A 57,671-nucleotide genomic window follows, 5' to 3' on the forward strand; every position below is an offset into this window, starting at 1 on the left:
TTCCTCGCCGATGCTGACCTGGCAGCCGACGATGTAGCCGGTGCTCAGACGCGAAGCGCCGTGGGTGGAGGAGTTATTGGAACCCGGCAGGCCCGCCGCGCCATTCCAGGGGCCGACCTCACCTTCGGGCGTGGAGACGACATCGGCGGTGGCATTACCGCTCACCCACACGGTGCGACCGGCGCCATTGGCCGACAGCGACGGTGAGACGAGCGCGCGCTCGCCGGTACGGGTGATGGTGACTTCGCCACCGGGGCTTACCTTCTGACCGTCCGGCAACGGCACAAAGGTGTCTGCGTTTGCAGCGCCTGCCGACAGCAGGCCAACAGCGACGGCCACAGCCGCGCCGGCACCCGCAATGCGGGCACCGCTACGCAGACCGTGGGTACGGTTCTCGCTCATACTTCCCCTCATCAGGTTTCTAGCGGTCAGCCTCGGATCCCGAGGCTGAAATGGGGTCCTCTCAGGCCCAGCCCAGTTTGTCGTCTTCTTGTTGCCACTGTGTAACCAATGACAAATTTCGTCCGACAAGCGAACTCCATCACAGGAACCGGGCCAGGTTCCTGTCGAAGCGAGCGGGGAACGCCGCACCTCGAGACTGGAGAACCCACAGGTCTAACAGCCCGAAGTGGGACATTAAACACTTAGGCAATGGCTGAGCAACGTAAGGGATCATAAAGGTGATGTGATCTGGATCACACTCTCCCGGATTCTCATATCACTTGATTTGCATAAGTGTTGTGAGCAGGCACGTCACGAAAACACGAAAAGGGCCCGGTGCTAAGCGCCGGGCCCTTTGGTCGAGCCTTGCTATGACTCGCTACGGGAAGAAAAGTCAGCCGAGACTGAACGGTTGACCCCACAACGTGACAGCCGAGGAGACATTGTCGGTCTCGACCTTGACCGTCACGAAGGAGCGTGCCTGAGCGTAGCCACCGCACCCGTTCAGGTTGAGGGTCTCGTCCGCCCAAGTCACCGAACCACTGTTACCGGAGAACTTATTGCGCACATAGTGGGACTCGCTGCCGTAGTCGTCGGCGGCCTCGAGATCGAGGACGTAGAACGCCTTCGACTGGCCGGGGCCGAGGGACAGATTGCCGCCCGCGTTCGCGCCGACACTCGGCGACGAACCGTCGTACGCCGCACCGCCGTCGACACCACCGGAGGCGCCGCCGCCGGCGATATTGACCTGGCAACCCACGACGTAGCCGGGGAAGATCTTGCCGCCGATCGCGGCACCGGAGATATCGACCTGCGCCGAGCCGGAGACCCACGCATTGCGATGCAGCGGGGTGGCACCCATCGACGGGTTGATATTGGCGGACTCACCGACCATGCGGACGGTCACCACGGTGCCGTCGGACAGGGTCTTGGTGATTTCGCCGCCCGGCAGCGGAACGAAGGTGTCGGCATTGGCGGCACCGGTGGACAGCAGACCCAGCGCCGCCGTCGCGGCGACGCCGCCACCGGCCACCCGGGCCACAGTCTTACGAATGTTCATGGATTTCCCTCTGGGGTCGAATTCGCTTACGCGCGAAAGAATGTGCGGATTTGAAGACCACGTCAGCCGAGGCTGAACGGCTGCCCGTAGAGGGTGGTCTTCGAATAGTGGTCGCCGATGATCTCGACGACGGTGTACGCACGCGCCTGTGCGTAACCCGCGCAACCCTGGATTTCGACCGGGATGTCCTGGTATTCCACGGAGTAGCGGCCCGGCTTCAAGATGTCCTTGCCATCGAGGCCGAGGAACGTGACCTCACCGGGGCCGAGGTTCAGGCCGATGGAGCCGCCGGCCTTGGCGCCGGTCAGGTCGATGCCGCCGGAAATGCCCGCCGAAACGGCGTTATCGGCGAGGCTCACCTGGCAGCCGACGATGTAGCCGGTACTCAGACGCGAAGCGCCGTGGGTGGAGGAGTTATTGGAACCGGGGTTGTTGGCGGCACCGTTCCAGGGGCCCACCTCACCCTCGGGGGTGGCGGTGACATCCGCGACGACATTGCCGCTGAGCCAGGCCGTACGCCCGGCGCCATTGGCGGCCAGCGACGGCGAGATGACGGCGTGCTCACCCGTACGGGTAATGGTGACGCCCGAGCTCGACTTCTGACCGTCCGGCAACGGTACGAAGGTGTCGGCATTGGCAGCGCCCGTGGACAGCAGGCCGACGGCCACGGCAGCGGCGGCGCCCACGCCCGCGATACGGGCGCCACGAATACCGCGAAGGCGGTTGTCGCTCATGTGTTCCCTCATCAGGTTGTTGCGAATAACAGCCCCGACTGTCGGGGTTGCGCGGGCCTCCCGAGGACGGACTTTGCATACCGGCTACATGCCAGCACCTCATCCAAAGCCGTGAAAGTCCTGAGAATTGCGGACCCGCCGCCGACAATAACTGTTACAGCAATCACTTAGCAACAACCGCCGTAATGACGTGAAAACCAGCGACACCCCGTCATTGCGGCGCGCTTTCGGCCGGGATGACGGGGTGTGCGGATCGAAATGACGTGGGTCTGATGTGCCGGTACTGGCGCACCACGTCTCAACCGTGATGAGGCGGCTTCTGAGCGCGGAGCCAGGCTTCCGACGACGTACCCGACTGCGGTTCGGGGGTGCGCTCGTCCGTGGTCGTCGACGGCAACGTATCGCCGAATACACGCGCCAACAGCGCCAGCTCAGCGGCCGAGCGCTTCTTCTTCGCCCCCGGAGCAGCGGGCGCACCCGGGCTCGCAGCCCCCGAGGTGGCGGACGCATGCGGCTTCTTCGACGCCGAGGTGGCGGATACGCCCGGATCCGGCGCATCCCCCGTGGACGCACGAGGCCCCGCCCGGCCATCGGCCGCGGCGGATTTCTCCTCCGCGGCGGATTTCTTTGCCGGACGGGGCTGCTCGGAGTCGCGTTCCGATTCGGACGTCATTCCGCCAAACCGGAGAGCTGTTCGATAACGCGGCTGGCGAGCGGGCCGAGGGTGGCCATGCCGTCGCGAACGGCGGCCCGGCTGGCAGGCAGGTTCACCACCAGGGTGCTGCCCGAGATGCCCGCCAGACCACGGGACAGGCCCGCGTCGACCGATCCGGAGTGCAGGCCGGAAGCGCGCAGCGCCTCGCTGATACCCGGCAGTTCCCGATCGAGCACATCCGAGGTGGCCTCGGGGGTGACGTCACGCGGTGACATACCGGTACCGCCCACCGAGATCACCAGGTCGACGCCGCCGATCACGGCGGTATTGAGGGCATTGCGGATTTCGACCTCATCGGCCTGCACCGATACCGAGGCGTCGACCAGGAACCCGGCCTCGGTGAGTAGTTCGGTCACCAGCGGACCGAGTGAGTCCACGCCGCCATGCGCGGTTCGGTCGTCGACGACCACGACAAGAGCTCGGCCGGCCACAGCCGCATCGATTTCCATGGTGCTCACCGTAGCGTCCTTGTCCGACAACGGCTCCCATCCCCCGGTCGAGGTGCTCCGTTCCGCGAGTACGGTGACCGGTCGAGTTCGGTGCTGATTCATTCGAGTTCCGTTCTGGCTCATCGTCCGCCCTCAACCACGGCCTCACCGAGGGTGACTTCGACGGTCTTCGAATTATTGCCCTGCTCATCGGTATAGGTGATCTTCACCTTGTCGCCGGGACGATGCGAGCGCACCGCGGCGATCAGGGCATTACCGGAATCGACGACCTGATCGTCGAGCTTGGTGATGACCGCGCCATTCGGAATGCCCGCCTTGGCGGCCGGGCCGTCCGGGGTCACCTCGAGCACGCGCGCGCCGTTCACATCGTCGCGCGCACGCACCTTGATGCCGATCTGGGCGTAGGTGGCCTTACCGGTCTTGATCAGTTCATCCGCCACGCGGCGCGCCTGATCGACCGGAATCGCGAAACCGAGGCCGATGGAACCGCTCTGGCCGCCGGGTTCCGAAACACCCATGGTGGCGATGGCGGTATTGATCCCGATCAACTTGCCGTTCATATCGACCAGCGCGCCACCGGAGTTGCCCGGGTTGATGGCCGCGTCGGTCTGAATGGCGTCGATGACCGTACCCGTCGAGCCGGGTTCGCCACTTGTCGACACCGGGCGGTTGAGCGCCGAGACGATACCGGTGGTGACGGTGCCGGCCAGGCCGAGCGGCGAACCGACGGCGACCACCGACTGACCCACCTGCAGATTGTCCGAGCTACCGAGTTCGATCGGTGTCAGGCCCTGCTTACCGGTCACCTTGATGACCGCGAGATCCGAGATGGGGTCGGTGCCGACCAGGGTGGCCGGTGCGGTGGACCCGTCACTGAACGCCACATCGATCTCGGCATTCGGCCCCGCACCGCTGACCACGTGGTTATTGGTGAGGATGAGTCCGTCGCTGGACAGCACCACACCGGAGCCCTCCCCCTCGGCCCGCGCACCCGCCACCCGGATCATGACCACGCTCGGCACCACCTTCTGCGCCACCGCCTGCACCGAACCGGCGGGGGCGTTGGCGACGGTGGAGACCTGGTCGCGCGGCGCGTCGAGCGCATTGGTGATCGCGGGTCGACTGCCGGAGTCCCGGGTCGCCATCGATCCGACCGCACCGCCGATACCACCGCTGACCAAGGCCAGCGCCAGCGCGCCCGCTACCACGGCGGTACGTCGGCTGCGCTGCGGCGCGGGCGCAGCCGCGTAGCCGGGCTGACCGGACGCACCGGGTCCCGTGTAGTGCGGCGCGGTGTACTGCTGGCCGGTCTGGAACCCACCGGACTGGAAGCTGCCGGTCTGGAAGCCACCCGGCTGGGACGGATACCCCGGGCGCGAATCACCGCGGGGGAATTCCGCGGTGGCCGACGGATCATGGGTGCCGCCCGGCCCCGCCGCGGCGTACGGCTGCGCGCCGTGGCCGTAGTGGGCGCCCGCACCCCCGAAAGGGCCGGGGCCGCCGTAGGACTGGGGAGCGTGCTCGCCGTAGGACTGCCCGCCCTGGCCGCCGGATCGCGCTGAGCCGCCCTGGGGCGCCGCGGTGCCGCCGTGGAGCTCGGTGCCGTCGTGCGGACGGCCACCGGCGCCGTAAGGCTGACCGCTGCCGCTGTGGGGCTGGGCGGTCTGGTCGTTGCCGGGCACCGCGGCCGGGCCGCTGTGCGCATCGGGCTGATCGCCGTGCGCGCCCTTGGAATCCTCGGTCATATCTCTCGTTTCTCCCTCGAGTCTGACGACCAGCCTGATGACAACGACTGAGAGCGGACTGAGACCGTCCTTGCATTTCGATACGAGTTCCAGCGCGACGGTACGAGATCAGTGCGAGACAGTCGGTGATGCGCCTTCTCCAGGAAGAACGATACGGATCAGCGCGCCGCCACGGTCGGAACGGTCGATGCTGATGGTGCCGCCGTGTTTGGTCACCACCTGTTTCACGATGGCCAGGCCGAGTCCGGAACCGGGCATGGATCGCGAGGCAGTGGTCCGGTAGAAGCGTTCGAACACCAGCTCCCGTTCGGCGGGCGGAATACCCGGCCCGGCATCATCGACGATGAATTCCACCAGCCCGCGCCCGTTCTCGGCCATCCGGACGAAGACCTTCGCCCCGGCCGGGCTCCATTTGGCGGCATTGTCGAGCACATTGAGCAGGGCGCGCTCCAACCCTGGCTCATCGCCGTAGACCACCCAGGACCGCAACTCCGCGTCGAATTCGATTCCGGTGCGCCGCCGCCGCACTCGTTCCAGCGCGCGTTCGGCGACATCGCCGATATCGACCTGCTCGTAGACGGTCTCCGGGGCGTCCTCGCGCGCCAGGTCCACCAGATCACCCACCAGCGTGGACAATTCCTCGATCTGCGCCATCACGTCATTGCGCAGCTCGGCCATATCCTCGTCCGGAATGCGTGGCGCGCCCGGGCGACTGGAGGCGATGAGCAGTTCGGCGTTGGTGCGCAACGAGGTGAGCGGCGTTTTGAGTTCGTGCCCGGCGTCGGACACCAATCTTCGCTGCCGCTCCCGGGATTCGCCCAACGCCCGCAGCATGGTGTTGAAACTCTCGGTGAGCCTGGCGAGTTCGTCGTCTCCGGTGACCGGAATCGGGGTGAGGTCGTCGGTGCGGGCAATACGTTCGGTGGCCGAGGTTAGTCGCGCGACGGGGCGCAAACCGGTGCGCGCCACCGCGGTTCCGGCCGCCGCCGCCAGCACCACGCCACAGCCGCCGACCACGAACAGCAGCAGGGCCAGCCGGTCGAGCACCTCGCGGGTGGGTTGCAGCCGCTGCGAAACCACCAGGGTGGAGCCGGAATTGGTGCGCCGAGCGAGGACTCGCTGATTGTCGACGGTATGCAGTGAGAAGGCGAGTTCACCGTGCGCCACGGCCTGCTCCTGGCTGCCGATGGGCGGTTTCGTGGATTGCGGCGGCAGGTACGGCGACCCATCCGGGAAAATCAGCGCCACACCGACATCGGTGGAGTACAGGCCCGCCAGCACGATCGACTGGAAGCCGAGGCTGTCGAAGTTGTTGTCGATCATCAGCGAAGCCCGCGCGCGCAGTTGCGCATCCACGTCGGCGTACAGCGAACGCGCCACCATGGCATAGGCGGCGATGGAGGTCACGGCGACCGCGACGGCCACCAGTGACGCCGCCAGCAGCGTCACTCGCCAACGCAGCGATACGGTCCGCGTCAGCGGCATCGGCGGGCGCAGCTCCGCCGACTCCGTACGTCCGATTCCAGCGACCTCCGGTCGCCTCGGCACGGTTCTACCCACGAGCACGGCTCCTACGGAGGGGTTTCACGCAGCACATATCCGACGCCGCGCACGGTGTGGATGAGCCGCGGTTCACCGTCGGCCTCGGTTTTGCGGCGCAGATATCCGATGTACACCTCGAGCGCGTTGCCGGAGGTGGGAAAGTCGTAGCCCCATACCTCTTCCAGGATCCGACTGCGGGTGAGTACCCGGCGCGGATTCGCCATCAACATTTCCAGTAGCGAGAATTCGGTGCGGGTGAGGCTGATCTGTCGCTCGCCGCGCCAAATCTCCCGGGTTACCGGATCCAGCGACAGATCAGCGAACGTCATGGTCTCCGAGGATTCCATCTGATCGGTGGTGGTGCGCCGCAATAAAGCCCGTAGTCGAGCCAGCAGCTCCTCGAGCGCGAAGGGTTTGGGCAGGTAGTCGTCCGCACCCGCATCCAGACCGGAGACCCGTTCGGATACCGAATCCCGGGCCGTCAGTACCAGAATCGGCAGATCGTCACCGGTGCTGCGCAGGCGGCGGCACACTTCGAGCCCGTCCAGCCGCGGCATCATCACATCCAGCACCAGGGCGTCCGGGCGCTGACCGACCACCTTCTCGAGGGCGTCGACACCGTCGACGGCGAGGTCGACGGTGTAACCATTGAAGGTCAGTGAACGCCGCAGCGATTCACGAACCGCGCGGTCGTCATCGACTACCAGAATGCGCATGGCCTCCAGTCTGACCGTAGCGACTGAGAGGTGACTGAGAAGGTGGCATCCGACACGCCGAGTGACATCGCGCGGTGACCTGCACCTTTCGATTCGAATGGGACAGCGGCCGAGTAGTGCGCGCGAATGGGAATTCGAAAGGCGTTGCAGCTAGCTACTTTCGGAGTCTCACAGTGTGAGTCGCCCGAATTGCCGATGCACAGTTCACGCGGTATGTTGCGAGCCGGAAAAGAAGACCCTTAGTTGGTTCCGCGCGTGTTGAACCCCATATCCGTACAACCGCATACGACTCGGGGTCCACTCGTGAAAGCGGAGGCGACGGCATCGGGATGGAAGCTGCTCCCCGGTCTTGGCAATTCAGCCTGTCCAATTGGCCCGTCACACGCAAGGTCGGCATCGTACTGGTGCTACCGGTGCTTCTTGCCTCGACCTTCGCGGTGCTGCGCATCAACAGCGAACTGCAGACCATCAATCAATTGAGCGCCGGCACCGCACAGGCCGCCGTCTTCTCACCCACAATCAAGTTCGAGTACGCCACACAGGAACTCGCCGTCGCGGCCGTGACCGCCTTCGGCAATCCGGAAGCGAACCCGGCTCTCGATACCGCGATCGGACGATTCGACAGCGCGGCCGCCGATCTGGACACCGAACTGCGCTCCTCCACGGTCGAACATGCGATCAGCTCGGAACTGACCCAGGTCCTCGCCAGTGCCCGCTCCATGCGCAACAGTCTCCGTAGCGGATCCGTGGCGTCCATCGGCGAACAGGTCGACGCGATCTCCACCAAGATTCGCGAGACCATGTCGACCTCGCAGACGGTCGGCGAGCTGCGCGTACAGCAATTGTTCCTACAGGTCGGTACCGCCACGGTCGCCGGCCGCATGCTCACGCAGGAACGCATCATGCTGGCGACCCCCAATGCCGGGCAGAATCCCGCGATCCGGGTGCGCCTGCTCACCACCATCGGCGCCGAACTCACCATGATCGAGTCCTACCGCGAGCTCAATACGGGACTGGCCGAGAACTACCCGATCATCAAGGACAGTGCCGAGACGCGCATCGGCATCCTGATGCAGAACGCACCCGATCCGGGTTCTATTCCTGCCATGCAGGAGAACCTGCGCGCCAGTGCCGATGCCTACGGTCGCGAAACCGTCAACCTCTCAGAGGCTCTCGACGCCCAACTGGCCCGATTGACCACCGAGGCTCGCAATAACGTTCTCCGCGACACCTCGATCGTTATCGGCATGCTGCTGGCCGGTCTGGCCATCGCCCTCGTGGTCGCCCGCTCGCTGGTCGTCCCGGTCCGCCGTCTGCGACGCGACGCCCTCCAGGTCGCGCATATCGACCTACCGCAGGAACTCGAAGTGGTGCGCTCCGGTGGGGCAACCCCCGAGATCACCCCGGTCGACGTGCACACTACCGAGGAAGTCGGACAGCTCGCCCGTGCCGTCGACGATATCCACCAGCAGGCGCTGCACCTCGCCGCCGATCAGGCCCGTTTGCGGCTGCAGATCGGCAATATGTTCGAGACGCTGTCTCGCCGCAGCCAATCCCTCGTCGAGCAACAGCTCAATCTGATCGAGGAATTGGAACGCGACGAGGACGACTCCGAACGGCTGCAGAGCCTGTTCCGCCTCGACCACCTCGCCACCCGCATGCGCCGTAACGGTGACAACCTGCTGGTGCTCGCCGGTACCGCGCTGCGCCGCGGTCACCTGCCCGCGGTGCCGCTGTCGGACATGCTCTGGTCGTCGGTCTCCCAGGTGGAGGACTACCAGCGCGTCGAAATCGGCACCGTGCCCGATGGCATTGTCGCCGGTGAACCCGCCGTCGATATCGAACACCTGCTGGCCGAGCTGATCGATAACGCGCTGCGCTACTCGCCGCCGTCCACGCCGGTGGCGGTGTCGGTGGCTCGCGCGGTGGACGGTGGCTATCTCATCGAGATCACCGACCGCGGTCTGGGCATGAATGCCGAAGACCTGCAGTCCATCAACGACCGCCTCGCCTCCGGTGGTGAGGTCAATGTCGAAACCGCCCGCCGAATGGGTCTTTTCGTCGTCGGCCGACTGGCCAAGCGGCACAACATCACGGTCAGCCTGCGCCGCACCTCCGCCATGGTGGCGCAGCCGGGCATTACCGCCAGCGTGCATCTGCCGGGCACCCTGGTCTCCCCCGCACCGGCGCCGGAGCGCACCGACAACAGCACCGGCACCTACCCGCTGACCAGTGCGCTGCCGGTGAATCCGCAGCACTCCGGCCTGACTTCGCTTCCGTCCGGCCAGAATTCGCAGCAGCAGTCGCTGACGACGCTGAACGCACCGGGTACGCCCACCGCGACCCCCGCGGTCGCACCGCCACGGCTCATGCCGGTGCCGAATCCGCCGGAGCCCGCCGCTCCGCGCTTCGGTGTCACCAGTTCCGGTCTGCCGCAACGTCGTGCCTCGCTCGACGAACCGGAACCCGCGCAAGCTCGGCCGGAGACCGAGGCCGCGCCGAGCCCGGTGGACTTCTGGGGCGAGAACCAGCAGTGGGACAACAGCGAGACCCAGCAGTACAAGGCCAGCGATGTCGAGCAGTGGGGTAGTGCCAACGGTCTGAGCCGTCAGCCCGCCCCGGTTCCGACCCCGGTTCCGACGCCCGCCCCCGCACCGGAGCCCGTTGCGGCACCGACCGGCAGCGCCGCGAGCTTCGGCGGTTACAGCAATGGTGGATTCGAGAACGGCGGCACCGACAATGCCACCGGCGCGGCGAACGGCAGCACCGCGAACGGCCCCGCCGGAAACGGCAACGGCGGTAATGGCAATAGCGGCGGTGGCAACCGCAGTGACGACAGCAACGGCAACGGCAACGGTGATAGCGGCGCGGGCCGCACTCCCACCGCACCGCGTCAGCCCGCACCCGCACAGGGTCTGCGCCCGGTAGGCGACGATATCCAGTCGCCGATCTACCAGCGCATGGTGTCGGAATGGCTGGTCGAACCGGCCGTCGGCGGCCAGCCCAGCGCGGCGTGGTCCTCATCGTCGGATGCCGGATGGGCCGCCGCCGAACAGGCCATGGAACCCGCCACCAACTCCACCACCCAGGGCGGCCTGCCGATCCGTCGCCCCGGGGCCCAGCTCGTCCCCGGCGCCGCCGCACCTGTCGAAGAAGAAGGCAACCGTAATCCGGACGAGATCCGTAGCAGTTTGACCAGGCATCTCAGCGGGGTCCTGAGTGGGCGGGCAGACGCCCAGTACAAAGACGGAGCCCCATACAACGACGGAGGGCATGCATGACCGAACAGCGCACCACAACCGATGAAAATCTGAACTGGCTGGTCACGCGTTTCACCCGCGAGGTGCCGGGGGTTTCGCACGCCGTTCTGGTTTCCGCCGACGGTCTGCTGCAGGCCACCAGCCCACACCTGCCTGCCGACCGGGCCGAGCAGCTGTCCGCGGTCACCGCCGGTCTGGCGAGCCTGGCGGCGGGCGCGGCACAGCTCTTCGACGGCGGCAAGGTAATGCAGTCCATCGTGGAGATGCAGCGCGGGTACCTGCTGGTCATGAGTGTGGGCAATGGCTCGCACCTGGCGGTGCTGGCCAATAAGCAGCACAACATCGGCCGCATCGGTTACGAAATGGCACTGTTGGTCGATCGTGTCGGGTCCGTGGTTCAGGCCACCGCCCGTCAGGCCGTCTGATCGCAGATGTCCAGCCCGAACGGCGCCGGCGCCGGCCGGCCGACCTCCCGAGTCCGTCCCTACGCGCTGACCTCCGGCCGCACCGAGCCGGCGGTCGATCTGCCCATGGAGGCGGTCGTCGAGACCCTGTCCTATACCGCCCATTTCGACTGGCCCGCAGGCGATATCCGGACCGAGATCCTGCGTCTCGGCACGGCTCGGCTGTCGGTAGCCGAGATTTCAGCCCACCTGCAGCGACCACTGGGCATGGTGCGCGTGGTGATCGGTGATCTCGTTGTCGCCGGAACCCTGCGTGTGCATTCGACTTTGAGCGAAGAGGCGACCTTCGATGAGCGCCGATCTTTAATGGAGAGGACCCTGCATGGACTCCGGGCGCTATGACGCCGCGCCCTATAACGGCGCCCCGCAGTTCCCGAATCAGAATGCGACGCCGCAGTTTCCGCCGCGTCCCGGTGAGGGAGGCGAGTTCCGTACCGCATCGACCAAGATTGTCGTAGCGGGCGGATTCGGCGCGGGCAAGACCACCTTCGTCGGTGCGGTATCGGAGATCGTTCCGCTGCGCACCGAGGCCATGGTTACCGCCATATCCGAAGGTCACGATGACCTGGCGGCCACGCCGGGTAAGGAAACCACCACGGTGGCCATGGATTTCGGGCGCATCATCCTGCCCGGCAACCTGGTGCTGTACCTGTTCGGCACACCCGGACAGCGGCGGTTCTGGTTCATGTGGGACGACCTGGTTCGCGGCGCCATCGGCGCGGTGGTGCTGGTCGATACCCGGCGCATCGAGGACAGCTTCGCCGCTGTCGACTTCTTCGAGGCCAAGAAGCTGCCCTTCCTGGTCGCGGTCAATCGGTTCCCGGACGCCCCGCGCTTCCCGGTCGCCGAACTGCGCGAAGCCCTGAGCATCCGTGAGGGTGTGCCGATTGTGGATATCGATGCCCGCGATCCGGGAGAAGTGCGCCGATCGCTGGCCGCGGTCACCGAGTACGCGATCGAACGACTGATGGCGCAGCAGCGCGAAACCGCTTGGCGGGGTTGAGCATCCGTAAACCTGGGTAAAGGGTGTTCGAGGGTGTGTGGCCCTCGAATACCCCGCCCCGTGGTGCACGGGGCGATCGGCTAGGCAGAACTCGACTGGGAGTACGTACGGCGTGATCTACTTCTCAATGGGCTATTGGATCATCGCGTTGGCGCTGATCGTATCGACCGCTGGCGCGGCGGTCGGCCTGGCCTGCATCCGGCAGTCCACCAGATCGGTGACCGCTCGGTTCCGCTTCGTGTGGTTGTTCGTCGCGGCCGCGTCCATCGGCGGTGTGGGCGTATCCATGCCGGTATTCGTCTCGATGCTCGGCGTCGAGGCGGAGGGCAGCCAGATTCGCTACGACGAGACCCTCACCACCGTGTTCTCGGCGGCGTCGGGAATCACCGTCATGCTGGCGCTGATCATTGTGGGCCGGACCCAGAACTGGGTGCGATTGGGGCTGGGCGCACTGGTGATGGGCGCGGGAATCGGTTCGATGGAGCTGCTCATTCTCTCGGCCGTACACGTGCAGGGCACGGTGCAGCTCAATCCGCTGTCGATTGCCGCGGTCTACGCGATCGCGCTGCTGCTGTCGGCGGCGCTGCTGTGGTTCAGTCTCCGCGTCAATTCGACGGTGGTGCTGATGGGCGGCGCCATGCTGTACGCGCTCGTCGTGACCGGTATGCACTACACCGGACTGCTCGGCCTGAGCTTCCATATCGACGCGGCGGCCTCCGCGCCGACCGGTGCGGATCTGTTCACCTTCTTCGTTCCGTTCTTCATTATCGGCTCACTGGCACTGGCGATTCCGATTACCGCGATCCTGGTCGCCCCGGACCGCCGCGAATCCCAACTGGCGTCCGCCAGTTCGCGTTCGGGCGAGAAGCCTGGCAACGGTGGCGTCTCGATGCCGGAGCCGTGGTCGCTGGCCCACACGCCGGAGTCGGTGCGCTGACCAACCGTTCCGGGGTGGCTCACCCCCGTCCACTCTTGGGTTCCGGCATATCGCCGACAACCTGGCTGGGATCCAGCAGGGCGAACAGTTCACCCTGCGGCGCGGCCACCACCACCATCCGGCCGAAGGGCCCGTTCTCCGGTGGCAGCAGCACGGTGGCTCCGAGTTCTTCGGCCCCGCGCACGCCGTCGTCGATGTCGTCGTACTGGAACCAGGTGAGCCAGTAGGGCTGGCCGGGGGCGCTGCCGGTGCGGCTGTCGTCATTGATACCCCCCGCGCTCTCGTCCGAACCGGGCGCGATGAAGGCGGCGTAGCGCATGGTCTCGTTGTCGTATTCGAGATAGCTGAAACCGAATACGTCGGCGTAGAACTGCTTCGCCGCCTCGTAGTCACCGGTGTGCAGGTCGTTCCACAGGTACGCGCCGTGCTCGTTGTAGACGGCCGCGCCATTGTGTGCCCGCGCCTCCCACACCGCGAAGGGTGCGCCGGTGACGTCGGCGGCGACGAACATGCGGCCGAACTCCATGACGTCGAACGGTGCTACCAGCAGGGTGCCGCCCGCGGCGCACACCGCCGCGGCGGTGTTGTCGGCCGACTCCACCGCGAAGTAGGTGGTCCAGGCCGAGGGCATGCCCACTTCCGGTTTGGGTCCGATTCCGGCAATGGCCTGCCCCGCCCGCAGTGCCATCAGGTATCCCCCGGCCGCCGGGTCACCGCCCTGTACCTCCCAGCCGAACAGTTCGGCGTAGAACTCACCGGCCTTGGCCGGGTCGTCGACCTGGCAGTCCATCCAGCACGGGGTGCCGGGTGGCCAGGCTGCACTGCGTATGGGCATATCGGTCGTCTCCGTTCAAAATCCGACGGTTTCCACTCAAAATTCCGACAATTCAATGCATTTGGACAAGAGCCGACCCGGCATGGTGATGTCGGTCACACGGCCGTATCCAGTCAACCACCACACGGTGACAAATACCCGCACTGGCCGATTTTCGAACTATGCGGCCGGATGCCCGGCGGTCGGCGTGCCACGCGAATTACAGTGGTACTCATGCGTTTCGGGTTGGACTACGCGGGAGGGCGACCCGGGGCGAGCGCGATCCGGGCCGCGGGCTATGACTTCGTGGTGCGCTATCTGTCCGATGGCGGCCCCAGTCTGCCCGGTAAGCTGCTCACCCCGGCCGAGGCCGATGACCTGCGTGCGCACGGGGTTTCGATCGCTTCCAACTGGGAGACCACCGCGGCCCGCATGCTGGACGGCTTCGGCGCGGGGGTCACCGACGCGCACGCCGCACTCGCGCAGGTACTGCGTTGCGGCGGCCGTCGCGATCGACCCATCTACTTCTCCGCCGATTTCGACGCCACCCCCCAGCAGCAGGTACCGATCAATGCCTATCTCGATGGCGCCGCCAGTGTCCTCGGCCGCGAGAACGTCGGTATCTACGGCGGTTACTGGCCGGTCAGCCGGGCGCTGGACGCGGGCACGGCGACCTGGGCATGGCAGACCGTGGCCTGGTCCGGCGGCAATCTGGATCCGCGCCGACACCTACTGCAGACCGCACGGCAGGTGGATGTGAACCGCGTGCGCTGCGATGTGAATGTGGCCGAGCGCACCGATTTCGGCCAGTGGGACTTCGAACAGGAGGAATCGGACTTGACGCCTGAGCAGGAGGAGATACTGCGCGATATCCAGATCCAATTGCGCGGGCCGGGCCTGGGCGGCTGGCCGCAATTGGGCACCGATCCACAGGGCAATAACCGCACGCTGGTGGATGCGATGGCGGCAGCGCTGGCCCGGATCGACGAACTACGCACGGAGGTCAGCGAACTGGAGGCGACCACCGCTGAGCTGGAGCGGGAGGTGGAGCGACTGTCCGGTCACAACTGGCCGTGGCCGCTCTCACTGATCGCGGGTCCGGCCAATCTGGTGGGCAACCAGCTGGCGCGGCTGGAGCAGCTGCTACCCGATTTGCCGCTTCCGGGCCGGGGCGGCGGAAACGGTGACGATCGCACGCCGGAGACCGCCACCCGGAAACCAGCGCCCGACAATCGAATTGGTTGATATGTCCGGAATTGCCGTGAACTGGGGTGCAAGGCCGGTTGCGCTGACCGCGCCGGAAAACGCCCCCTGAAGTGGCGATGAGCGGGTTCTTCTGTTTCCAGAAGAACCCGCCCTCGGCCACGAGAATACCGCCGTAACAGCACGAGTTCATCACTTCCGGAAGACTTTTAGGTTTCACCGGTGCGACCGGCCGTGCGTACCTCGCCGGACACGGGATCGCGCAGTGCGCGACCGCGTGACCGATCGGTGAATCCCCTGCGACGACAGCAAATTTAGCGCTATCTTCAGGATGAGCCCCATGACATCGAGAGGTGCTCGTCACCGCGGTCCAACGGCGGACGCAGGCAACAACGAAGGCGCCGAACCGCTCGCACGGTTCGGCGCCTTCGCCTTCTGCCCCTGCCCGGGCCGTAGCCCTTGTCGAGGTCTATCGGATCGGGCCGCGATTGTGTGTCAGCGCCGCGTGTCGCGCCTTACAGCTTGTCCAGGTCGATCAGGCCGCGGTGCACGGCCTGGACCAGTCGGCGCGGCACCTGATGCACCACACCACCGACCTTGACCGGCACCAGATCGGGCGGCGTCGCCTTCCACTGCGACCGGCGGCTGTGGGTATTGGAACGCGACATTCTCCGCTTCGGAACAGCCATCTCAGTTCTCCCCTTCTCCGGTCGAATTCGCGCCGGCGCGCTGACGCTTGCCATAGCGGCGCTCGAACTTCTCCACCCGGCCGGCGGTATCGAGCAGGCGCTGCGCACCGGTCCAGAACGGATGCGAATCCGAGGTCACGTCGACCACCAGCAGCGGGTAGGTATTGCCGTCCTCCCATTCCACGGTCCGGTCCGAGGTGGCCGTGGATCGGGTGAGGAACTGCTTGCCGGTGTTGTTGTCCTGGAAGACCACCGGGTGGTAGTCCGGGTGTAACCCTGCCTTCATCGCATTACCTTTCGTTGGAACGGTTGTCGTTGGGGGTTTCGGTGCCGACCGGCGCACCGGTCGATTCGGTGGATTCGCACGGGTCCTCGTGCCACTCACCGAAGGGGTCCTCCCACTCCGCGACCCGCTCCGGGGCGCGCTGCACCAGGCGCAGCTCGGCCTCGTCCACCAGTGCCCAGTGCAGGGCCTGGCGGATCTCATCGGGATCGGCGTCGTGCGCGAGGATCACCAGGGAGATATCGCGGTCGCCGAAGTCCTCGTGCCAGCGCATCGCGGCCATCGCGCGCCGATCCGGATCCGCCTGTGCCAGTTCGTCGTCGGTCATGGCGGCCAGCCAGCGGCCCGCACCGCCGACCCGCAATCCGCCACCGGCGGATTCCAGCCAGACCACATCATCGGGCTGGGTGGCCAACCAGATGCGGCCGCGAGCACTGACCACGCCCTCGAACAGCACATCCAGTGCGGAATGCAGCCGCTCCGGATGGAACGGGCGGGCGGTCGCGAATTCGATGAGTGTCACACCGTGATCGGTATCCAGCGGAGGTTCGCCGCGCAACAGCGGAGCGTGCGCGTCGTAGATGCGGCCGCGCCGGGCGTCGGTGGGAATCTGGTCGAGCAGCGCGCGCAGATCGCTACCGCAGCAGCCTTCCGGGTCCGCTACCCAGAGCACCGGCGCGAGCGGCACCAGGCGTTCGAGTACCGCCGCCATGCGCTCCCGGTCCGGCGGATCGACCGCTGCCGTCTCGAAAGCGATGACGGCATCGGCGAATTCGACCTGTCCCACGGCCAGCTGCGCGACGGTCCGCTCATCATCACCGTTCACGTGTATGCGGTCGGCGAGGCTTTCGTCGCCGGTGGCATCGGCCAGCCAGTCCCGCGCGTCCACGCAGGTGAGGACGGCTTCGACGCGCACACTGCGGCCGGCCGGGCCGTCCACGCGGCCGTGTACGCCGGTGACCACGACATGCTGAATGGCATGGCAGACCGCCTCGGCCTCGAAGGCCGGGTCGAGCGCGAGCACAATGCGGCGCACCGAATCCCGTTGCGCCAGTAGACACAGATACGGCAGCAGATCGGCGCGCAGGGTGCAGGAGAGGCAGCCGTGCGCGAGTTCCAGCACGGTCACGCTCTCGCGCCCCTCGCTGTGCACGGTGCGACGGACCACGCCTTCGCGCAATTCGCCGAGATCGTGCCGGACCACGACGGTGCCCGGCTCGGCCAATTCGCCCGCCACCTGGTCCACACCGGCGGCGGCGCGGCCGGGCAATCCCGCGACGACCAGCACGGGGGTCCTGCGATCACGCTCGGGTGAGCGCTGGGTGGGCACCACCATCACCTCTTTCGACAACGATTTTCATTTACCGAGAGGTAACGGTACATTGTCGAACGAGTGTTGTCGAAAACGATTGTCATAAACAACTGGAGGGAGTGACATGTCGGCCATCTGCCAGGTCACCGGACGCAAACCGGGATTCGGCAAGTCCGTATCGCACTCGCACAAGCGGACAAACCGGCGTTGGAACCCCAATATCCAGCGCAAGACCTACTACCTGCCCAGTGAGGACCGGCGCATCACGCTGACCGTCTCCACCAAGGGCATCAAGACCATCGACCGCGATGGGATCGAGGCCATCGTGGCCCGGCTCCGTGCGCGCGGCGAGAAGATCTAGAGAGGCCGGAGATGGCATCGAAATCGACCGAACTGCGTCCGGTCATCAAACTCAAGTCCACCGCGGGCACCGGGTACACCTACGTCACCCGGAAGAACCGCCGCAACGACCCTGACCGGATGGTGCTCAAGAAGTACGACCCGGTGGTGCGCAAGCACGTCGACTTCCGCGAGGAGCGCTGACATGGCCAAGAAGTCGAAGATCGAGAAGAACGAGAAGCGCAAGCTCATCGTGGCGCGCTACGCCGTCCGACGCGCCGAACTCAAGGAACTCATCCGCAAACCCACCACCCCCGATGCCGATCGAGTGGCGGCACAGGCGGCCCTGGCCAAGATGCCGCGCGATGCCAGTCCGGTACGCTTGCGAAATCGGGATGCCGCGGACGGACGCCCGCGCGGTCACCTCCGGAAGTTCGGTCTCTCGCGTATTCGTGTACGTGAGATGGCACACCGGGGAGAACTGCCCGGTGTACACAAATCGAGTTGGTAAGCACCCCCGTCTCGTGAGTAAGGAACCGCTGATATGGCAGTGAAGCGAGCACCGTCGAAGAAGGTCCGTGCCGAGCAGGCCCGAAAACCCAAGAAGAACCCCCTCATCTCCGCGGGTGTGGAAACGGTCGACTACAAAGATGTGAACCTGCTGCGCACGTTCATCTCCGACCGCGGCAAGATCCGCAGCCGCCGCGTCACCGGCCTCACCCCGCAGCAGCAGCGACAGGTCGCCGTCGCCGTGAAGAACGCGCGCGAAATGGCGCTGCTGCCGTTCACGAGCAAGTAGACGCTGACTCACCCCTTGGGCGATGAAAGCTGAGCACCCCCGATGATTTCGCATCGGGGGTGCTGTTCGCTTGAGGCAGGGCCGAACTGGGTGGTTCGCAGGGCGATGTCGGCCCTGTCCCTGATATCTCGGCACGACGCGTCGTCCCGGCATGTTTGCACCCCCGTCATCCCGGCGGGGTGTAGCTCTTTTGTAGGGATCAGCTGAGCTGCGGAGATGCTGTTGGGGCTGTTGTGGTTGGTGGGTGTTGGCTCTATCGTCGAGGTGGGGGTTCGCCGGCGTCGAAACCAGTGTGCAGAACTAACTGCGAGGGCAGTAGCGCGCACCCCGGGCGAGTAAACCCAGCATCCACAAGTGGCGTTTGGCGTCCGGCGAGTTCGGATGTCCGGGTTCTCGCAGCCGGAAGCTTCGGTGGTGGAAGTGCATTCTGGAGTCGCTCGCTGTCAGTATTGGACCGAGCCGCCCCACTCGGCCGTGGCACCGCCCACATCCAGGGTTTGCGGTTCGATGTCTCCCTCCGGCAGCACCGGCGGCTGCTGTTCGAGGGCTGCCAGAGCCTCGGCGCCGCCGGGTTGCTGACGGATCCAGTGCTCGACAGCGATCCGTGCCGTGTTCAGTTCAGTGACATCGACCATGGCATCGCCGACCCGGTCATCCAGCCCTGCACCGCCGGCGAAACCACTGACCCTGAACGTATTCGAGTCCACGAACTCCACCGACGCACCAACCTCGCCTTCCCCTGCCGGGGTCCGGTATCCGACAGTTACCGCATGCCCGGCGGGATTGCTGAAGTAGTGTCCATTGGCGGCGAATCCGGGTGCCAGCGGGCCAGCATCGATATTGCCTGCGAGTTCGGTGTGTGGTCCGGTCATCTCCACGACCGGGGCCGCCGGGGCGGACTCCGTTCGTGGCGCTTGCCAAGCCGTCTGCGGGGGCGTTTCTTCTTCCGTCACGCCGGCGTCCGGGGACGCAGCGCTGTGGTCGTCGGCTTCCCACTCGGGATCAGTGTCCTGCGGCGTGTCCCCGTTGTCGCCGGGTACCGGCAGTGGTGCCTGCCGAGGTGGCGTAACACCGGGCTGTTGCGGCGTGGCCAGCTCCGGAGGGGTCGCCTCGTCGTCGGGTGTCTGCGGGGGAGTGACGCCCGGTTGGGTGGGTCCGGATGGATCCAGTGGCCGATCGCCACCTGCACCCGGCTCGTCGGGCGAGGTGACGCCGGGCTGCGAGGGAGTCGGCGAGTGCTCCTGCGCGGCAGCCGGGACCCCGACGAACGTTGCCAGTGCTACCGCGGTGATCAGTGAACAAGATCCATGCACCAGCACTCGTCGTGTGTGCGCTGGTTTGCGATGTTTCATGTGCACACCTTCCTTTCCGAGACGAGGTGCGACACCTGTGTGTCTACGATGCCACTGGAGGCGTGCTGCGACAATGCTGCTCATCCCATCTTAGGGAAGGCTTGATATTCGATCGTCCGCCTGATAGCCGATATGAAGCTCAGTTCCCTCCTTCGCGTGAGATTGCTGAAGGTGGCGACGGGCCGTACCTGCTCCTCGAAGCGATGTGGTTGCGCGGCATGCTGCGACGGGCCGATGGGTTGGCCGGCAGCGAGCTCGGTACTCCGCCCGGCTACGCCTCGCGGGGCCGATGGCTCGCACTGGCACCGCACGGTAGCCGAAGGGACTGTAAAACAACGGTGTGATGCCTGACCGATAGCCGTGTTCGCTGATGTGATGGTGGGGCAAGTAAGCGGCGGCTTCGGATCTCTGCCCAAGTAGTGGCCACTTTCGTGCTCGAGAGGATAATGGCTGTGTCGATGGCTGTATCTGGCGATCTCGCCGGCAGTGTCCAGTACTTCCGGCAGCGTGCCGGTCTCAGCCAACGCGCGGCCGCGGAGCTAGAGGGATTAAGTCTCGGCGGTTTGCGTGACATTGAACAGGGCCGAGTCGTCCGCCTGCGGGCTTCGACGCTGCGCAAGCTTGGCGAGGTATTCGGACTGTCGCATTACGAGATCAACGATCTGGTACATCAGGCGGGTATTGAATACGGCCAGGTGAGCGGGCTGAAGGTCGAGATATTGGGATCGTTGCGGATATCGGTGGATGGCAGACCGATCGGTCCCGGATCCGAAGCTCAGCACGTACTACTGGGGCTGCTCGCGCTGACCCCGAACGTGTCCGTGCCTCGCGGCGCACCGGTCGATGCGCTCTGGAACGTGCGGCCGGCCTACGGCACTGTGGACCTGCTGCAGGCAAGGGTATCCCGGCTTCGACGGAACTTTCAGCCGACCTCGGGCGACCAGGACGGGCCACAGCCGATTCCGGCGACCCGCACCGGCTATCAGCTCACCGTGTCCGAGTATCAGCACGATCTACTGGCGTTCCGTCGGCTCGTCACCCGCGCCAGACACGCCCGCGGTGACGGGGACCTCGACGCGGCGTGCGATCTGTTCGCCGACGCTATCGCCCTGTGGCGCGGCGATCCGCTCGACGGCATCATCGCATTGCAGACTCATCTGACCGTGTTGGCACTCATCCGCGAATACCGGGCAGTTGTGGTCGAATACGCCTCTACTGCAGTGGATTTGGGGCGATACCACGACATGTTGCCGTTATTGCAGCAAGCGGCCGAGGCCGATCCTCTGCACGAGTTGTTGCATGCGGCGCTGATGATCGCACTCGCAGGCTGCGGGCAGCAGGCTGCCGCGCTCGACATCTTCAACGCCCTGCGGCGGCGCTTGGTCTGGGAGCTTGGCGCCGATCCCAGTTCCGAACTCACTGCCGCCTATCAGCGTGTCTTGCGGCAGAAGGTAAGCCGGCCGGAGTCCATACCGATACGCGCACAGCATCAGTTGCCGCCGGATATCGCTGACTTCACCGGTCGGCGAGCCGAGATTCGGCAACTGTCGGGCGGCTTGTCCGACGGCAAAGCAGACACCTCGGTACCCATCTTCGTGATCAAGGGGATGGCCGGTATCGGGAAGACACGGCTCGCAGTGCATGTCGCGCACCGGCTGTGGCTGGGTGGTCGTTTCGGTGACAGCCAGCTCTATGTGAACCTGCGTGGCCATGATGTTCAACCACCCGCGAACCCTGCGTCGGTCCTGGCGACGTTCCTCCGACTGCTCGGCGTGCCCGGTGAACAGGTCCCGCCCGGCTTGGACGAGCGAACGGCCATGTACCGGGACCGATTGTACGGCCGCGACACCGTGATAATTCTGGACAACGCCGCGTCGGACGATCAGGCGCTGCCGCTCTTGCCTGCCGGTCCTGCCAATCTTGTGCTGCTCACCACCAAGCGAACATTGGCACTCGACGGTGCCAGAACGTTGCTGCTGCCGACATTCACCCCGGCCGAGGCGGACGAGGTGTTGATCCGCGCGGTGGGCGCCACGCGGGTTCAGGCCGAACCGGATGCGACCCGCAAGCTGGGGGAGTTGTGCGGCCATCTCCCGCTGGCATTGGCACTTGCCGCACACCGGCTGCAATCCCGGCCGGGCTGGACAATCGCGGATTTAGCCGATCGGCTCGAGAGTGCTGAGGATCGGCTCGACGAGTTCGCTGCCGGAAGCAGGCCGCTGCGGTCGGAATTCGAGCTGTCCTACCGATCGCTCGGAGCAGCCGAACAACAGGCGTTTCGGCTGCTGGGGCGGCTACCCCGCGACGTCTTCACCGGTGACTCCGTTGCCGGTCTGCTGCAGACCACCTCCTCGTGCGCCAGCCATCTCCTGGACCACCTAGCCGACGAGAACCTGCTCACCGCGGTGGCACGGAACCGCTACCGACTGCACGGTTCGCTCGCCGACTACGCGTTCTCGTTGCTGCCTCGTAGGCATCGCACCTATGTCCACAGATCGCAACTATTGGGAGCATGCGAATGACAATTTCGCCGACGAATTCCGGGGTTCAGCTTCCTCATCCGCCCAAGCGACTGCCACTGCTGGGCGATGTGCTGACCACCGACTTCGCCAAGCCTGCGCAGAGTGTTCTGCGGTCGGCCCGGACACTCGGACCGGTCTTCCAGCATTCCGTCTTCGGATTCTCGACCATCATTGTCGCCGGAGCAGCGGAAATCGACGAAGTCAACGACGAGTCCCGATGGCGGAAGTTCGTCGGCCCACCGCTGATGAAACTACGTCCGATCGCGGGAGACGGCGTGTTCACCGCATTCGACGACGAGCCGAACTGGAGGAAGGCGCACAACGTGCTTGTGCCCGCTTTCACCAAGTCTGCGATGAGCAACTACCACAGCACCATCCTCGACACCGTCCGAGAGTTGGTCGAAGCGTGGTCGGATCTGGGACCGACGTGGGTCGATCTGCCCGAGTACATGAACAGGCTTGCCCTCGAGGTGATGGCCCGCGCCGGGTTCAGTCACTCGTTCAGTTCGATGAGCGATCCGAATCCGGGGCCGTTCATCGGTGCCATGCTCCGCGAACTGCGATTCGCTATGCGCCGGACCGATGTGTTGCCGTGGTTCGAGCGGACCTTTCTGGCCGGGCGCCTGCGTCGGCACCATGCGGATCTGGCCTACGTGAACCAGGTTGCAGACGAGATCATCGTCGCGCGCCGTGCCGCCCCGTCCGCGCGTCCTCGCGATGTCCTCGATTTGATGCTCACCAGCGTTGATCCGCAATCCGGTGACACACTCGACATGACGAACATCCGATACCAGATTCTGACCTTCCTCATTGCCGGTAGCGAAACCTCTGCGAATGCAATATCCTTTGCGCTCCACTATCTCTCGCGCAGTCAGGAACTGGCCGAGCAGGTGCGTGCGGAGATAAGTGAACACTGGCCGGGCCGTGACTTTCCGGACATTCGATACGACGAGGTCGCGAAGCTGCGCGGGCTGCGCCGAGTGGTAGACGAAACCTTGCGGTTGTGGCCGACCGCGCCGGGCTATTTTCGCCAGGCACGCTGTGACACAGCGTTATCCGAGGGACGCTACTCTGTTCGGACCGATGATTGGGTTCTGGTGTTCTTGCTTGCGGCACACCGTGATCAGGTTTGGGGACCGGACGCCGATGTATTCAATCCGCACCGTTTTGCCCCGGATAAACTGCGTAGTTTGGGTCCGCGTGTGTACAAGCCGTTCGGGACCGGTCCACGCGCCTGCCTCGGTCGCCAGTTCGCACTACACGAGATCATGGTCACCCTCGCGGTGATTCTGCACCAGTTCGACCTAGAACCGGATCCGGACTACCAGCTGGACGTGGTCGAAACCGTCTCGGTCAAGCCCGTAGGTCTGCGTCTTCGGTTCCGCCGCCGCTGAGGGCGGTAGAACAGTTCAAACAGCCCGCTCGACCGAGCCCGCGAACGGTCCAGCCGGCAGCTCGCCAGGAATCGGTCGGCAGCACGTTGCGTCCGTCGAGAATGCGTGCGTGGCTGACGGTTTCGGCGAGAGCTGCCGGATCCAGTTCGCGGTACTGCTTCCAGTCGGTCAGATGGAGCACGATGTCGGCGCGCTCGCATGCTTTGCTGACCTCGCGCGCATAGTCGAGTCCGGGATGGGACGCACGCGCATTGTCGAGCGCTTCGGGATCGTGCACGCGCACCCGGCCGCCGCGTTGCTGAATCGCGGTCGCCACGCTGAGTGCCGGGGAGTCTCGGACGTCGTCGCTGTCCGGCTTGAACGCCGCGCCAAGCACCGCGACGTTGCGTCCGAGGAACGATCCCCCGACAAGCTGCCGAGCCATCTCGACCACGCGTTCGCGGCGACGAACGTTGATCTCGTCGACCTCTTTGAGAAAACCCAGCGCCTGACCGACGCCGAGTTCACTCGCGCGAACAATGAAGGCGCGGATATCCTTGGACAGGCAGCAGCCGCCGAAGCCGAGTCCTCGGTACCCCGCAGCAGCAGCACTCGTACACTGCGGCACGGGCACGAGGTGATCGACGGCCAATTTCTGGACCTCGTCCAACGCTCCGGGTGAACTGTTGGAGTGATCGTCGACTACCACGACCTCGTAGCCGTTCCGGAGAAGTTCCACGCATGTGTGGCTGCCGATGAATCCGGCTCCGCCGGTGGCCAGTGACCATGCTTCGCACTCACTTTCCGAAACAAACAGGACCGTCGCCGCGGCGGCGGGAGGAACCGTGAGGACGGCGATCAGCAGCGGCGCGGCGACCTTCTCGATGCCACGACGAAAGCTCACCGGAGCGGATGCCGCAGCTTCTGCCGCATGCAGCAGGCACACCGCGAACGTCACGCCGGTATAGACCACCGCACCCGATGTGCAGACGAAGACGTAACCCACGTGCGCACTGGACAGCTCGCCGATCAGCGCGGCGGCCGTCAGCAGCACACCGAGCGCGGCATAGGCGGCCGACAGATCACCGAAAGATCCCGGCACTGCCCCGTCACGGCGAAGGGGATTGGCGGTAGCGCGATCTCACGCTCCCGTTACGAGCTTCAGCCTGCCTGTTCGGCGGCTCTGACGGCGCGGGCGAGGGTGGCCGTAGCGTAGCGACGCCACAGCGGCGCGACGATCAGACGGACCACCCAGTGGCGGCCGGGGCGCGGGTGGAATGAATACGTCCAGCGGACAAGGGAATTGCGGCCCGCGGTGGTGAAGGTCCACTCGCCGTCCACCTTGGTGACGAGGCGGCGCATCATGCCGGTGAAATCGCCCAGCTCGTAGGCGAAGTGGCGGGCGCGGGTGTAACCGGTGAGTTGTTCCCGGGCGGTGGAGCCATCGGTCAGGAGTACTGTTCGGGCACTGCCGGGGGTATCCCAGGGGCCGGATTGATCGCGGACCGCGCGGACACCCGGCAGCGGTCCCATTCCGGTGAAGATGGTGGTCAGATCGATCGGCGCGATCACCTCCATGGCGGTCGCCGCCGAAGTGGCACACGGGGATTCGACGGTAACCGGGATGTATCCGAGGCTCATGCCGCCCCATTGTGCCCCGGAAGGCGTTCGGTCGCCGGATTCCGGTGTCACCCGTCCGCTCTGTCTCGAAATGCACTGAACCCCGGCGCGAAACGCGCCGGGGTTCAGTACTCGTACTGTCGTGCGGCCCGAATTACGGGATGGTCAGCACCTGGCCGACACCGATCATGTCGGGGTTGCCGATCCCACTGGCCGCCGCGATATCGGTGTAGCGGTTGCCGTCACCGTAGTACTGCTCGGCAATGGCCCAGAGGGTTTCGCCGGGCGCGACGGTGTGGGTGCGTGCCGCCGGAGCCTCGGGGGGCGGGGGCGGAGTGTCTTCCACCGGTGCCGCTTCGGGCTCGGCCTGGATCGGGTTGTCGGTATTCGAGCCCGACGACCAGAGCGCCTTGCCGTCCTTGCTGTACAGCACGACATTGCGGTCGGGCTGGACGACCAGACGATCGGCCTCCCTACCGTTGGTCTCGGTGGACCACGCGGCGCCGCCGCCCTTGTACAGCACGAAATTGCCGTCCGCCTGCAATACGGCCCGCTCGACACCCTGATCATGAGTGCTGGTCGACCAGACAACGGTGCCGCTCGGCTCCGACAACACAAGGTTGCCATCATTCTGCAGAGTCAGGGTGTAAGCACCACCCTTCAGAGACTGACCGAGCCCAAGTTCATCGCCTACGTGCAACGCGTCGCCCACGGTGCGTCCTTTCGGAGGGGGGATCTTCGGTAAATCGATGGCGCGAGAACTGCATTCGCACATCTTCCCCCGAGGCTACTGCTCAGGAGTGGGTCGTCGGGGAGATACGCGCCGCATCCGATGAGATTTTGACGACCCTTCGCCAGAAGTTCGCCAGCCCATCACATCGAGGGTGTGGCAGCGGTCGGGCGGTTAGGGTTGAGGCCATGCACGGGAATTGGGGACGCCGCCTCGTCGCGGCCACGGGCGCCACGCTACTGAGCCTGGCCGTCGCGGGTTGTGGCAGCTCGGACGACAGCGGCGACAAGCCGACCACCAGCACCACCTCCGCCAGCGCGACCACACCCACCGAAGCGCCGGAAGGCCAACTGGGCCGGGCCTTCACCGCCGACCCCACCATCGTCAACCCACGCCCGATCCCCTTCGACTCCTGGACCGAACTGGCTCCCGACAAGATCGCGGTGAACTTCCAAACCGGCTCGCCCGAGTGCTACGGCGTGGACGTGACCACCACGGAGACCGACGAAGCGGTCACCGTGGAACTGCGCGGCGGCACCCGCGCGGACGCGGTCGGCAAGATGTGCACGATGATCGCGGTATTCGGAACGCTGGAGATCCAGCTGAAGGCACCGCTGGGTGATCGAGACGTGTTGAGCGCCAAGTAGTTCCACCACACACCGCCCCCACCGCCGCCACCGCCGCCACCGCCCGTCATTCCGGCATGCTTTTGGCCGGGATCCACGCCTGGTCGCACCGCAGCGAATCGTGGTGGACTCCGACCAAAAGCACGCCGGAACGACGAGGGTCGACTCGCCGGACGGACGAGGCGCGCTCGCCGCAATGACGAGGCGCGCTCGCCGCGACGACGAGAGTGCGCTCGCCGGAACGACGAAGGGTCGGTGCGCGGTCCGCGCACCGACCCTCCTCATTCACACCTCAGTGCGCGAAGTGGCGCGCTCCGGTGAAGTACAGCGTCACCCCGGCCTCGCGGCACAGGTCGATGGTGTCCTTGTCGCGGATCGAGCCGCCCGGCTGCACAATCGCCCGGATACCCGCCGCGACCAGCTGCTGCGGGCCATCGGAGAACGGGAAGAACGCGTCGGAGGAAGCCACCGAGCCCCTGGCGCGGTCACCGGCCCGCTGTACCGCGAGATGCACCGCATCCACCCGGTTGACCTGACCCATACCGACACCGACGGACGCACCATCGCTGGCCAGCAGGATGGCGTTCGACTTCACGGCACGGCAAGCGCGCCAAGCGAATTCGAGATCGGCCAGGGTGTCGGCGTCGGCAGCCTCACCGGCGACGAGCTGCCAGTTGGCGGGGCTGTCACCCGCGGCGTCGATGATGTCGCGATCCTGCAGCAGCACACCACCGCTCACCGGACGCAGCTCGGCGCCCTTGCGCTGCGGCGCGTCGGCGATCAGGATGCGCACATTCTTCTTGCGCTGCAACACTTCCACCGCACCGTCGGCATAACCCGGAGCGACAATAACCTCGGTGAAGATCTCCGCCACCTGTTCGGCCATCTCCACACTGACCTCACGGTTGGCCGCGATGACGCCGCCGTACGCGCTCACCGGATCGCAGGCGTGCGCCTTGCGGTGCGCCAGCGCGATATCCGCGCCGACCGCGATCCCACAGGGGTTGGCGTGCTTGATGATCGCGACAGCCGGGGCCTCGAAGTCGTAAGCGGCGCGCCAGGCCGCATCGGCATCGGTGTAGTTGTTGTACGACATTTCCTTGCCGTGCAACTGCTGTGCCTGCGCCAGTCCGGCCGCACCGGACTCATTGGTGTACAGCGCGGCGGCCTGGTGTGGATTCTCGCCATAGCGCAGCACCGACTCGCGGGTCCAGGTCGCCCCGACCCACTCCGGGAAGTACTGTGCGCCTTCGGAATCCGCGTTGACAGCGGGAGCGACGGCCGGGACCGCAACGGAGGTCATCCAGCTCGCGACCGCCACGTCGTAGGACGCGGTGTGCTGGAAAGCCTTGGCCGCCAGTGCAGTTCGCTGCGCGAGGGTGAAACCGCCACCCTTCACGGCGCGCAGCACCTCGTCATAGTCACGGGTATCGACGACCACGGCCACCGAGGGATGGTTCTTGGCGGCGGCACGCACCATGGACGGTCCACCGATATCGATCTGCTCCACACAGTCGTCGACGCCCGCGCCCGAGGCCACGGTCTGGGTGAACGGGTACAGGTTCACCACGACGAGCTGGAAGGCCTCCACACCGAGCTCGACCAGCTGGTCGACATGCTCGGCCCTGCGGGTATCGGCGAGGATGCCGGCGTGCACGCGCGGGTGCAGCGTCTTGACCCGGCCGTCGAGGGTTTCCGGAAAACCGGTCAGGTCTTCGACCTTGGTGACCGGGATGCCCGCGTCGGCGATCTTGCCGGCGGTGGAACCGGTCGACACCAGCTCCACACCGGCGGCGTGCAGGCCGCTGGCCAGCTCGATCAGACCGGTCTTGTCATAGACGCTGACCAGCGCCCGCTTGATCGACTTCAGTTCAGCCGAGTCGATCGATCGTTCGCTGCGCTCAGCTGAGCCTGTCGGTCGTTCGCTGCGCTCACTCACCGGAGAACTCGCTCACTGGGATAACTGCCTTTCGTCCATCGGAGACAATGCCTCGTTCGGCGACGGCGGCGACGACCTCCGCCAACAACCGCCGCTCGACAACCTTGATGCGCTCGTGCAGTGCCGCCTCATCGTCTTCGGGCAACACCGGCACGGCTTCCTGCGCGAGAATCGGCCCGGTATCGACACCGGCATCGACCAGATGCACGGTGCAGCCGGTGACCTTGACCCCGTACGCCAGCGCGTCCCGTACCCCGTGCGCACCCGGGAACGCAGGCAGCAGCGCGGGATGGGTATTGATGATTCGGCCACCGAATTTCTCCAGGAACATCGGCCCGAGGATCTTCATGAATCCGGCCGACACCACCAGATCGGGCTGATGGGCGGCGACGGCCTCGGTGAGCGCGTTATCCCACTCGGCGCGACCGTCGTATTCGGGCAGCGCCACCCGGAAGCTCGCGATCGCGAAGTCGTCGGCATGTCCGGTGGCGGCGCAGTCGCGGTCGGTTCCGACGGCGACGACCCGGGCCGGATAGTCCGGTTCCCGGGTCGCGTCGAGTAGCGAACGCAGCAGCGAACCGGTGCCGGAGGCGAGCACGACAACGGTCGCGGGCGCGGTGGGCGGCACCAGCTGGGCGGGCGTGGGCGTCAGCGCACTACTCCCTGTGAGTCGAGGCGGGGCGGGGGTCGGCGGATGCGAACCACCGCCCAAGAGCCTAACGACCGTCCACCGCACCGGTGTCCGGCAGGTCCGCCTCTACCACTTCGGCGTCCACGATGTCGGAGTTTTCCAACGAATCCGCATGCGGTTGCACGGTGAGGGCGGTCTGCTCGTCCAGTAGTTCGCCGTCCATCTCGACCACCCGTTCATGGCCGTCGGTCGCGTCTGCGTAGTCGTCGAACTCGTCGTCGTAATAGTCGTATTCGCCGTCGGCGTCGGACTCGGTATCGCCGTCGGACTCGAATTCGTCCTCGTACTCGTCGAATTCGTCGTAGTAGTCGTCGTCCGCGTAGTCGGTGTCGGCTACGTCACCACGGCCACCGAGAGCGGCGGGCAGGACAAACCACTGCGCGCAGAACATGCCCACGTAGCCCGGCACGGCCAACCAGACGAAGACCAACACCGTCAGGAGCAGGGCATTCGGACCGATTCGCCCGAACGAGCCGAGTTCACCGCCCGCGAGCGCGCCCAGCAGCCCCAGCAGTACCGCCGCCACACCGGCGGAGGTCAGCGTCGCCCAGGGGGCGGTGGGCCGATCGTCGGTGCCGCGCCCGATATCGAGTCCGCCGAGCACGCCGACCGCCGCGGGCGCGAGCAGCAGCACCGGCCACCACGCCGCCGCCGGACCGAGCGGTACCGCCGCCGCGATCGGAACCGCGGGAATCCGCGCACCCTCGACCGCGAACAGACTCAACGATCCCCCGCCGATCTCGACCGAACCACCCAGCACCACGGCTACGACATCGACGAGCACATTCGGTAGATAGGCCAGCGAGAGCAGCGTCAATCCGAGGAACCCCGCCACATTGCCCGCGGCCTGATACGTCTCGCCGATCCGCGACCAGTGCGCGAGCAACGATATCAGGATGATGATCGCCGCCATCACCAATAGTCGCTGCGCGGCACGCAATCCGGCACGCGCGCCCGGCAGCAGCCAATCCGGCACGTCGATCGGCGCCAAGGCGGCCAGCTTCCGCCACTGCCGACTTCCGATACCCACGGCGGCGGCGAGCAGATGCAATCCGATCACCCAGCCGAAGGCGGCGGAGGTATTGGGCGGCTGCAGGGCCACCACGGCGGCCGCGTCATCGGCGACGGCCAGACAGACCGCCGTAATCAGCAGCGGTCCGGCCAGCGCGGCCCCCACGATCCACCCGAGATCGGCTCGGGTGGGGTCGGATTGGACCGCCCGCGCGCAATCGCGAGCGGCCAGCCAGAACAGCAAGCCGGTCGGGAGCAGCGGGAGCAGGCCCAGCGTGGTCTTACCGATCACCAGCGGAACCTGATGCACGGCAAGCCAACTCGCGGCGATCGCACCCCCGGCCCCCTCGAGACCACTGCCCGCGGCCAAGAGCGCGGCCAGCACCAGCACGACAATGGCCAGCAGTGTCACACTCGACGCCCGCGCCGCGACGAACAGCAGCACCCGAGCGCGCTCCGGCGTCAGCGAACCGAACCCACCCTCGGGCCCGGCCGGAGCCGGAACACGCGGTACACGCGGACCACTGTCACTCAGGCGCGCCAGGGCGGTCTTCGGGGAGCTCATGGAAAACCAGCGTGGCAGCTTCCCCCACAGGCTCGGCTCAGGCGCGCCGCGCGTACGTGCCCGCCGATAGCGGTCGGTCGACGTGCGGCGAGGGGAATCCGCCGGGGCGCGGCGCGGGTCACGAACAGAGCCCGCCGAAGCACGACGCGATCCACGAGCGGGGTCGGCGGGGGTACGCCGGGATCCACGAGCGGAGCCCGCCGAAGCACGACGCAGTCCACGAATAAGGTCGCCGAACCTGCGGCGCGGCTCGCCTCGGGAGTCCGCGCCAGCACCGCGAGGTTCCCCTGCGGAACGTGCCGACGTGCGGCGCGGTTCACGAGCAGAATCCCCGGCGGCACGCCGGGACTCACGGGCGGATTCTGTCGAGGCGGCGCGGCGCGAACCACCGGCGGACCCCGCAGAGCCGCGCGAGAATTCACGAGCGGGGTCCGAGGCGGCGCGACGCGACGCGCGGGCGGACTCGCTGGGCCGACGGCGAGGCTGACGGGCGGACTCGTCAGACCCGCGCGGGGGCTCGCGGTAGGGGCCACCCGGGGTGCGGCCAAGGTCGTCGAAGGAGTCGCCGGAATAGCTTCGCGGCTGGCGGGGAGGTTCTGAACGAGGCACGGTGACAACGACAATCAGCAGCAGGGGCGTGCAATGAGGGGATAACAGCCACCTGTCGTTCCGGCGGGCTTTCGGCCGGAATCCACCTGTGAGCAGAACGTGGATCCCGGCCGAAAGCCTGCCGGGATGACGACAGGGAAGCTGTCGATAGGACAGCCGTTGAGACGACAGGGTGACCGGTCGAGCGATACGAGGTGACCGGTCGAGCGATACAACAGGTAGCCGGTCGGTACAAGGTGTCAGATCGCGAATCGGGCCCGAATGACGAACGGCCCCCGGTGATCTCCACCGGGGGCCGTCCTTCACATCAGTTGAGCATCCGGTCGGACTACTTGTCGTCCTGTCCCGGGCGGAATGCCTTGGTGGCGTCAGCCGACGGATCGGCGCTCTGCTCACCACCGAACGGCTTCTCCTGGCCGCCACCGAAACTCGGTGCGCCACCGTACTGCTGGCCACCGAAGTGCTGGGTGGCACCCTCCTCCGGACGCGGCTGCGAGCCGGTGCCGTACGGGGACTGTCCCGGCTGCTGACCGTAGGACGGCTGCTGGCCGTAAGACGGCTGCTGCGGCTGCTGCGGCTGCTGCCCGTAGGCCGGCGGCTGGCCGAAGCCACCCTGCTGACCGTACGAAGGCTGCGACGGCTGCGACGGCTGGGACGGCTGCTGCTGGTACTGCGGGCCGGTGCCCTGACCGTACGACGGCTGCTGGCCGTAGGACTGCTGCGGCGCCTGGCCGAAACCACCCTGCTGGCCATAGGACTGCTGTCCGAAGGACTGCTGGCCGCCCTGGCCGTATCCGCCCTGCTGACCCGGACCACCGAAACCCGGCTGCGGGGCGGGCTTGGGCGCGGGCGCCTTCAGGATCCCCAGTTCGAACAGCAGCGCCACGATGGCCGTTGCCGCCTGCGCGAACGCGAAGAACAGGATGACCCAGCCGCCCCACTTCATGGTGGAGTACTCGCCGAGATTGAACGACTGGAACAGCAGGGTCAGGAATGCCGCCAGCGAGGCGGCGGCCGCGATGGAGGTCCAGTTCTGCTTGGTCACCAGCGACAGACCCGCGAGCAGACCGGCGAACAGCAGCACGGTCAGCAGCGCGGCGCTGCCGGATTCGAAGAGGTTGAAGGACTGGTCGCCGCCCACCGTGGTGCCGGCTACTTCCCTGGCCTTATCGCCGACGTAGGGCGCGAAGCCGAGCAGGAAGGTGAGTACACCGAGCGCGGCGACACCGATAGCGAGGAAGAACGGCAGTCCCTTGCCCGTCGCGGCCGTGGCGCTCGATCCGGTGGACGGTCCGGCGGACGGCTGCTGACCGAAGCCGGGTGTAGAGGGCGTCGGCGCGGGCGTGTTGTACCCCGAGCCCCCGGTCGGGTATGACATGTCGTCGTCTCCTATCGAGTAGTTCACGAACAGCGCTGGCTGTTCCCCCGACGCTACTGCACCGGACCGCCCGGGTCATCACCTACCGCTGGCCGCGACCGGCGCGTATGCACCGCATCCTGACCGTTATACCCGGTTTGCCCGAGCCTAATCGCTTGGGCGACAATGAATTTCGTTTGGAAGCAGCAAAGGCCGCCCTCCGTTCGGAGGGCGGCCTTCACAGGAAACTTACAGCTGGCGGGAACCCGACAGCTGGCCAGCCGTGATTCAGGCGCTGACGCTGGCCTTCTCGAGGATCTCGCGAGCCAGGGCGGCGGTCTCGGACGGCGTCTTGCCGACCTTCACACCCGCGGCCTCAAGGGCGTCCTTCTTCGCCGCGGCGGTACCCGACGAACCGGAGACGATGGCGCCCGCGTGGCCCATGGTCTTACCCTCGGGGGCGGTGAAGCCCGCGACGTAGCCGACGACCGGCTTGGTGACATTGGCCTTGATGTAGGCCGCTGCCCGCTCCTCGGCGTCGCCGCCGATCTCACCGATCATGACGATGAGCTTGGTCTCGGGGTCCTTCTCGAACGCCTCGATGGCGTCGATGTGGGTGGTGCCGATAACCGGGTCGCCGCCGATGCCGATGGCAGTGGAGAAACCGAAGTCCCGCAGTTCGTACATCATCTGGTAGGTCAGGGTGCCGGACTTGGAGACCAGGCCGATCGGACCCTTACCCGCGATATTGGCCGGGGTGATGCCGACGAGGGCCTCACCCGGGGTGATGATTCCGGGGCAGTTCGGGCCGATGATGCGGGTCTTGGTGCCCTTCTCCACGTTGTAGGCCCACGCGTAGGCGGAGTCCTGCACCGGGATGCCCTCGGTAATGACCACGAGCAGCGGGATCTCCGCGTCGATGGCCTCGATAATGGCGTCCTTGGCGAACTTCGGCGGCACGAAGGCGATGGAGACGTCCGCGCCGGTGGCCTTCATGGCCTCTTCGACGGTGCCGAAGACGGGCAGCTCGACGGCATTGCCGTCCTTATCGGTGTGCGACACGGTGGTGCCGGCCTTGCGGGCGTTGACGCCGCCGACGACCTGGGTGCCGGCCTTGAGCATCAGTGCGGTGTGCTTGGTGCCCTCGCCGCCGGTGATGCCCTGGACGATGACCTTGTTGTCCTTGTTGAGGAAGATCGACATTTTGGTTCGTGTCCTTACTTGGCGGCGGTGTTGTTTCGACCGACCTGCAAGCAGTCGGAAGCGGCCAGTTCGGCGGCCTTGTCGGCGCCTTCGTCCATGGTCTGGGCAAGCGTCACCAGCGGGTGCGCGAAGTCGGCGAGGATCCGTCGACCCTCCTCGACCTTATTGCCGTCCAGACGGACGACCAGCGGCTTATTGGCCTCGGCGCCCAGGGTCTCGAGCGCACCGACAATGCCGTTCGCGACGGCGTCACATGCGGTGATGCCGCCGAAGACGTTCACGAAAACGCTCTTGACCTGCTCGTCACCCAGGATGACGTCCAGACCGGCGGCCATGACCGCAGCCGAGGCGCCGCCGCCGATGTCGAGGAAGTTGGCGGGCTTGACGCCGCCGTGGTTCTCACCGGCGTAGGCGACCACGTCGAGGGTCGACATGACCAGACCCGCGCCATTGCCGATGATGCCGACCTCGCCGTCGAGCTTGACGTAGTTGAGGTCGTTCTCCTTGGCCTTGAGCTCCAGCGGATCGGTGGCGTCGATATCGGCGAAGGCCACGTGATCGGCGTGCCGGAACTCGGCGTTCTCGTCCAGGGTGACCTTGCCGTCGAGGGCGAGGATCTGGTTGTCGGGGGTGCGAACGAGGGGGTTCACCTCGACCAGGGTGGCATCTTCGTTGACGAAGACCTCCCACAGCTTCTGGATGGTCACGGCCGCCGCGTCGAGAATGTCGGCGGGCAGGTGGCCCTGCTCGGCGATGGAGCGCGCGAAGGCCAGGTCCACGCCCTTGACGGCGTCGACCGGCACCTTGGCCAGCATCTCGGGCTTCTCGACAGCGACCTCTTCGATCTCCATACCGCCCTCGACCGAGCACATGGCCAGGTAGCTGCGGTTGGTGCGATCGAGTAGGAAGGAGATGTAGTACTCCGACGCGATGTCCTTGGCCTCGGCGACCAGGATCTTCTTGGTGATGTGGCCCTTGATATCCAGGCCCAGGATGTTCTGCCCGTGCGTGAAGGCGTCCTCCGGGGTGGCGGCGTACTTCACGCCTCCGGCCTTGCCGCGGCCTCCGGCCTTGACCTGAGCCTTCACCATGACCGGCTTACCGATTTCCTCCGCGATCGCGCGGGCTTCCTCAGCCGTGTCGGTGACGCGGCCCTCCGACGAAGGCACTCCGTGCTTCACGAAGAGTTCCTTCGCCTGATATTCGAAGAGATCCATGTACTCACCGTCTCGTCTGCGTTGTGGTGACAACGTCTTGGTTGGCGGCCCGTCGTCGGCCCGTAGCGACTGCTTGCAGATCGCTGGAAAGGGTCAGCGGGTTGGGTCGGACTCTAATCAGTCACATGGAGCGGAAATCAGCCGCATACAGCCTAAGTGGCGCAGGTCACGGTACAGTCTCCGGAGCCGAAAAACCGCTGGGTATGGCTACTCATGAGTAGCTTTTTGACCACGCGGCAGCTAGGCGGGCAGAATCCCGAACGGCGAAACCGACTACGACGTTTTGTAGTTGACACGACTCACCGGGTTACCCACCCCACAGTGAGGGAATCCCGGAAGGTAACGTGAGGAATGTCACACCAGCGCGGCGCGGAGGGTCCATCGCTTGCCGACCCGCAATCGTTTCGTTACCGTCGTTGCGGTCGATGTCACAGCACGGTCACGACAGGAGGACGGCAAGCTTGACGCAGCACAGCGCTCCGCAGGTAGTGAGCCGCCCCGCGGCAGACCCTTTGACACGGAACTCGATTCGACATCAGCGAGTTGAACGCGGATGAGCGACGGCGTATCCCCCACTGGACGTCGTTCGCGGGCCAATCGGTACCGCCACGATGATGAAAACTCCGGCGGTTCCGGACATTTCAGTCAGAACACTCAGTTCGGCGGGGCTACCCGCTTCGAGCACGGTGAGGTGTACGGCTGGGGTCACGCCGCACCGACCGGGCAGACCGACTGGAACGCCAATGGTTCCAACACCGACAGTTCCTATGCCGAATCCGAAGGTTGGAACGGCGGCGCTGAGAACTGGAACGGCCAGGCCGAAAGCTGGAACGAAGACGCCAACTGGAACGGCAACGGCGAGCGCTGGAACGAGAACGCGTCGGCCGAGTGGACCGGGGGCGAGAGCTGGAACTCCGGCACTGCCTGGGAGTCCCCCGCCGATCCCGAGCCGTCCGACGAATACCGGCCCGCCTACACCTTCCGCACCGCCTCCGGTGAACCACTCGAGTTCTCCCACGACGGCGCCCGCCTCGATCAGGCCGCTGTACCCGATCAGACCACGGCATCGGATGCCGTCGAATCCGCGCCCGCCACATCGCGTTCCGCCACCCGCGCCGCCGCACGCAATCGTCGCCGTTCCGGTGGCGCGCACCGGCTGCCCGCGCCGCCCGCCGCACTGAAGGGTCGCGCCGCCGTGGTGGCGGTCGCCGCCGGTGCCGTGGTGGCCGCCGGACAAACCGGTATGGAGACCTCCGCCCCCGCGACGGGCGACATCGAGGCCGTCGGCCAGATGACCGAATTGGCCGCGCAGAGCATAAGCCTCGCCGGCGAGGAGACCGTCGCCGCGGAATCTCCGCAGGTGCTGAATGTCTCGACGCCGATGGATCTCAACCAGTTCAGCGACATCCTGCAGAAGGGCCAGCAGTTCGCTGCCGATCTGGCCGCCCAGGAGGCCGCCAAACTGCGCCCGCTGTTCACTCGATTCGCCAACGGCAATTTCACCTCCGGCTACGGAGCCCGCTGGGGCGTACAGCATCTCGGCATCGACGTGGCCGCCCCCATCGGCACCCCGATCTACGCTGTGGCCGACGGCACGGTCATCGAGGCGGGTCCGGCCTCCGGCTTCGGCATGTGGGTGCGCCTGCTGCACGACGACGGCACCGTCACCGTCTACGGCCATATCGACACCGCGACGGTTTCCCAGGGCATGCGCGTCATGGCGGGCGACCAGATCGCCACCGTCGGCAACCGCGGCTTCTCCACCGGCCCGCATTGCCACTTCGAGGTCTGGCTCAATGGCGTCGACAAGATCGACCCCGTGCCGTGGCTGGCCTCGCGGGGCATCTCCCTCGGCATGCAGCGGGACTAACGACTCCTGCGACCGGGTCGAGTGCCCGAACACTTCGATGGGCGCGCTGCTTCAAGCAGCGCGCCCATCGCTCTTCCCGCAACGGCACCCGAACCCCGCTGGGCCGCCCCGCCCTGCCGCACCCGACAACCGGGCCGCACGCGAAACCCGGCATCCCGCCCACACCCGAAACCCGTCATCCCGGCATGCTTTTGGCCGGGATCCACACCGGCGGCGATTCGAGCCGATTCCGGTGGACTCCGGCCAAAGACGCGCCGGAATGACGGGGCGTCTCAGACATGCCGGGATGGCGAGGGGCGATCATCGGGTCGGTCAGGCCCGGACGGCGTACCCCCGCGGATCGAATCGGGAAACAGTGTCGCCGTAGATAACCGGTGCGGTGTCGCAGCCCTCGATGAAATCGCGGGGGAAGCCGACTTCGAACGGGGCGGCGGCCTCGAGGGCCGCTACCGCTTCCTCCGGGAGGGTCAGGTCGACCGCACCCAGGTTCTCGGCGAGTTGGGCGGCACTGCTGACCCCGACGATCGGGAGGATCGCGGGTGAGCGGTGGCGGGTCCAGGCGAGGGCGATATGCGCTGCGGGCACGCCCAGTTCGGCGGCGACCTTGTCCACGGCGGCGGCCGCGGTTCGCTGCCGTTCGGTGTATTCGGCCGGGTCCTTGCGCTGGCCGCTCCGTCCGGAGAGTATGCCCTGCCCGAGCGGGCCCCAGGCCGTCACGCTCATTCCGAATGCCTCCGCCATGGGCAGCAATTCGCGTTCGGCATCGCGCCAGAGCAGGTTGTAGGGCACCTGAAGTCCCGCGAACGGCGTCCGATCCCGCAGCTGCGCAAGGGTGTTCGCCTGTGCCACCACCCAGGCGGGGGCATCGGAGATCCCGATGTGCAGCACCTTGCCGGACCGCACCACATCATCGAGGGCACGCAGCGTCTCCTCTATGGGCGTGTACCGGTCCCACACGTGCACCCAGTACACATCGATGTAGTCGGTTCGCAGCCGCCGCAGACTCTGCTCCAGGCTGCGCACCAGATTCTTACGGTGATTGCCCGAGGCATTCGGATCGCCGGCGTCGCGGGTCGGCGTGTACTTGGTGCCGATGACGAATCGATCGCGGTCCGTCATGACCTCGCCGAGCAGTTCCTCACTGGTCCCGTAGGAGGCGGCGGTATCGAGGAAGTTGCCGCCCGCGTCCGCGAAAACGTCCAGAATGCGCCGGTATTCACTCGCGTCGCGCAGTCTCATGGTGCCCAGTACGAGTTCGGAGACCCGCAAGCCGGTTCGGCCGAAAAGTCGGTATCGCATCATGCGCACTACCCTGCGTGGCCGGTTCCGCCGTAGGGAGGCCGGGAGAGGGCCACCCTAGGGCGCGGAAGCGGCGACCGACCGAGGTCAGCGCGGTGCGCAGCGCGGGTTCGAGCCGATCGCCCGTGGTGATGGCGGCCCCCAGCACCGCGATGCCCGCGCCGGTGAAAACACCGCCGATGACGGCGGATTCGATGGCGTCGAGTTCGTCCGGGTATCCCCCGCCGTCGCTTCCCCAGCTCCGCCGGTGCGACCTCGACCCGAACCCTCAAAGCTTGACGATAGTGCGGCTGTACTGCGGGATGAGACGGATCTTTCCGGCGGTGCCGAAGTCGATGGTGACCGTGGCGAGTGCGCCGAAACCTTCGGCGGCGACCACGCGGCCGAGTCCGTACTTGTCGTCGCTGACCCGATCGCCGACGGCCAGTACGAGGCCGGAGTTATTGCGCTTGCCAGCCGAGGCGGGGGCGGGCGCGGGTCGGCGATCGCCACCGACACCGGGCCGGGTTTCGGGCCAGTTGTTGCCGCTGCTCCACCCATCGTCGAAGGCGTCGTCGCCGCGTCGGCGGAAGCCGCGGCTCGTCTGCTGCGGGGCCGGTTCCAGCCGACGCCAGTCCATGAGGTGGCCCGGAATCTCCTGGAGAAAGCGCGACTCCGGGTTGGAGACGGGTTGACCCCAGCCGGAGCGCACCACCGCACGGCTCAGGTAGAGCCGTTTGCGGGCGCGGGTGATGCCGACGTAGGCGAGGCGGCGCTCCTCGGCCAGTTCGGTGGGATCGCCCAGGGCGCGCATATGCGGGAACTGGCCGTCCTCCCAACCGGTGACGAAGACCACCGGGAATTCCAGCCCCTTGGCGGTATGCAGGGTCATCATGGTGACGACGCCGGTGCCCTCGTCCGGAATCTGATCGGAGTCGGCGACCAGGGAGACGCGCTCCAGGAAGGCGGCCAGCGATCCGGGTTCGGGTTCACCCTCGGCAGCCTCGGGAACCAGACCTTCGGCGGCCGCCGCCTCGACATTGTTGCGCGCCTCGGAACTGAATTCCCGTGCCACACTGACGAGTTCATTGAGGTTGTCCAACCGCGCCCCGTCCTGCGGGTCGTCGGACGCCTCCAGTTCGTAGCGGTAACCGGTGCGATCGAGTACGGCCTCCACCACACTGCCCACATCCGGGAAGTCGAGATCGGCCTGCACACCCGCGGCCCGAATCTCCTCGAGCAGCTCCACGAAACCGGCGATGGCACGCTGCGCACGAGTATTCAGCAGCGCCACCTTCCCGGCGGCAGCATCCCGAAGTGCCTGTGCGAAGCCGATATTGCGCTGTTCGGCATGGACGGCCACACATGCCTCGGCGCGATCACCGATACCGCGACGCGGGGTATTGAGAATGCGGCGCAGACTCACCGCATCGTCCGGATTCTCCAGCACACGCAGGTAGGCGACGATATCGCGGACCTCTTTGCGCTCGTAGAACCGAACCCCGCCGACCACCTTGTAGGGCAGCCCCATGCGAATGAAGATCTCCTCCAACGCGCGAGAGTTGTTATTGGTGCGGTAGAACACCGCCACATCGTTGTAGTTGGCATCGCCCTGATCGACCAGCCTGTCGATCTCCCGGGCCACGAAGGACGCCTCGTCGTGCTCATTGTCCGCGACGTAACCGACAATCAGATCGCCGTCGCCCTGATCGGTCCACAGCTTCTTGTCGCGGCGGTTCTCATTGCGCGCGATAACGGCATTGGCGGCGGCCAGAATATGCTGGGTGGAGCGGTAGTTCTGTTCCAGCAGAATGGTTTCCGCATCCGGGAAGTCGCGCTCGAACTCCTCGATATTGCGGATGGTCGCGCCGCGGAAGGCGTAGATGGACTGGTCGGCGTCACCCACCACGCACAGTTCGCTGGGCGGCACTTCGGAATCGGCGGTCAGGTGATGACCCACCAGTTCACGCACCAGCGTGTACTGCGCGTGGTTGGTGTCCTGGTACTCGTCCACCATCACGTGCCGGAAACGCCGCCGATAGTACTCGGCCACCTGTGGATGGCGCTGCAGCATGGCGACCGTCTCGCCGATGAGATCGTCGAAGTCGAGGGCGTTGGCCGCGCGCAGCCGCCGCTGGTACTCCTCGTAGACGCGAGCCACCAGGCGGGGCAGTTCGGTGTCATCGGTTTCGGCGTCGGCGGCGGCCTGTGCGGGACCGATGAGTTCGTTCTTGAGGTTGGAGATGGCGGTGGCCAGTAACCGCGGCGTGTACTTCTTGGCGTCGAGGTCGAAGTCGCGACCGATCATGGCGAGCAGCCGCCGTGAGTCGTCGGCGTCGTAGATGGAGAAGTTGGAGTTGAGTCCGGGCACCAGTCCGGCCTGGGTGCGCAGAATCCGCACACAGCTGGAGTGGAAGGTCGATACCCACATGCTGGCGGCGCGCGGGCCGATCAACCCGCCGACCCGCTCACGCATTTCCGCAGCGGCCTTATTGGTGAACGTGATGGCCAGGATCTGACCGGGACTCACCCCGCGGGCGGCCAGCAGGTACGCGATCCGCCGGGTCAGGACCGCGGTTTTGCCCGAACCAGCTCCCGCCACGATCAGCAGCGGGGACCCGGAGTGCATCACCGCGGCACGCTGTTGCGGATTCAACCCCTCGAGCAATCGCTCGGTCTTCTTATCGTCCTCAGCCACCGTCGTGTTCATCGCCCATCCACGCTACCGGCGGGCACCGACAGACATCCATCCCGGCGGCCGAGCTGTCCGAATAATGCGAGTGGAGCGAACTTCGAGTGAACCAACTCGGCCCGAAAACTCTCAGGAGATTCCAAACGAACTTGTTTTGCATCGATCCGACCCCGTGGCAGACTGGCCAGGTGCAGAGCGCTCCAATCAGACCAGTTACCTGAGCGCCCGTATTCGGGGGACAATGTAAGACCGGCCAGGTCGGCAACCCAAGCAGCAGTCATGGTGAAAGAACCGATCGGTAACACGTCGGGGCCTGCTACCGATCGATGTTCTGACCACGAGGAGAAGAAGTATGAGCATCTCGACGACGGGACAAGACAAGCCTGCGAGCTCCGACTCCGCCCTGCCCACAGAGGCGGAGATCGATACGCTGCGCAAGGAAATCGACAAGCTCGACGCCGAGATCCTGGCCGCGATCAAACGCCGCACCGAGGTATCTCGCCTGATCGGCCGCACTCGGATGGCCAATGGCGGACCCAAGCTGGTGCATTCGCGGGAGATGAAGGTGCTGGAGCGATTCAGCGAGCTGGGGCAGGAAGGCCACACGCTCGCCATGCTTTTGCTGCGTCTCGGCCGCGGTCGCCTGGGTCACTGATACCCGGCCAGGTGTGCTGAGGTCTACGCAGACTTCGCAGCGGACACACACAAACTTCGCGGCGTTCATCGAGCTCTGAGTTCGGCGGGCTCCGCGTTCCCCAGGCCGCCCCGGGTGTTCCTTCACCCCGGGGCGGTCGCTCTATCTTTTGGCCTCCGCTTCGCTCCGGCGGTGCTGTGTCTTCTGCCCTCCGCTTCGCTCCGGGCGGTTCGCGGCCCTCGTAACCCCGTTCTTCCCTCCCTCCGCTCCTCCGCTTCGCTCCCCCGCTCCACTCAGTCCAGAACGGGGCGGGCCGCGAACAAGCAGGGGTTGCGGTAATAGGGCGGCTGCATATCTGCCGCTCTAGGGCAGCGCGATGTACTTCGTGGACAGGTATTCGTCGATGCCCTCGTAGCCGCCCTCGCGGCCGAACCCGGATTGTTTGACGCCGCCGAATGGGGCGGCCGGGTCGGAGATGACGCCGCGGTTCACGCCCACCATGCCGGTTTCCAGGCCCTCGGCGACGCGTAGGGCACGGTTCAGGTCGCGGGTGTAAAGGTATGCGACCAAACCGAATTCGGTGTCGTTGGCGGCGGCCAGACCCTCCTCCTCGGTATCGAAGCCGATGATGGGGGCGACCGGGCCGAAGACCTCTTCGCGCAGGATGCGGGCCTGCGGCGGAACATCGGTGAGGACGGTGGCCGGATAGAACCAGCCGGGACCACCGGGAGCCTTACCGCCGAGTGCCGCGTTCGCACCCGCCGCGAGGGCATCGTCGACGAGATCGGTGACGGTATCGAGCTGGTTCTCGTTGATCAGCGGTCCCAGGGTGTTCGACGGGTCGGTTCCGGGGCCGAGTTTGTACTCCGCCATGGCGGCGACCAGTTTCTCGGTGAATTCCTGGCGAACCGAATTCTGGACGTGGAACCGGTTGGCGGCGGTGCACGCCTCGCCGCCATTGCGGAGCTTGGCCAGCACCGCGCCCTGCACGGCGGCGTCGATATCGGCATCGTCGAAGACCACGAACGGGGCATTGCCGCCGAGTTCCATGGAGGTGCGCAGCAGGCCGTGTGCGGACTGCTCGACGAGCTTCTTACCGACCGGGGTCGATCCGGTGAAGGTGAGCTTGCGCAGGCGCGGATCGTTCAGCAGCGGGGCGGTGACGGCGCTGGAACGGCTGGTGGTGATGACCGACAGGACGCCGTCGGGCAGTCCGGCCTCATGGCACAGCTCGGCCAGCAGCAGCATGGTCAGCGGCGTCTCCCCCGCGGGCTTCACGATCATGGTGCAGCCCGCGGCCAGGGCGGGTCCGATCTTGCGGGTGCCCATGGCGAGGGGGAAATTCCACGGGGTGATGGCCAGGCACGGGCCGACCGGCTGCTTGTGGACCATGATCCGGCCGGTACCGCCCGGCGCAGTCTGGTAGCGCCCGTGGATTCGGGCGGCTTCCTCGCTGAACCAGCGGAAGAATTCCGCGCCGTACTTCACCTCATTGCGGCTCTCCTGGAGTGCCTTACCCATTTCGAGGGTCATGAGCAGCGCGAAATCCTCCGCACGCGCGGTAATCGCCTCGAAGACCGAGCGCAGGATCTCGCCGCGCTCGCGGGCGGGGGTGGCGGCCCAGTCGGCCTGCGCCGCCGCGGCGGCGTCGAGGGCGCGGATCGCGTCGTCGGGGGTGGCGTCGGCGATATTCGCCAGCACTTCCCCGGTGGCGGGATTGTGCACCGGGAAGGTCGCGCCGCCGGTGGCATCCACCGGCCCGCCGATCCAGAGCTGTGTGGGAACTGATTGGAGTAGTTCGCTTTCAGACACCATGACCCAAGCCTAGGACTGTGTCTTCCGTCTCCGCTGCGCTCCGACAAGTTCGCGGCCCTGCCGTCCGGTTCTTCCCTCCCTCCGCTCCTCCGCTTCGCTCCCCCGCTCCACTCAGTCCAGAACCGAACCGGGCCGCGAACCTGCTAGCGCAGTGCGGGGAGCTGCTAGCTCGGTGGTTGGAAGCTGGTGGCGCGGTGGTGGGAGACTGGTCGCACGGCGGCGGGAAACTCGTCGCACGGCGGCGGGAAACTCGTCGCACGGCGGCGGGAAACTCGTCGCACGGCGGCGGGAAACTCGTCGCACGGCGGCGGGAAACTCGTCGCACGGCGGCGGGAAACCGGTCGCACGGCGGCGGGAAACTCGTCGCACGGCGGGTGGGGGGAAGCTGCGGGGTTGCCGCGATTGTCTTGGCAGCAAGCCGCGATTTACCTGGTGTTACCTGCGCGTGGGACGAGGGGGTTGTAACCTCGGCGGACGTGAGCAGCGACATCACCGCGACGGCGGCCTGGCGGAAACTGCACGATCATCATGCGGGCCTGGCCGACCGTCATCTTCGTGAGTTCTTCGCCGACGATCCAGCGCGCGGGCATGAGCTGACCGTGCAGGTCGCGGACCTGCGCATCGACTACTCCAAGCATCGCGTGACGCGCGAGACCTTGGACCTGCTGGTCGAATTGGCGCATACGGCCGAGTTGGAGCAGCGGCGCGACGCCATGTTCGGCGGCGAGCACATCAACACGTCCGAGGACCGCGCGGTCGGGCACTGGGCACTGCGGGAACCGGCCGACCGGCGGATCATCCTCGACGGCGCGGATGCCGGGGCCGATGTGCACGAAGTGCTCAGGCGGATGGGCGAATTCACCGATGCGTTGCGCTCCGGCGCCTGGGTCGGTGCGACCGGTGAGCGCATCGAGACCGTGGTGAATATCGGTATCGGCGGTTCGGATCTGGGCCCGGCCATGGTGTATCTGGCGCTGCGGCACTACGCCGATGCCGGCATCTCGGCGCGCTTCGTCTCGAATGTGGATCCGGCGGATCTGGTATCGACCCTCGACGGCCTGAATCCGGCGACAACGCTGTTCATTGTGGCGTCCAAGACGTTTTCGACATTGGAGACGCTCACCAATGCCACGGCGGCGCGCCGATGGCTGACGGCCGCGCTCGGCGACGATGCGGTGGCCAAGCACTTCGTCGCGGTGTCCACCCATGCCCAGCGGGTCGCCGATTTCGGTATCGACACCGCGAATATGTTCGGCTTCTGGGATTGGGTCGGCGGGCGCTACTCGGTAGATTCCGCCATCGGGCTGTCGGTCATGGCGGTGATCGGCAAGGAACGGTTCGCCGAACTCCTCGACGGAATGCACCGGGTCGACGAGCATTTCCGGACCACGCCGCTGGCCGAGAACGGCCCGGCCCTGCTGGGACTGCTGGGTGTCTGGTACTCGAATTTCTTCGGCGCGCAATCGCGGGCGGTACTGCCGTACTCCAATGATCTGGCCCGATTCCCGGCGTATCTGCAGCAGTTGACCATGGAGTCGAACGGCAAATCCGTTCGCGCGGACGGCTCCCCGGTGACCACCTCCACCGGTGAGATCTTCTGGGGCGAGCCGGGCACCAACGGCCAGCACGCCTTCTACCAACTCCTGCATCAGGGCACCCGGCTGGTTCCGGCGGATTTCATCGGATTCGCCCGTCCCACCGATGATCTGCCGACCATCGACGGCACCGGCAGCATGCACGACATCCTCATGAGCAATCTGTTCGCGCAGACCAAGGTACTGGCCTTCGGTAAGACCGCCGAGGAGATCACCGCCGAGGGCACCGACCCGAAACTGGTGCCGCACAAGGTGATGCCCGGCAACCGCCCCTCCACCGCCATCCTCGCCCCGCAATTGACGCCGTCGGTGCTGGGGCAGTTGATCGCGCTCTATGAGCACCAGGTGTTCACCGAGGGTGCGATCTGGGGTATCGACAGCTTCGACCAGTGGGGTGTGGAGCTGGGCAAGAAACAGGCATTGGCAGTGGAGCCGCTGCTCACCTCGGCGGAAGATCCGGAGCCACAGGGCGATTCATCCACCGACGCACTCATCCGCTGGTACCGCAGCCACCGCTGATACGCCGCGACTTTCGGATCAGCCGAGGTGCAGCCGAGCCAATTCGACCCGGTTACTCACACCCAGCTTCGGAAAGGCCCGGTACAGATGGTGGCCAACGGTTTTCGGGCTCAGGAACAGTTGCGCCGCGATCTCCTTGTTGGAGGCCCCGGCGGCCGCGAGGCGGGCCACCTGAAGTTCCTGCGGGGTGAGCCGGGCGGCCGCGTCGGTCTCGGGTTCGGGGACGGTACCCGCTCCGGCGGCGCGCAGTTCGGCGCGGGCGTGATCGGCCCAGGGGACGGCACCGAGCCGGTCGAATGTTTCCAGGGCTTGCCGCAGGGGTGAGCGCGCCTCGCTCATCCGACGTTCGCGGCGCAACCATTCGCCGTAGAGCAGGGCGGTGCGGGCGTGGTCGTATCGGCGGTCGGCGGCGACGTGCAGGGTCATGGCCTTGGCGAACAGTTCGCCGTCGCCGGTGAGCAGGCCCCGACAGCGCAGGACCAGCCCCTCGGCCCAGGGGGTATCCAAAGCCGCTGCCCAGGTCTCGATTTCGGCCAGGGCGGCGGTGGCGCGATCGAGGCGGCGGAATCGGGCGGCCGCTTCGATCAGATCCGCGAGGAGGTCGATCCAGTGGCCGCGTGCCTGTTTCGGCCCCTCGTGCAGCGTCTGTAGCCGGTCGAGGGCGTGTTCATAGCGGCCCCGCCCGAGATCGAGCAGTGCCAGTGCCCAGTGGAAGTGCGTGATATCGATGGCGTTGAAGTCGCCCTGGGCCTGTCGGAGATTGCGTTCGGCCAGTTCGCGGCAACGCGTTTCGTCCCCGCGCACGGCCGCGATCATGGCGAGCACGGCCTCCGCGCCCGTCACCCGGCTCGGCTGTTCGATATCGCTGGCAATGCGCAGGGCCTGTGCGGCAATGAGTTCCGCTTCGCGGAAGCGTCCGAGAATGAGTTCGGTAATGGAGAGGGTGCAGGCGACGGCCGGGTACCAGCCGATCATGCCGCGGTCGCACACCAGAGCGGCAAGTTCACCGAGTTGTTCGCGGGCGATGGGCATATCGCCGATGAGCGCCGACTGGCTACCGAAGGCGAGCCGCAGCGAAATCATTTCCAATGGCACCGAGCGGCCGAAGATGGCATTGGCGCGGATCATGACGATACCGGCGGCCGGATCGCCGGTCTGCATCACAAGCGGACCCCGCAGTGCCGTCAGCAGCGGTTCGCGCGCCGCCCCGAGCGAGAGCTCGGCCAACCGGTGATACGCCACCCGGAAGTCGACGAGATCACCTGCGGTCCAGGCGATCCGCCCCGCCTCGATCAGTAGCCACGCCGCCCGCTCCGGCTCGACATCGGCGACACATTCGGCCGCATCCAGCATGAGCTGATGAGCTCGGCGCAGCGAGCCGTACTCGAATTCTATGAGCGCCCGCGCACCGACCACCCGCGCGCGCTCCACCGGCCGCAGGTGCAGCTGCTCGGCCGCGTCGGCGAGCCGCATGGCCCGGCGGGTACGCCCGGCGTGTGCGGCGGTTTCCACGGCCAGGGTCAGTCGGCGGCCGCGCACCGCCGGGTCGGGGGTCAGCCATGCGGCACGTTCCAGGGCCGTCGCCGCGGAGGCGTGTCCGGCGCGCTCACGCGCATGGTCGGCGGCGGATTCCAGTGCGGCGGCTACGGTTTCGTCGGGTCCGGTGCTGGCGGCGGCGAGATGCCACGCCCGGCGGACCGGGTCGTCGTCGAGTTGGGCGGCAAGGGCCGCGTGTACGGCGAGCCGCTGGGTGAAGCCGGCGCTGTGATAGGCGGCGGATCGCTGCAGCGGATGTTTGAAAGTCACGGCCCGGTCGGCGATCGACACCATCCCCGACGCTTCGGCCTCGGCCAGCGCCGCGGCGGTGTGGCCGATGCGGTCGAGGACGCCCAGCACCAGGCCGAGGTCACCGGTCTCCTCGGCGGCGGCGACAAGCAGTGCGGCGCGGGCGGATTCGGATTGTCCGGCGATATGGCGCTCGTATCCGGCTTGCAGCCGCTGCGGCAACGGCAACGGTCCGGCGGGCGCGCTTGCCACATCCAGTCGATCGAATTCCAGGAGAGCGAGGGGGTTTCCCGCAGCTTCGCGCAGCACCCGGTCACGCACTTCGGGTTGCAGGTCCGGACTGCGGTCGGCGAGCAGATCGATGGCGGCGGCGCGATCGAGCGGCCCCGGCCGCAATTCGGGCAGGCCGCGGCCGTCGAAACCCGTGCGCCCCGCGAAGAGCATGACAATGCCCTCGGCTCCGAGGCGCCGGGCCGCGAACAGCAGGGCGTCGGCGGAGGGGCGGTCCAGCCAGTGCGCGTCGTCGATGAGGCACAGTACCGGCCCGTGGGCGGATAGATCGGCCAGTAGCGACAGGGTGGCAACCCCGATGAGGAACCGGTCCGTGCCGTCGGGGGGACACAATCCGAGTGCGCTGCCCAGTGCGTGCCGTTGCGGTCCGGGTAGCAGGTCCAGGCGATCGACGGCACTGCCGAGCAGTAGGTGCAGTCCGGCGAAGGGCAGTTCGGATTCACTGTCGATGCCTGTGCAGCGGAATATCCGCCAGCCGTCACCGGCGCGCTCCTCGGCGGCGCGGAGCAGCGCGGATTTACCCTCACCGGGTTCGGCGACAATGGCCAGCGCACCGCTGCGGCCCGTTCGCGCTGCACCGAGCACGCTGTCGATGTGCTGCATTTCGTTGGCGCGGCCGTACAGCACAAGCGACAACTTATGCCGCGAAGCGTGATTCGGCAAATGCGCAGCAGTCTGGATCGAGCCGTTGAGCCGTAGGGCGGGAGTGGTGACGAGGCGGAGGGTTCCGACCGTCTCGTCACCGACCACCCGCTCGCCCGGTAACGGGCTCGCGGGCGGCCCTCCCTACCGCACTCCGGCCGGCCCCTCGGGGAGGGCAGGCCGAAGGTCTGCGTAGAGCGGCAGGAAGCCCGGTACGGCGCTCGGGGCGGCGTACCGGTACTGGAAACGCTACGAACTCGGCGACTTCAGCGCTATCGGACGAACGCCCTAATCTTCGATGCTCGGCACACTCCTCAGTGCGCGATCATCAGCGCCAGCGCGGCAATGGAGAACACCAGGAAGAAGATGGGCCCCGCGATGTTGTAGTACACCTTCGCGCGAATGTGCGCGACCAGGGCACAGACGAAGAACAGCACCAGCCCGGCGGCCGCCGCGACGCCGACCGGTTGCAGCCCGGCGAGCCCGGCGGCGAGCCCGAGCGCACCCGCGCCCTTGGCGAGGCCGAGTCCCGGCAGCCACGATTCGGGCACACCCACCGCCGCGGCATTCGCCTTCACGAAGGGAATGCGGGCGAAATTGGCCACTGACTCGGCCGCATTGATGACGATGGCGACCAGGGTGACGGCAATAAAGGCGACCTGCATGTGTTCGTGCCTCCGAACGATTCTCACTAGCTGCGGTTGTTCACATTCAGCCTGCGCAACCATTCGGAGGCCGTCCAATACCTGTATCCATAACCTCTGGTTATGGACGCCGCGACCCTGGGCTCAGCGGCAGGCCGGTCAGCGCGCAGCTGAACCCAGTGCCGTTTGCTGGCCTGGCGGCGTAAAATTGCTGGTCCACTCGTCCGCAGAACGGCTGGAGTAACCATGGCGTTCCTGTTTTGCAACACGCGACAGATACAACTGCGCACCCCTCATCCACCAACCATCGGGGAACACAAGGCCAATATCGCGCACCATTTGAATCTGAGTGCCTTTACCCATGTAATCAATAACGACAGCGAAGTTGCCGGAAATCGGGCCGGCATGCGACTGTCCGTACTCCACTTGCCCATCAGCGATGGACGCTTCTATGAGCAGGTTATGGCGGCAGGCGAAAATCGCGATGCCACACTGGCTCTGGTCAACGAGACGGTCGCAGCCCTGAACTTCTGAAGGCACGAAACTCCGGGGAACGGGCGCCCCCACCTCACAGATCGCCACCGATATGCGCGTCTCCGCCGTTCAGATCGCCACCGAACTCGCCACCACGGCGAGCGTCACCCCTCGCTTCCGCGCACCGGTGAAGTTCCTCGCGTAACGCCCCCTCGGCCGCGATGTGCATTTCTGGTTCCGGGTAACCGGCTTCGACGCACTCCCGCTGGGCCCCTACCCGCGTACGCCACCGACTCGGCCCGTTCTCGATACCGGCCGTTGCCGCGCCGCTCTCGCCGCCGCGAGACCCGCTGTTCACACATCACGCATCACGCCGTGCGAGAGCGTGTGTCGGCCGAACCACGGTCACGCTTCGCCGAATTGATCGAGAACGACCGCAACGTCCACGCAATCGCAGCCATGCGACGGGCCGAGACGATCTCGTCGTCGACAACGCACCGACATACCGACGAGCGAGCGGGTCTCGAGGTGGCTCCGGCGTGGTGGCCTGGTTATGTGCGGGTGTTGCCGATGACGCTGATGCACATGTGCGCGCATTCGGCAGCGAGTTCGGCGGCGGTCAGGTCGATGGTGTTGTCGAGCCAGCCTTCGATGAGCTGGTTGACGCCGCCGGTGATGAACATGGCCGCGCGCCGCAGCCAGGCCGGATCGGGGGTGACGTCGAGGACTGCGGGGGCGTGGTCGACGACGAGGTCGGCGATGGTGGCGAGGACGTCGTGTCGCCGCTGCACCAGTGCGGGTATGCCGCCGGGGTCGCCGGAGACGATCCGGTGAATGTTCCGGTCCCTGGCGACGGTTTCCAGGAACGCCTGCAGCGCTGCGCGTAGCTTCGTCTCGGCCGAGCCCTCGGCCGAGACGCCGGCCTGGACCAGGATTATGAGCAGTTGGTCGCGGATCTCGTCGGCGACGGCGGCCAGCAGCTCTTCACGGTTGGCGAAATGCTCGTAGAAGTAGCGATCGGTGAGCCCGGCGGTTTTGCAGACCCCGCGTACCGTGACCGCGCCGATTCCGGATTCGCCCCAGGTCGTACGGGCCGCGGCGAGCAGGCGGATGCGGCGGTCGGCGCGGCGGTCGGCGGCACTGACACCGCCGTAGGTGCGGATGGCCGGGGTCGTCATTGACAACACTCTAGGCACTCTCCTACATTTGCGGACATACGTCATCAGATGACAACTGTCGTCAGATAAGCGATTCAAGGGAGAATCCGCGATGACCCATACCCGCCCCACCGTCGAGACCGCCTACCGTCAGGTCACCGCACCCCTGCTCGACGAGCTCGACTACCGGATCGAGCAGATCGACGGACAGCTGCCCAAAGACCTGCGAGGCACCCTCTACCGCATCGGCCCGGGCAAACACCAGGTAGGAAGGTCGTTGCTGCACAACGTGTTCGACGGCGACGGCATGATTTCGCAGTTCGTTCTCGACGGAACCTCGATACGGTTCCGCAACCGCTATGTCCGCACCCGCCACTTCCAGCATGGGCAACGCTCGGATCGAATCCGCTACCGCGGTGTGGGAGACCAGATTACGGGCGGACCGCTGGCCAATATCGGGCGGCTACCGGAGAACGTGGCCAACACCAACATCGTCAACTACGACGGTGGCCTGCTCGCCCTGTGGGAGCTCGGCAACCCGTACCGCATCGACCCTGACACCCTCGACACCCTGGGCCCCACCGACTTCGACGGTCGGCTCGGATTTCTGGGCGCGTTCTCGGCGCATCCGAAACGGGACCCGGACACCGGCGACATGTACAACTTCGGACTGGATCTACTGCCCACCCCACGCATCCGCACCTACCGCGTCGACCGGTCCGGGCGGCTGCACCGACTGGCCACGGTACCGATGCTGGACCTGCCCTGGAACCACGACTTCGCCCTCACCAGCCGCTACCTGGTGTTCGTCCTGGACCCGATCCTGCCCAATATCGCCAAGATCGCGCTGGCCACGCACTCGTTCATCGAATCACTGGACTTCAAGCCCGCCAAGGGAACTCGATTCCTGCTCGTCCCCAAAGACGGGGGCCGCGCCCGCATCGTCGAGCATGAAGCCCTGCTGCACGTGCACGTCACCAACGCCTACGACGACGGCGGCGACGTCGTGGTCGAACTGGTGCGACTCGATACCGAATGGACCGATTTCCGTCGCATGACCGGCATGGTCAACCTGGACACCCCCAGCACACCGCAGTTCCCCGACTCACGGCTCATGCAATACCGGATCACCCCCGGCGGCACCGTCATCGAACGCGAACTCGCCGACCGCTCCGGCGAATTCCCGCAATACGATTGGCGGCGCGGCACCCGCGAACACCGCTACAGCTACCTCGCCGGTGCGGGCGGCCCGGCCGGTGTGTTCAACGCCGTGCTCAAGGTCGATCACCACACCAGCACCGTCACCAGCTGCGAGCTCGGCGACAGCTCGGTCGGCGAACCCCTGTTCATCCCCCGCACCCCCGACGCCGCCGAGGACGACGGCTGGCTGCTGGCACTCAACCACCAACTCACCGAAAACCGCTCACAGCTGTTGATTCTCGACGCCCGCGACCCCGAACACGGCCCCCTCGCCACCGCCTGGCTCGACCACCACATCCCCTGGGGATTCCACGGCACCTTCACCCACCGCATCGCCCAACCGGACACGGCGACGCCCGCCCTGTAATACCGCTTACGGCGCTGATTGGACCGGCCCAGCCAGCCGGGGTATGCACCACCATGCCGCGACCCGCGCGGTTCGGCACCTCAGAACAGCCGATCACCCGAAGACTCCGGCACAGGTGTCGTCCGCATGCGGACGCACTCCTCGTCGTCGGAGACATCCTGGATCGCGTCGATCCGATCCTGAACCACCTCGGCGCGCGCCACCAACTCGACCCGGTCGGGCTCGGTGAGGCTCTCGGCACCGAGCTTCTCGAAAACGCATGAGAGCACTGACCGCAGGTCCTCCAGTTTGCTGTCTGACTCCACGGGACGTCACCTTACGTCCGAACCCAACGAATATCCGCTCATCCCTGCGGGCTCAGGCGTTCGATCGTGCACAAACGTCGGCCCGACAGCCAATCGCGCCAACGCGCGCACATGTCGAGCCGAGTATGTGGCGGTTTACTGCACCGAGAGTAGGTGCATCATGCTGGTGATGGTTGCGGCTGGTGAATGGGCACCCAGCGTGGCGATCTTCTCCGGACGGTTCGCGAAGGCGATGCAGGAGATCCTCGCCGTGTGTGCGGCGATCACGTCCGAGACGGAATCGCCCACGAACACACAGTCTTCCGGCGTGGTGCCGAGGTCCTCGACAGCGCGATTCAGAAGGTACGGATCAGGCTTCAGACAGTGGAGAGTCGCGCTGTCACGTCCGTAAACGCCGTCGATAGCGTGCTGTAGGTCGTGCTGGGTCATGAACCGCTGAACGGCGACGGATGAGTTGTTGCTGACGATTGCCACGCGGCGCCCGTCGCGAACGAATCGCACGATCGCCTCGGCAGCACCAACGGTGGGGCGGGCGCTGCCGACAGCTTCGAGTTCGATCTCACGAAAGCGCCGTTCGATTCTCTCGACCTCGCGAGGGCCGATCGTCGCGGCAAAGCGGAGAACATCGAACGGATCGCTGCTGGTTTCAACATAATCGGGGATTCGGCCAGCGAGGTCAGCCGATAGCCGTTGGGAGGCATCCCGGTTCGAAATGCCGGAGAACACAGCACAGACCGGCCCGTCGAAGTCGAGGAGGACCGTGTGGCGATCTCTCAGGAGATCGACAGCCTCAACGCCGCCAGATGCCACTGGTGAGGAAGTCGTCCCACGCCTTGCCGCTGAAGAACAACTCGGGGCCGCCGGGATTCTTCGAGTCACGCACACCGACCGCGTCGTCAGCGAGGAAGACCTCTACGCATTCGTTGCCCTGCGCAGACCGACTGGACTTGAACCACTGCCGGGTGGGCGGGTTGTTGGTCACGCCGCGTACTCCTTCGCGATTTTCAGCACCAGTTCCCTGGTTGCCTCTTCAGGCAACGCTACCTCCCGGATGCCTTCGACGGCGTGCCTATAACGATCGATCACATCGTCTCGTTCCAGGTAGAGAGCACCTTCCGCCCCCTCGGTGTAGACGACAGGGGGCTCTACCAATCGGCTTGCTGTGGGCGGGAAGTCGAGCAAGGTGAACGATTGAACCACCAGCCCTGGGTGCATACCTGCACCATGAGGCACGACTCGTATCGAGACGTTCGCCCGTTCACCAAGCTCCACGAGCTTCGCCAGTTGCTTGGCCATGACGTGCGGTCCACCGGGCTGGTGGAGCAACACGGACTCCGACACGAACGCGTCGAGCCGCAATTCGTCGTCCGCCAGGCGGGCCTGACGGCGCGCCGCCAGCTCCAACCTTCGCTCGATGTCGACTGCCGACAATCCAGGAACCGTCGCGTTGATGATTGCCCGCCGGTAGTCAGCGGTCTGCAAGATACCCGGTATCAGAACAAGCTGATGCGATGTCGCGGTGGTCACGCTCGCCGCGCGCGCACTACGCAATGACGCGAACGACCGCGCGGGCGACGTCATGGTGTCGCGGGTGCTGTCCCGGTCGGGAACCTGGGTGGTGCTGCACGGCGCGCGCCTGACCTCGACCGGCGAGGACCGGGTCGCGGTGATCGTCGAACCCGCGCATCCGAGCCGCATCTACCCGCTGCTGATGTCGGCCTACGGGCTGACCGAGCGCGAGCGCGACGTCACCCGATTCGTACTGCAGGGCGCCTCCACCTCCCAGATCGCCACCGATATGCGCGTCTCCGCGCACACCGTCCAGCAGCATCTGAAGAACATATTCGACAAGACCGGCGTCCATAGCCGCCGTGATCTGGTCGCGAAGGTCTTCTTCACCCACTACGAACCGCGCTTCCGCGACAACGAGAAACGCGTTCTTGTCGACAAGCCCGTGCGCGGCGGACCCTGGCCCGGCCACTGCTGAGACTCTCCTCGGCTCTCCGCATGAGATCGTCTGCCGCCCCTGTCATTCCGGCGTGCTCTCGGCCGGGATTCACTACTGATCGGAGGTGGATTCCGGCCAAACGCACGCCGGAATGACGAGGGCTCGGTGATATTGCGCGGTCACGCTCACAGGTACGAGCGCCGGAATCCACTGTCGAACAGCGTGATTCAGCGACACCCGTAACGCCCGGCCGCCAACAGGCCGCCGAGGATCTGGCTCTCAGCTGACGTAACCGCGCTCGAGAATCGCCGCGGTGTCGATACCCGTCGGCAGGGTCCCGAAGGCGATTCCCCAGTCACCACCGAAGCGGGTGGCGCAGAAGGCATCCGCGACAGCCGGATTGCCGTGGCGCACCAGTTGTGAACCCTGGAGCACCAAGGCCATCAACTCCACCACGCGACGGGCGCGGTACTGGATATCACCGAGATCGGTGAGTTCCTTTCCGATCCGGTCGATGGCCGTATCCAGGTGCGAGTTCGCTCCGCGCGCGAGGGACACCTCGTTGAAGAACGCCTCCACCGTTTCCGGCTGGCGGCCCATGGCGCGCAGAGCGTCCAGCGCCGCCACATTGCCCGAGCCCTCCCAGATGGACATGAGCGGGGCCTCGCGGTACAGCCGCGGCATACCGGAGTCCTCCACATAGCCGTTGCCGCCCAGGCATTCCAGGGCTTCGGCGGCGTGCGCGGGGGCTCGCTTGCACACCCAGTACTTGGTGATAGCCAGGGCGATGCGACGGAAGGACGCCTCGGCGGGATCGCTGTCAGCGCGGTCGGTCGCCCCGGCCAACCGCATCATGACGGTGGTGGCGGCCTCGGATTCGACAATCAGATCGGCCAGCACATTGCGCATGGCGGGCTGGTCGATCAGCTTGGCGCCGAAAGCGTTTCGATTACGAGCGTGATGCACGGCGTGCACCACGCCGGCACGCATACCGGTGGCCGAGCCGATCACGCAGTCCAGGCGGGTCATATTGACCATTTCGATAATGGTCTTGACGCCCGCGCCCTCGTCGCCGACCAGCCAGCCGGTCGCGTTCTCGTACTCGATCTCCGAGGAGGCATTGGATTTATTGCCCAGCTTGTCCTTGAGCCGTTGCAGTCGAAGAGGATTGCGCGAGCCGTCCGGCAGTACGCGCGGCAGCAGGAAGCAGGACAGACCACCCGGAGCCTGCGCCAGGGTCAGGAACATATCCGACATGGGGGCGGAGGTGAACCACTTGTGCCCGACAATGCGGTACGTGCCATCGGATTGCGCTGTGGCCGTGGTGGTATTGGCGCGGACATCGGAGCCGCCCTGCTTCTCGGTCATCGACATGCCCGCGATGAGACCGGCCTTGGACGTGGGCTCACGCAGGCCGTAGTCGTAGACCTGCGATGCCAGCAGCGGCTCGAACCGGTCCGACAGCTCCTTGTTGTGGCGCAGTGCCGGAATTACCGCGTAGGTCATGGAGATCGGACACATATGCCCGGGATCGACGACGCCCCACGTGTAGAACTTGGCCGCGCGGGCGGCGTGCGAACCGGGCCGGTCGTCGCGCCACGGCGTGCCGTGCAGGCCGTGCTCGACCGCGACCTTCATCAGGTTGTGCCAATGTGGGTGGAATTCCACCTCGTCGATGCGATGCCCGTAGCGGTCGTGGGTGTGCAGGACGGGCGGATTCTCATTGGCCACCCGCCCCCACTCCTGCGCCTGCGCACCACCGGCCAGCAGGCCCATCGCGCGCACCTCGTCCTCGGCCCAACCGGCACCCTCGCGGTGCAACCCCTCGATGAGAGCCGGATTGCGGGAGTTGTCGAAGGGGACGAGGTTCGGCGCTTGATTGAATACGTCGTGGGTGTGCATGGGGACTCCTGATTTTCCGGTGTCGACCGGTTATGTCGGGGGCGAGCCGTCGCCGGGCAGACCCAGTGCCCGCAGCGCGAAGGCGACGAGTTCCGGAACGACCGTCTCGCTCTGCAATTGCTCGGCGAGCGGGCCGACCAGCACCTCGCCGATCGCGCCGACCAGAGCGGTGGCGCTGGTGCGCGGATCCTGCGGTGGCAGTTGACCTTTGGCCACGCCGTCGGCGACGGCGGTTTCGAAGGTGTCGGCGAAGGCGCGACGGAAACGCAGCCGCTCGGTGTCGACGGCGGTATCCACCGGTTCGGCCAGCAGCACGTACGCGAGCTTCGGATTCTTGAGGGCACGTCCGGCGAAGGTCTCGACGGCCGCGGTAACCCGCTGCACCACACCGCCCTCGGCGCTGGCATCGGCGACGGCGGCGACCTCGCGGGTGACCACCTCACGGAACACCGCGGTCACCAGTTCGCTCTTACCGCTGAAATTCTTGTACACCGTGCCGGTGGCGACCTCGGCTTCGGCGGCGACCGAGGCCATGGACAGTCCGGCGAAGCCTTGTTCGGAGAGCACCTTCATAGCGGCCCGCACGATCGACCCGGCCTGGGCGTCGAGGCGGGCCTGCACAGCGGGGGTTCTGCGGTAGGCCACGCAAGAAGTGAATCATGAATTCATTTCTTGACGCAAGACCCGGACCAACAGCGTATGTTCGGTGGCGTGAGCGTAAGAGTCGAACGCAACGGCCCCGTGACCACCGTGATCCTGCACCGCCCGCAAGCCCGCAACGCGGTCGACGGACCCACCGCGGCGGCCCTGGCCGACGCTTTCCGAGAGTTCGACGCCGACCGCGAGGCGTCCGTCGCCGTGCTCTGGGGCGACGGCGGCACCTTCTGCGCGGGCGCGGACCTGAAATCCCTTGGTACCGAACGTTCCAACCAGGTGACCGAGGACGGCGACGGGCCCATGGGACCCACCCGCATGAAGCTGTCCAAGCCGGTCATCGCCGCCGTCTCCGGCTACGCCGTGGCGGGCGGCCTCGAGCTGGCACTCTGGTGCGACCTGCGAATTGCCGAGCAGGACAGCACCTTCGGCGTCTTCTGCCGCCGCTGGGGCGTGCCATTGATCGACGGCGGCACGGTGCGACTACCCCGGATCATCGGGACCGGTCGGGCGATGGACCTCATCCTGACCGGCCGCGCTGTCGGCGCGCCCGAAGCACTGCAGATGGGCCTGGTCACC

General features: G+C 66.2%; 54 protein-coding genes (2 of these 54 cut by a window edge). 20 read left to right on the forward strand and 34 right to left on the reverse strand.

Going from position 1 to position 57,671, the window contains the following annotated elements; all coding sequences use genetic code 11:
* From NU1_RS06270 to NU1_RS06305, 8 genes are all read right to left on the reverse strand, one after another.
* Window positions 1-402 carry the 5' portion of an MspA family porin gene (locus NU1_RS06270; RefSeq protein ID WP_067518234.1) on the reverse strand. 279 nt of this gene lie to the left of the window's left edge, so only the first 402 of its 681 coding nucleotides appear in the window; the start codon lies at window positions 400-402; its stop codon lies off the left edge, out of view.
* A 433-nt stretch (window positions 403-835) separates the two neighbouring features.
* The gene (locus NU1_RS06275; RefSeq protein WP_067518237.1) at window positions 836-1,501 is read right to left on the reverse strand and encodes an MspA family porin; all 666 of its coding nucleotides are present in this window, start codon (window positions 1,499-1,501) and stop codon (window positions 836-838) included.
* 62 nt (window positions 1,502-1,563) lie between these two features.
* Window positions 1,564-2,235, reverse strand: a complete 672-nt coding sequence (locus NU1_RS06280; protein ID WP_067518239.1) for an MspA family porin — start codon at window positions 2,233-2,235, stop codon at window positions 1,564-1,566.
* A 298-nt stretch (window positions 2,236-2,533) separates the two neighbouring features.
* Complete coding sequence (locus NU1_RS06285) at window positions 2,534-2,908, reverse strand: hypothetical protein (protein WP_067518241.1); 375 nt, start codon at window positions 2,906-2,908, stop codon at window positions 2,534-2,536.
* Window positions 2,905-3,399, reverse strand: coding sequence for a MogA/MoaB family molybdenum cofactor biosynthesis protein (locus NU1_RS06290; protein WP_212761434.1), 495 nt, complete (start codon window positions 3,397-3,399; stop codon window positions 2,905-2,907). The genes NU1_RS06285 and NU1_RS06290 overlap by 4 nt, the downstream gene beginning before the upstream one ends.
* A 119-nt stretch (window positions 3,400-3,518) precedes the next feature.
* On the reverse strand, window positions 3,519-5,144 hold the full coding sequence (locus NU1_RS06295) for a trypsin-like peptidase domain-containing protein (RefSeq protein WP_084521012.1): 1,626 nt from the start codon (window positions 5,142-5,144) through the stop codon (window positions 3,519-3,521).
* Window positions 5,145-5,252: 108 nt separating this feature from the next.
* On the reverse strand, window positions 5,253-6,629 hold the full coding sequence (locus NU1_RS06300) for a HAMP domain-containing sensor histidine kinase (protein WP_084521013.1): 1,377 nt from the start codon (window positions 6,627-6,629) through the stop codon (window positions 5,253-5,255).
* Window positions 6,630-6,715: 86 nt separating this feature from the next.
* Window positions 6,716-7,402, reverse strand: a complete 687-nt coding sequence (locus tag NU1_RS06305; RefSeq protein WP_067518243.1) for a response regulator transcription factor — start codon at window positions 7,400-7,402, stop codon at window positions 6,716-6,718.
* A gap of 413 nt (window positions 7,403-7,815) precedes the next feature.
* Between NU1_RS06305 and NU1_RS06310 the strand changes: the two genes are divergently transcribed.
* The 5 genes from NU1_RS06310 to NU1_RS06330 all read left to right on the forward strand — a co-directional run bounded on the left by NU1_RS06310 (window position 7,816) and on the right by NU1_RS06330 (window position 13,066).
* Entirely contained in the window at window positions 7,816-10,683 is a 2,868-nt protein-coding gene (locus tag NU1_RS06310) for a sensor histidine kinase (RefSeq protein ID WP_245719967.1), read from the forward strand.
* The gene (locus NU1_RS06315; RefSeq protein WP_067518248.1) at window positions 10,680-11,087 is read left to right on the forward strand and encodes a roadblock/LC7 domain-containing protein; all 408 of its coding nucleotides are present in this window, start codon (window positions 10,680-10,682) and stop codon (window positions 11,085-11,087) included. Before NU1_RS06310 ends, NU1_RS06315 begins: the two co-directional genes overlap by 4 nt.
* A gap of 6 nt (window positions 11,088-11,093) precedes the next feature.
* A complete protein-coding gene (locus NU1_RS06320; protein ID WP_067518250.1) occupies window positions 11,094-11,468 on the forward strand; it encodes a DUF742 domain-containing protein in 375 nt (124 codons plus the stop codon).
* Entirely contained in the window at window positions 11,449-12,129 is a 681-nt protein-coding gene (locus NU1_RS06325) for a GTP-binding protein (RefSeq protein WP_084521014.1), read from the forward strand. The genes NU1_RS06320 and NU1_RS06325 overlap by 20 nt, the downstream gene beginning before the upstream one ends.
* A 112-nt stretch (window positions 12,130-12,241) precedes the next feature.
* Window positions 12,242-13,066 carry an MHYT domain-containing protein gene (locus NU1_RS06330; RefSeq protein WP_067518252.1) on the forward strand — a complete coding sequence of 275 codons (825 nt, stop codon included), beginning with the start codon at window positions 12,242-12,244 and terminating at the stop codon, window positions 13,064-13,066.
* Between the two features lie 19 nt (window positions 13,067-13,085).
* Here NU1_RS06330 and NU1_RS06335 read toward each other — a convergent pair whose 3' ends face one another.
* Window positions 13,086-13,901, reverse strand: coding sequence for a VOC family protein (locus NU1_RS06335; RefSeq protein WP_067518254.1), 816 nt, complete (start codon window positions 13,899-13,901; stop codon window positions 13,086-13,088).
* Window positions 13,902-14,114: 213 nt separating this feature from the next.
* Here NU1_RS06335 and NU1_RS06340 point away from each other — a divergent pair, with 213 nt between their 5' ends.
* Window positions 14,115-15,125: a DUF1906 domain-containing protein gene (locus NU1_RS06340; protein ID WP_169815002.1), complete on the forward strand. Its 1,011-nt coding sequence runs from the start codon at window positions 14,115-14,117 to the stop codon at window positions 15,123-15,125.
* Between the two features lie 473 nt (window positions 15,126-15,598).
* Here NU1_RS06340 and rpmF read toward each other — a convergent pair whose 3' ends face one another.
* From rpmF to mrf, 3 genes are read right to left on the reverse strand one after another with little or no spacing between them, the layout of a single operon-like run.
* Window positions 15,599-15,772, reverse strand: a complete 174-nt coding sequence (gene rpmF / locus NU1_RS06345) for a 50S ribosomal protein L32 (RefSeq protein WP_067518257.1) — start codon at window positions 15,770-15,772, stop codon at window positions 15,599-15,601.
* Between the two features lies 1 nt (window position 15,773).
* Window positions 15,774-16,058, reverse strand: coding sequence for a type B 50S ribosomal protein L31 (locus NU1_RS06350; RefSeq protein WP_067518259.1), 285 nt, complete (start codon window positions 16,056-16,058; stop codon window positions 15,774-15,776).
* Between the two features lie 4 nt (window positions 16,059-16,062).
* Window positions 16,063-17,391, reverse strand: coding sequence for a ribosome hibernation factor-recruiting GTPase MRF (mrf, locus tag NU1_RS06355; protein ID WP_067518260.1), 1,329 nt, complete (start codon window positions 17,389-17,391; stop codon window positions 16,063-16,065).
* A gap of 100 nt (window positions 17,392-17,491) precedes the next feature.
* Here mrf and rpmB point away from each other — a divergent pair, with 100 nt between their 5' ends.
* From rpmB to rpsR, 4 genes are read left to right on the forward strand one after another with little or no spacing between them, the layout of a single operon-like run.
* Complete coding sequence (gene rpmB / locus NU1_RS06360; protein ID WP_067518262.1) at window positions 17,492-17,728, forward strand: 50S ribosomal protein L28; 237 nt, start codon at window positions 17,492-17,494, stop codon at window positions 17,726-17,728.
* 11 nt (window positions 17,729-17,739) lie between these two features.
* Window positions 17,740-17,910: a 50S ribosomal protein L33 gene (rpmG, locus tag NU1_RS06365; RefSeq protein WP_029931154.1), complete on the forward strand. Its 171-nt coding sequence runs from the start codon at window positions 17,740-17,742 to the stop codon at window positions 17,908-17,910.
* A gap of 1 nt (window position 17,911) precedes the next feature.
* On the forward strand, window positions 17,912-18,217 hold the full coding sequence (rpsN, locus tag NU1_RS06370; protein WP_067518263.1) for a 30S ribosomal protein S14: 306 nt from the start codon (window positions 17,912-17,914) through the stop codon (window positions 18,215-18,217).
* A gap of 33 nt (window positions 18,218-18,250) precedes the next feature.
* Window positions 18,251-18,505 (forward strand): 30S ribosomal protein S18, encoded by a 255-nt coding sequence (rpsR, locus tag NU1_RS06375; protein WP_067518265.1) that lies wholly within the window; start codon window positions 18,251-18,253, stop codon window positions 18,503-18,505.
* 443 nt (window positions 18,506-18,948) lie between these two features.
* On the opposite strand, the gene NU1_RS06380 is transcribed toward rpsR, so the two are convergent.
* Complete coding sequence (locus tag NU1_RS06380) at window positions 18,949-19,857, reverse strand: hypothetical protein (RefSeq protein WP_067518267.1); 909 nt, start codon at window positions 19,855-19,857, stop codon at window positions 18,949-18,951.
* Between the two features lie 458 nt (window positions 19,858-20,315).
* Between NU1_RS06380 and NU1_RS06385 the strand changes: the two genes are divergently transcribed.
* On the forward strand, window positions 20,316-22,379 hold the full coding sequence (locus tag NU1_RS06385; RefSeq protein WP_084521031.1) for a BTAD domain-containing putative transcriptional regulator: 2,064 nt from the start codon (window positions 20,316-20,318) through the stop codon (window positions 22,377-22,379).
* On the forward strand, window positions 22,376-23,773 hold the full coding sequence (locus NU1_RS06390; protein ID WP_067518271.1) for a cytochrome P450: 1,398 nt from the start codon (window positions 22,376-22,378) through the stop codon (window positions 23,771-23,773). The genes NU1_RS06385 and NU1_RS06390 overlap by 4 nt, the downstream gene beginning before the upstream one ends.
* Here NU1_RS06390 and NU1_RS06395 read toward each other — a convergent pair.
* The 3 genes from NU1_RS06395 to NU1_RS06405 form a co-directional block, all read right to left on the reverse strand.
* Window positions 23,733-24,806 (reverse strand): UDP binding domain-containing protein, encoded by a 1,074-nt coding sequence (locus NU1_RS06395; RefSeq protein ID WP_212761340.1) that lies wholly within the window; start codon window positions 24,804-24,806, stop codon window positions 23,733-23,735. The genes NU1_RS06390 and NU1_RS06395 overlap by 41 nt on opposite strands.
* A 107-nt stretch (window positions 24,807-24,913) precedes the next feature.
* On the reverse strand, window positions 24,914-25,393 hold the full coding sequence (locus NU1_RS06400; RefSeq protein ID WP_067518275.1) for an SRPBCC family protein: 480 nt from the start codon (window positions 25,391-25,393) through the stop codon (window positions 24,914-24,916).
* Window positions 25,394-25,526: 133 nt separating this feature from the next.
* The gene (locus tag NU1_RS06405) at window positions 25,527-26,084 is read right to left on the reverse strand and encodes a LysM peptidoglycan-binding domain-containing protein (protein ID WP_067518277.1); all 558 of its coding nucleotides are present in this window, start codon (window positions 26,082-26,084) and stop codon (window positions 25,527-25,529) included.
* A 206-nt stretch (window positions 26,085-26,290) separates the two neighbouring features.
* On the opposite strand from NU1_RS06405, the gene NU1_RS06410 reads away from it, so the two are divergent.
* Window positions 26,291-26,749 carry a hypothetical protein gene (locus NU1_RS06410; RefSeq protein WP_067518278.1) on the forward strand — a complete coding sequence of 153 codons (459 nt, stop codon included), beginning with the start codon at window positions 26,291-26,293 and terminating at the stop codon, window positions 26,747-26,749.
* A 271-nt stretch (window positions 26,750-27,020) separates the two neighbouring features.
* On the opposite strand, the gene purH is transcribed toward NU1_RS06410, so the two are convergent.
* The 6 genes from purH to sucC all read right to left on the reverse strand — a co-directional run bounded on the left by purH (window position 27,021) and on the right by sucC (window position 35,320).
* Window positions 27,021-28,613: a bifunctional phosphoribosylaminoimidazolecarboxamide formyltransferase/IMP cyclohydrolase gene (purH, locus tag NU1_RS06415; RefSeq protein WP_067518423.1), complete on the reverse strand. Its 1,593-nt coding sequence runs from the start codon at window positions 28,611-28,613 to the stop codon at window positions 27,021-27,023.
* A 46-nt stretch (window positions 28,614-28,659) separates the two neighbouring features.
* The gene (gene purN, locus NU1_RS06420) at window positions 28,660-29,379 is read right to left on the reverse strand and encodes a phosphoribosylglycinamide formyltransferase (RefSeq protein WP_170264197.1); all 720 of its coding nucleotides are present in this window, start codon (window positions 29,377-29,379) and stop codon (window positions 28,660-28,662) included.
* A 4-nt stretch (window positions 29,380-29,383) separates the two neighbouring features.
* The gene (locus NU1_RS06425; RefSeq protein WP_067518282.1) at window positions 29,384-30,934 is read right to left on the reverse strand and encodes a cell division protein PerM; all 1,551 of its coding nucleotides are present in this window, start codon (window positions 30,932-30,934) and stop codon (window positions 29,384-29,386) included.
* A gap of 937 nt (window positions 30,935-31,871) precedes the next feature.
* On the reverse strand, window positions 31,872-32,921 hold the full coding sequence (locus tag NU1_RS06430; RefSeq protein ID WP_067518284.1) for a DUF5336 domain-containing protein: 1,050 nt from the start codon (window positions 32,919-32,921) through the stop codon (window positions 31,872-31,874).
* A 267-nt stretch (window positions 32,922-33,188) separates the two neighbouring features.
* Window positions 33,189-34,103, reverse strand: coding sequence for a succinate--CoA ligase subunit alpha (sucD, locus tag NU1_RS06435; protein ID WP_067518286.1), 915 nt, complete (start codon window positions 34,101-34,103; stop codon window positions 33,189-33,191).
* Window positions 34,104-34,117: 14 nt separating this feature from the next.
* Window positions 34,118-35,320, reverse strand: coding sequence for an ADP-forming succinate--CoA ligase subunit beta (sucC, locus tag NU1_RS06440; RefSeq protein ID WP_067518288.1), 1,203 nt, complete (start codon window positions 35,318-35,320; stop codon window positions 34,118-34,120).
* A 691-nt stretch (window positions 35,321-36,011) separates the two neighbouring features.
* On the opposite strand from sucC, the gene NU1_RS40045 reads away from it, so the two are divergent.
* Window positions 36,012-37,190 (forward strand): M23 family metallopeptidase, encoded by a 1,179-nt coding sequence (locus NU1_RS40045; RefSeq protein WP_084521032.1) that lies wholly within the window; start codon window positions 36,012-36,014, stop codon window positions 37,188-37,190.
* Window positions 37,191-37,502: 312 nt separating this feature from the next.
* Here the strand turns inward: NU1_RS40045 and NU1_RS06450 are convergent, their stop codons facing one another.
* The gene (locus tag NU1_RS06450) at window positions 37,503-38,492 is read right to left on the reverse strand and encodes an aldo/keto reductase (RefSeq protein ID WP_212761341.1); all 990 of its coding nucleotides are present in this window, start codon (window positions 38,490-38,492) and stop codon (window positions 37,503-37,505) included.
* A gap of 265 nt (window positions 38,493-38,757) precedes the next feature.
* Entirely contained in the window at window positions 38,758-41,178 is a 2,421-nt protein-coding gene (pcrA, locus tag NU1_RS06455; protein ID WP_067518289.1) for a DNA helicase PcrA, read from the reverse strand.
* A gap of 334 nt (window positions 41,179-41,512) precedes the next feature.
* Here pcrA and NU1_RS06460 point away from each other — a divergent pair, with 334 nt between their 5' ends.
* Entirely contained in the window at window positions 41,513-41,815 is a 303-nt protein-coding gene (locus NU1_RS06460) for a chorismate mutase (RefSeq protein WP_067518291.1), read from the forward strand.
* Between the two features lie 342 nt (window positions 41,816-42,157).
* On the opposite strand, the gene NU1_RS06465 is transcribed toward NU1_RS06460, so the two are convergent.
* Window positions 42,158-43,609 (reverse strand): NAD-dependent succinate-semialdehyde dehydrogenase, encoded by a 1,452-nt coding sequence (locus NU1_RS06465; RefSeq protein WP_067518293.1) that lies wholly within the window; start codon window positions 43,607-43,609, stop codon window positions 42,158-42,160.
* Between the two features lie 476 nt (window positions 43,610-44,085).
* Here NU1_RS06465 and pgi point away from each other — a divergent pair, with 476 nt between their 5' ends.
* On the forward strand, window positions 44,086-45,723 hold the full coding sequence (gene pgi, locus NU1_RS06470; protein WP_067518295.1) for a glucose-6-phosphate isomerase: 1,638 nt from the start codon (window positions 44,086-44,088) through the stop codon (window positions 45,721-45,723).
* 18 nt (window positions 45,724-45,741) lie between these two features.
* Here the strand turns inward: pgi and NU1_RS06475 are convergent, their stop codons facing one another.
* On the reverse strand, window positions 45,742-48,426 hold the full coding sequence (locus tag NU1_RS06475) for a LuxR C-terminal-related transcriptional regulator (RefSeq protein WP_157552012.1): 2,685 nt from the start codon (window positions 48,424-48,426) through the stop codon (window positions 45,742-45,744).
* A gap of 329 nt (window positions 48,427-48,755) precedes the next feature.
* Window positions 48,756-49,106: a DoxX family protein gene (locus NU1_RS06480; RefSeq protein ID WP_067518297.1), complete on the reverse strand. Its 351-nt coding sequence runs from the start codon at window positions 49,104-49,106 to the stop codon at window positions 48,756-48,758.
* 225 nt (window positions 49,107-49,331) lie between these two features.
* Between NU1_RS06480 and NU1_RS06485 the strand changes: the two genes are divergently transcribed.
* The gene (locus NU1_RS06485) at window positions 49,332-49,619 is read left to right on the forward strand and encodes a hypothetical protein (RefSeq protein ID WP_067518299.1); all 288 of its coding nucleotides are present in this window, start codon (window positions 49,332-49,334) and stop codon (window positions 49,617-49,619) included.
* Between the two features lie 491 nt (window positions 49,620-50,110).
* Here NU1_RS06485 and NU1_RS06490 read toward each other — a convergent pair whose 3' ends face one another.
* Window positions 50,111-50,737, reverse strand: a complete 627-nt coding sequence (locus NU1_RS06490; RefSeq protein WP_067518300.1) for a TetR/AcrR family transcriptional regulator — start codon at window positions 50,735-50,737, stop codon at window positions 50,111-50,113.
* Window positions 50,738-50,828: 91 nt separating this feature from the next.
* On the opposite strand from NU1_RS06490, the gene NU1_RS06495 reads away from it, so the two are divergent.
* Entirely contained in the window at window positions 50,829-52,283 is a 1,455-nt protein-coding gene (locus NU1_RS06495; RefSeq protein ID WP_067518302.1) for a carotenoid oxygenase family protein, read from the forward strand.
* Between the two features lie 80 nt (window positions 52,284-52,363).
* Here NU1_RS06495 and NU1_RS06500 read toward each other — a convergent pair whose 3' ends face one another.
* The 4 genes from NU1_RS06500 to NU1_RS06515 all read right to left on the reverse strand — a co-directional run bounded on the left by NU1_RS06500 (window position 52,364) and on the right by NU1_RS06515 (window position 54,115).
* The gene (locus tag NU1_RS06500; RefSeq protein WP_067518304.1) at window positions 52,364-52,588 is read right to left on the reverse strand and encodes a hypothetical protein; all 225 of its coding nucleotides are present in this window, start codon (window positions 52,586-52,588) and stop codon (window positions 52,364-52,366) included.
* Between the two features lie 135 nt (window positions 52,589-52,723).
* Window positions 52,724-53,314, reverse strand: a complete 591-nt coding sequence (locus NU1_RS06505; protein ID WP_169815003.1) for an HAD family hydrolase — start codon at window positions 53,312-53,314, stop codon at window positions 52,724-52,726.
* Between the two features lie 64 nt (window positions 53,315-53,378).
* Window positions 53,379-53,570 carry a DUF397 domain-containing protein gene (locus NU1_RS06510; protein ID WP_067518308.1) on the reverse strand — a complete coding sequence of 64 codons (192 nt, stop codon included), beginning with the start codon at window positions 53,568-53,570 and terminating at the stop codon, window positions 53,379-53,381.
* Window positions 53,567-54,115, reverse strand: coding sequence for a DUF5753 domain-containing protein (locus NU1_RS06515; protein ID WP_157552013.1), 549 nt, complete (start codon window positions 54,113-54,115; stop codon window positions 53,567-53,569). The genes NU1_RS06510 and NU1_RS06515 overlap by 4 nt, the downstream gene beginning before the upstream one ends.
* Between NU1_RS06515 and NU1_RS06520 the strand changes: the two genes are divergently transcribed.
* Window positions 54,108-54,575, forward strand: coding sequence for a helix-turn-helix transcriptional regulator (locus tag NU1_RS06520; protein ID WP_245719968.1), 468 nt, complete (start codon window positions 54,108-54,110; stop codon window positions 54,573-54,575). The genes NU1_RS06515 and NU1_RS06520 overlap by 8 nt on opposite strands.
* A gap of 240 nt (window positions 54,576-54,815) precedes the next feature.
* Here NU1_RS06520 and NU1_RS06525 read toward each other — a convergent pair whose 3' ends face one another.
* Entirely contained in the window at window positions 54,816-56,438 is a 1,623-nt protein-coding gene (locus tag NU1_RS06525) for an acyl-CoA dehydrogenase family protein (RefSeq protein ID WP_067518311.1), read from the reverse strand.
* A 30-nt stretch (window positions 56,439-56,468) separates the two neighbouring features.
* Window positions 56,469-57,083: a TetR/AcrR family transcriptional regulator gene (locus NU1_RS06530; protein WP_067518312.1), complete on the reverse strand. Its 615-nt coding sequence runs from the start codon at window positions 57,081-57,083 to the stop codon at window positions 56,469-56,471.
* A gap of 54 nt (window positions 57,084-57,137) precedes the next feature.
* On the opposite strand from NU1_RS06530, the gene NU1_RS06535 reads away from it, so the two are divergent.
* Window positions 57,138-57,671: the 5' portion of a crotonase/enoyl-CoA hydratase family protein gene (locus NU1_RS06535; protein ID WP_067518314.1), read on the forward strand. 240 nt of this gene lie beyond the right edge of the window; 534 of the gene's 774 nt are visible here — the first part of the coding sequence; its start codon is at window positions 57,138-57,140; its stop codon lies off the right edge, out of view.

Origin of the sequence: Nocardia uniformis NBRC 13702 (assembly GCF_001613345.1) — a bacterium.
Classification (GTDB): Bacteria; Actinomycetota; Actinomycetes; order Mycobacteriales; family Mycobacteriaceae; genus Nocardia; species Nocardia uniformis.

Coding starts and splice junctions, on each gene's coding strand:
- NU1_RS06460 (WP_067518291.1), top strand. CDS start 41,513: ATGAGCATCTCGACGACGGGACAAGACAAGCCTGCGAGCTCCGACTCC.
- NU1_RS06300 (WP_084521013.1), bottom strand. CDS start 6,629: ATGCCGCTGACGCGGACCGTATCGCTGCGTTGGCGAGTGACGCTGCTG.
- NU1_RS06450 (WP_212761341.1), bottom strand. CDS start 38,492: ATGATGCGATACCGACTTTTCGGCCGAACCGGCTTGCGGGTCTCCGAA.
- NU1_RS06480 (WP_067518297.1), bottom strand. CDS start 49,106: ATGCAGGTCGCCTTTATTGCCGTCACCCTGGTCGCCATCGTCATCAAT.
- NU1_RS06495 (WP_067518302.1), top strand. CDS start 50,829: ATGACCCATACCCGCCCCACCGTCGAGACCGCCTACCGTCAGGTCACC.
- NU1_RS06385 (WP_084521031.1), top strand. CDS start 20,316: ATGGCTGTATCTGGCGATCTCGCCGGCAGTGTCCAGTACTTCCGGCAG.
- NU1_RS06430 (WP_067518284.1), bottom strand. CDS start 32,921: ATGTCATACCCGACCGGGGGCTCGGGGTACAACACGCCCGCGCCGACG.
- rpsR (WP_067518265.1), top strand. CDS start 18,251: ATGGCAGTGAAGCGAGCACCGTCGAAGAAGGTCCGTGCCGAGCAGGCC.
- NU1_RS06340 (WP_169815002.1), top strand. CDS start 14,115: ATGCGTTTCGGGTTGGACTACGCGGGAGGGCGACCCGGGGCGAGCGCG.
- rpmG (WP_029931154.1), top strand. CDS start 17,740: ATGGCATCGAAATCGACCGAACTGCGTCCGGTCATCAAACTCAAGTCC.
- NU1_RS06325 (WP_084521014.1), top strand. CDS start 11,449: ATGGACTCCGGGCGCTATGACGCCGCGCCCTATAACGGCGCCCCGCAG.
- NU1_RS06320 (WP_067518250.1), top strand. CDS start 11,094: ATGTCCAGCCCGAACGGCGCCGGCGCCGGCCGGCCGACCTCCCGAGTC.
- NU1_RS06350 (WP_067518259.1), bottom strand. CDS start 16,058: ATGAAGGCAGGGTTACACCCGGACTACCACCCGGTGGTCTTCCAGGAC.
- NU1_RS06290 (WP_212761434.1), bottom strand. CDS start 3,399: ATGGAAATCGATGCGGCTGTGGCCGGCCGAGCTCTTGTCGTGGTCGTC.
- NU1_RS06490 (WP_067518300.1), bottom strand. CDS start 50,737: ATGACGACCCCGGCCATCCGCACCTACGGCGGTGTCAGTGCCGCCGAC.
- rpmB (WP_067518262.1), top strand. CDS start 17,492: ATGTCGGCCATCTGCCAGGTCACCGGACGCAAACCGGGATTCGGCAAG.
- NU1_RS06465 (WP_067518293.1), bottom strand. CDS start 43,609: ATGGTGTCTGAAAGCGAACTACTCCAATCAGTTCCCACACAGCTCTGG.
- sucD (WP_067518286.1), bottom strand. CDS start 34,103: ATGTCGATCTTCCTCAACAAGGACAACAAGGTCATCGTCCAGGGCATC.
- NU1_RS06335 (WP_067518254.1), bottom strand. CDS start 13,901: ATGCCCATACGCAGTGCAGCCTGGCCACCCGGCACCCCGTGCTGGATG.
- NU1_RS06285 (WP_067518241.1), bottom strand. CDS start 2,908: ATGACGTCCGAATCGGAACGCGACTCCGAGCAGCCCCGTCCGGCAAAG.
- NU1_RS06390 (WP_067518271.1), top strand. CDS start 22,376: ATGACAATTTCGCCGACGAATTCCGGGGTTCAGCTTCCTCATCCGCCC.
- NU1_RS06305 (WP_067518243.1), bottom strand. CDS start 7,402: ATGCGCATTCTGGTAGTCGATGACGACCGCGCGGTTCGTGAATCGCTG.
- rpsN (WP_067518263.1), top strand. CDS start 17,912: ATGGCCAAGAAGTCGAAGATCGAGAAGAACGAGAAGCGCAAGCTCATC.
- NU1_RS06315 (WP_067518248.1), top strand. CDS start 10,680: ATGACCGAACAGCGCACCACAACCGATGAAAATCTGAACTGGCTGGTC.
- NU1_RS06525 (WP_067518311.1), bottom strand. CDS start 56,438: ATGCACACCCACGACGTATTCAATCAAGCGCCGAACCTCGTCCCCTTC.
- pcrA (WP_067518289.1), bottom strand. CDS start 41,178: ATGAACACGACGGTGGCTGAGGACGATAAGAAGACCGAGCGATTGCTC.
- sucC (WP_067518288.1), bottom strand. CDS start 35,320: ATGGATCTCTTCGAATATCAGGCGAAGGAACTCTTCGTGAAGCACGGA.
- mrf (WP_067518260.1), bottom strand. CDS start 17,391: ATGGTGGTGCCCACCCAGCGCTCACCCGAGCGTGATCGCAGGACCCCC.
- NU1_RS06380 (WP_067518267.1), bottom strand. CDS start 19,857: ATGAAACATCGCAAACCAGCGCACACACGACGAGTGCTGGTGCATGGA.
- NU1_RS06425 (WP_067518282.1), bottom strand. CDS start 30,934: ATGAGCTCCCCGAAGACCGCCCTGGCGCGCCTGAGTGACAGTGGTCCG.
- rpmF (WP_067518257.1), bottom strand. CDS start 15,772: ATGGCTGTTCCGAAGCGGAGAATGTCGCGTTCCAATACCCACAGCCGC.
- NU1_RS06400 (WP_067518275.1), bottom strand. CDS start 25,393: ATGAGCCTCGGATACATCCCGGTTACCGTCGAATCCCCGTGTGCCACT.
- NU1_RS06280 (WP_067518239.1), bottom strand. CDS start 2,235: ATGAGCGACAACCGCCTTCGCGGTATTCGTGGCGCCCGTATCGCGGGC.
- NU1_RS06295 (WP_084521012.1), bottom strand. CDS start 5,144: ATGACCGAGGATTCCAAGGGCGCGCACGGCGATCAGCCCGATGCGCAC.
- NU1_RS06275 (WP_067518237.1), bottom strand. CDS start 1,501: ATGAACATTCGTAAGACTGTGGCCCGGGTGGCCGGTGGCGGCGTCGCC.
- NU1_RS06410 (WP_067518278.1), top strand. CDS start 26,291: ATGCACGGGAATTGGGGACGCCGCCTCGTCGCGGCCACGGGCGCCACG.
- NU1_RS06485 (WP_067518299.1), top strand. CDS start 49,332: ATGGCGTTCCTGTTTTGCAACACGCGACAGATACAACTGCGCACCCCT.